The following is a 56,667-nucleotide window of genomic DNA, read 5'->3' as shown; positions in this document are numbered from 1 at the left end:
CACCGGTGATGACCGGCCCCCCGCCGGTGGAGGCGCCGCCGGTCACAGCGCCGTCGCTCGAAAAGGCGCCGGCCGAGACCGCCCCGACCGATGCGCCCGCCGCTGACCCGACCCCAGAAACGACCGCACAGCCGTTGGCGCAGATGCCTACGCCTGAACCTGCGGCAAAGGGGAGCGCCGATGTTTAAGGTTGAGGATCTCGACGAAACCCGCGCGCCGCTGCTTGATCACCTGATCGAGCTACGCACCCGTGTGATCCGCGCGCTGCTGGCGCTGGCGGTGGGGTTTGCTGTCTGCCTCTATTTCGCGGACGAGATTCTCGGCATTCTGGTCTGGCCGCTGAAGCAGGCCTTCCCGGCAGGTGAGGGGCAGCTGATCTTCACCAAGCTGCCGGAAGTCTTCTTTGTCGAGCTGAAGGTCGCGCTGTTCGCGGGCTTCATGGTCAGTTTCCCGATCATCGCCAACCAGCTCTGGGCCTTCGTCGCGCCCGGCCTTTATGCGCGCGAGAAGAAGGCGTTTCTGCCGTTTCTGTTCGCAACCCCGGTGCTGTTCGCAGCGGGCGCTTCGCTCGCCTATTTCGTGGTGATGCCGACCGCCTTCACCTTCTTCCTCGGCTTCGGGGGGACGGCAGGGGGGCTGGATGTGCAGGCGTTGCCGAGCGCGGGTGACTATCTCAACCTCGTGATGCAGTTCATCCTTGCCTTCGGGTTGACGTTCCTGCTGCCGGTGCTGCTGTTGCTGCTGCACCGCGCCGGGATCATCAGTCGCGATCAGATGGTGGCCGCGCGGCGTTATGTGATCGTCGGGATTTTCATCATCGCCGCCATCGTGACGCCGCCGGATCCGGGCTCGCAGATCATTCTGGCAATCCCGCTGTGGCTGCTGTTCGAAGCCTCGCTGCTGCTGATGCGCTTTCAGGAGAAAGCCGTGGCGGCAGACAAGGCCGCGCGGGAGGCGGAACTGGCAGCGCAGCAGGCGGCGGCGGAGTGAATTTCCTGTGCCTCCCCGTCCCGAAGGGATGGGGAGGGGAACCGCCCGCGGAGCGGGTGGTGGAGGGGGACGAGTGTGTCGCTACACCCCTCCGTCAGCCGCCTGCGGCGTCTGCCACCTCCCCATCCCGTGCGGGACGGGGAGGGACTGCGCGACACTAATCCCCCCGCACCTTCACACCGCCGATCCACACCTGAAGCACCTTGGTTTCCCGCAACGCCTCGGGCGAGGCGAAGAGCGGGTCGCGGTCGACCAGCAGGAAATCCGCCCGCTCTCCGGGCAGGAGGCGTCCGAAGCGGCCTTCAGCAAATCCGGCAAAGGCCGCGCCGGAGGTGTAGCCAGCCAGAGCCTGTTCGCGCGTCACAGTCTCTTGCGGGAACCACCCGCCGAAGGGCTCGCCCTTGGCATCGGTGCGGCTGATCGCGGCGGCCATCCCCGCGAAGGGATCGGCGGGCTCTACCGGCGCGTCCGACCCGAAGGCGAGTCTGCCGCCGACGCTGATCACAGAGCGCCACGGATAGGCGCCATCCAGCCGGTCCGGTCCCAGCCGCGCTTCGGCCATCAGCCGGTCGGAGGTCTGGTGGAGCGGCTGCATCGAGGCGATCACCCCGTGCTTGCCCAACCGCGCGATATCAGCCGGGTCGATGATCTGCGCGTGTTCGATCCGCCAGCGCCGATCGCCCGTGTAGCTCTCCGACAGCTCTTCGACCGCGGCGAGCACCTCGGCATTGGCGGCATCGCCGATCGCGTGAACGGCGGTCTGGAAATTGTCCATCGCCGCGCGGCTCATCAGGTTGCGCAGCTGCGCAGGCGTCAGCAGCGGCAGGCCCTTGGCGCCCGGATCGTCGTGATAGGGTGCCTTCAGGCTCGCCCCCCGCGATCCCAGCGCGCCGTCGAGATAGAGCTTGATCCCGCCCATGCGCAGCTTGTCGTCATAGAGCCACACGGTCGGCTCCGGCCCGGCGACGGTCTCCAGCGTCTCGAACGAATCGGCATAGGACATGATGCGGATCTGCAAGCGGCCCGCATCGCCCGCGCGGCGATAGGTCGTCCAGTCGGGCATCTTGGTGCCCATGTCGGCAACCGCCGTCACACCGTAGCCCAGCAGCACCTCTTGCGCCTTGGCAAAGGCGAGATCGCGGTCTTCGGGGCGGGGCGGGGGGACGACCTTGCCGACCAGCTGCACCGCATAATCGACAAACACGCCCGCCGGAGCGCCCTTGGCATCGCGAATGATCTTGCCGCCTTGCGGGTCCGGGGTCTTGGCGGTCACGCCTGCCGTTTTGATGGCGAGGGAGTTGCCCCAGTTGGCGTGATTATCCGCGCGTTCGAGCCACACCGGGCGGTCCGAGACCACCGCGTCGAGTTCCGCCGCCGTGGGGAAGCGGCCCAAACCCCACTTCTCCTGATTCCACCCGCGCCCGATGATCCAGGGACGACCGGGATTGGCTTCGGCAAAGGCCTTGATCTTGGCCAGCGCGTCTTCGAGCGAGGTCGTGTCCGACAGGTCCAGCGTGAGCGCGGCAAAGCCGATATCCATCACGTGGACATGCGCGTCGATCATGCCGGGGATCATCACCCGCCCTTCGCCATCCAGGCGGTAATCCACCTGCGGGCGCTTGTCGCTGCGGGTCAGGACCTGGGTGATCTTGCCATCCTCGTCGAACACGAGGCCATTGAAGCGCTTGACCTTGCCCGCTTCGTCGATCGTCACCCCGTCGACATTGTCGACCAGCGTATCCGCCCAGGCGGGCGCGGCCAGCGCGAGGGCGGATACGGCGGCAAGCGCGGTGGAAAGGGTGCGGAGCATGGCGGTCCTTGAACTTTCGGGAAAACACGTAAGGCGGCGGTGCCTATCGCTTTGCCGCCCGCTTGCCAACGGGGCTTGCCGGACTGCGGCGCATACGAAATCCGCGCAGGCCCGATTGCCCTTGCGGCTGCAAGCCTCTAATCGCCCGGTCGCTATGTCGACACAAACAGCCTCTGCCAGCCCCAAGGGTGCCGCCGCTTCGCCGGCCGACCTGACCCTCGATCACGTGCGCGCCGCTGCGGCCCGCATTCGCGGCGCGGTGGTCGAAACGCCGATGATGCGCTCGATCACGCTGTCGGAGATTACCGGCGCGGACATCTGGCTGAAGTTCGAGAACCTTCAGTTCACCGCCGCCTACAAGGAGCGCGGAGCGCTCAACGCGCTGCTGCTGCTGACCGAAGAACAGCGGTCGCGCGGGGTGATTGCGGCCTCGGCGGGCAACCACTCGCAGGGTCTCAGCTATCACGGCACCCGGCTGGGCGTGCCCGTCACCATCGTCATGCCGAAGCCCACACCGACAGTGAAGGTGATGCAGACCGAAAGCGTTGGCGGCAAGGTGCTGCTCGAAGGCGAGACCTTCGATGAAGCCTATGCCTATGCGCGCAAGCTGGAGGGCGAGCTTGGCCTGACCTTCGTCCACCCGTTCGATGATCCCGACGTGGCCGCCGGTGCGGGCACGGTCGCGCTCGAAATGCTGGACGTGAAACCCGATCTCGATTGCATCGTCACCCCGATTGGCGGGGGCGGGCTGATTTCGGGGATGGCGACGGTCGCCAAGGCACTCAACCCCGATATCGAGGTGGTGGGCGTGCAGGCGGCGCTGTTCCCCAGCATGTTCGACCGGATCAAGGGCGCGAACCTGCCGTGCGGCGGGGACACGCTGGCCGAAGGTATCGCGGTCAAGGTGCCGGGCGATTTCACGGCGAAGGTGATCGCCGAAAAGGTCGACGACATCCTGCTGGTCGATGAACCCGCGCTTGAAAAGGCGGTGGCGCTGCTGCTCCAGATCGAAAAGACCGTGGTTGAAGGCGCGGGCGCTGCGGGCCTCGCGGCGGTGCTCGGCAGCCCCAAGCGCTTCAAGGGCAAGAGCATCGGGTTGGCGCTGTGCGGCGGCAATATCGACACCCGCCTGCTCGCCAATGTGTTGCTGCGCGATCTGGCGCGGCAAGGGCGGCTGGCGCGGCTGCGGATCACCTTGCAGGATCGCCCCGGCGCGCTGTTCAAGGTGATGCGCCTGTTTGACGAGCACAACGTCAACATCATCGAAATCTACCACCAGCGCATTTTCACGACGCTGCCCGCCAAGGGCCTGATCACCGATATCGAATGCGAAGCGCGCGATGCCGAGCAGGTCGAACGGCTGGTCGAAGGCCTGCGCGCCAAGGGCTACACCGTCCAGCTCGTCGAACTGGGCTGAAAATCCGGGCCAGAAGCGCGGCGCGGGGCGCGAGATCGTCCCGCTATGCGCCTGACTGTGCGCCGTTTTGCGGCGGGTTTTGCGCGTGCTTGCACAATTCGCGATATTTTCATGGTTAAAGGACTTTTACCGGAGCACGGGTGCGGGCATAAGATTTTCTTAACGATTTCGACCTCGCGATTCAGCGCAAGAAGGACTGGCCCCACACGTGACGGCACCGATCCGCTTTCCCCGGTTCTTTGTGACCAGCCCCGCGCCGTGTCCCTATCTTCCGGGCCGGAGTGAGCGCAAGGTCTTCACCGAACTCAAGGGGCCGCACGCCGATCAGCTCAATGAAGCGCTCGGGCGGATCGGGTTCCGGCGCAGCCAGACGGTCGCCTACCGTCCGTCCTGCCTTGACTGTCAGGCCTGCGTCTCGGTGCGCGTACTGGCGACCAAGTTTCAGCCCTCGGCCACGCAGAAGCGCGATCTGAAGCGCAATAGCGATCTTATCGTCACCGAATGCCGCCCTTGGGCGACCGACGAGCAGTTCGAGCTGCTGGCCCGCTATCTCGGCCAACGCCACCCTGATGGCGGGATGTCGGCGATGGACGAGCTCGATTATGCCGACATGATCGAACACACGCCGGTCTCGACCGTGGTGACCGAATATCGCGAGCCTTTGCCCAACGGGAAGCCCGGACGGCTGGTGGGTGCCTGCCTGACCGACCGGCAGGGCGACGGGCTGTCGATGATCTATTCCTTCTACGAACCCGATCACCCGGGGCGTGCAGGGCTGGGCAATTTTATTATCCTCGATCATATTCGCCGGGCCGCGGCTGAGGCATTGCCTTACGTGTATCTCGGATATTGGGTCGAAGGCAGTCCGCGCATGCAATACAAGGTTCGCTACCGTCCCCTTGAGCGCCTGACGCGTGAGGGCTGGCTGTTGATGGAGCCGGATGAGCAGCACCGGCTGATCGCGGCGGCCACAGCGCCGCGGCAGGCGCAGGACGAAAGCCTCGTCGCAATGGGCGCGGGCGTTCGGGGCAAGGATGGCCAACCTGTCAAGTTCTCGGCCAGTTGAAGCCCAGCGGCTTCTCAAACTCGGTCTCGCCATTGTTGCCGGATTGGGTCAGGGAGCGCTGGCGTTAAGCGCCTGTCCGGCGGCCGCGCAGCAGGCTGCCCCGGACGACGAACCGCGTCCACTGCCCGCGCAGCCTCTCGAAGGTGAGGCGGAAGACACCCCTGCGCCGGCGCCGCTTTCGATCCTCGATCCTGAGCCCCAGCCCGAACCTGTGCCGCAATCGCTCGACGATCTGATCCCGGCTGACGCTGTCACCAACCCCGATACCTGGGCCGCCGCCGGGGTGGCTGATCCCTCGCCCGTGGTGGTGCCCGATAGCGCGCTGGCCGACGCCGACAGTCCGCTGTCAGATGACGCGCTGGCGGAGTTTCTGCCCCCGCCGGACCCGGCCTTGCAACCGGCGATCGATGGCATTTTCGCCGAATTCGCGCTGGAGGAGCCGCAACCACTCACGCCCGATCCCGAGCTTGAGGCGCTGGCGTCGATCGCCGCCCCGGTGCTGGGCGAATTGCCGGAACTGGCGGAAACCAAGATCGGCAACACGCTGGTGCTCGCGCTGCCGGCCGCCGCCGATGCCTTCCCTGAGAAGGACGAGTTCGTCGAACGCTTCAAGGATCTGTCGACCTTGCGCGAATACGACGATGGCGAGGAATCGCGCCCTCAGGTCGCCGCGCGCGCCCGTGCCGACGAGGAGCTGCTCGGCGATATCCTGCGCACCTATGGCTATTACGATGGCGAGGTGGTGCGCCAGCTTTCGGGTGGTCGGCGCGCGGGCAACAATTCCGACGAAGCCGAACGGGCCGCCGAAGATGCGGCACGCGAGCCGAGCGTCCGCTTCGATATTCTGCCCGGCCCGCGGTACAGTTTCGGCCGGATTGATCTCGGCGCGCTGCCGGCCCTCCCTGAACCTGACGCCACGCGCCTGACCGCCGCCTTCGGGATCAAGCGGGGCGACCCGCTCTATGCCGACCGCATTATCGAGCGGGAGCTGGAACTGCGCGTTGCGTTGGGTGAAAGCGGCTATCCCTTCGCCGAAGTGGACGAGCCCGAATTGCTGATCGATCACGCCCGGACCGAAGGCGATCTGTCGCTGCTGGTTCAACCGGGCGGAAAGTTCGTGTTCGGCGAAGTCGTCAGCGCCGACCCCGGCTTCCTGTCCGGCCGACACCTTTCGCGCATCGCCCGCTTTGATGAAGGCGACGTGTTCCAGCAAAGCCTTGAGACCGACCTGCGCCGCGCGATCATCGCGACCGGCCTCGTCTCCAGCGTGACCGTCACCCCGCGCGAAACCCGCGCGCCGCAGGATGGGCAGCCGGGGGAGGTCGCGCTCGACGTTGCCTTTGAACGCGCGCCTTTGCGCACCATCGCGGGCGCGATCGGCTACGGGACCGAGGATGGCTTCAAGGTTGAAGGCCGGTGGGAACATCGCAACCTGTTCCCGCCCGAAGGCGCGCTGCGGCTGCGCGGTATCCTCGGCACCCGTGAGGCGCTGGCGAGCGTCGGCATCCGCCGCAACAATTTCCGCGGGCGCGATCAGGTGCTGACCGTTGATGTCTTCGGCAGCGACATCACCACGCAGGCGGTGGACTCGCGTGGCTTCGGGACCCGGGCGACATTCGAGAAGGTGTCGAACATCCTGTTCCAGAAGCCGCTCAGCTGGCAAATCGGCGGCGAGCTGCTCTACACCGATGAACGCAGCCGGACGGTGCGCGATGCGCCCGGCATCCCCCTGCCGCGCCGCACCTTCCTCATCGGCGGGCTGTTCGGCAGCGTGACGCTGGATGGCAGCGACGATCTGCTCGATCCGAGCGAAGGTTACCGCGCCACCCTGTTCCTCGCGCCCGAAGCATCGCGCTCGGAAGGCAGCCAGACGTTCTATCTGCGCTCGCAAGCCGATGCGAGTTACTACAAGTCGATCGGATCGACGGTGCTCGCAACCCGCGTGCGGGCGGCGACGATCGTGGGCGCGGGCTTCGACGATATCGCGCCGTCCCGCCGGCTCTATGCCGGGGGCGGCGGTTCGGTGCGGGGTTATGGCTTCCAGGGCGTTGGCCCGCGCAATGATCGCGGCGAATCCACCGGCGGTGCGTCGCTGCTCGAATTCTCGCTCGAAGCGCGGATTGAAACGCCGCTGTTCGATGGCGCGGTGGAAGTGGTGCCGTTCTTCGATGCGGGCACCGTGGGACTGGGCAGCACGCCCGACTTCCGCTTTGTTCGCTACGGTGCGGGCGTCGGCCTGCGCTACAAGACCACCTTCGGCCCGATCCGCGTCGATGTGGCGACACCGATCAACCCGACCGAGTTCGATAGCCCGGTGGTGGTCTATGTCAGTCTGGGCCAGGCGTTCTGATGGCCGACGATACCGCCATCCCGCCCGACATCGCGCCGCCCGCACACCCGTCTCGCGCGCGGCGCTGGGGCAAGCGGCTCGGCTGGGCGCTGGCGATTATCCTCGCGCCGTTCCTCCTCACCGCGCTGTTTCTGGCGACCCCGATTGGCAAGCGCTTCATCGCCGATCAGATCGCAGCCGTCGCTCCGGCCTCGGGCCTGCGCTTTACGGTCGGGCGGATCGAGGGTGATATCTACTCGCAGGCCGTCCTGCGCAGCGTCACGGTCAGCGACCCCAAGGGCGCCTTTCTGACGATACCCGTTGTGCGGCTCGACTGGCGGCCGCTGAACTGGCTGTGGACCGGGCTCGATATCCGCGAAGTCACTGCACAGCGTGGCCGGCTGACGCGGCTGCCTGAGCTGCTGCCCGGCGATCCCGATGCGCCGCTGCTGCCCGATTTCGATATCCGGGTGGACAAGCTCGTGGTCGAGGATCTGGTGATCGCCAAAGGGCTCGCCACCCCGCGGGACGAGCGCGCCAATCTCACCGCACAGGTCGATATCAGGCAAGGCCGTGCGCTTATTGATGCCAAGGCGCGGCTGGGGGCGCAGGATCGGATCGCGCTGCTGCTCGATGCCGAGCCTGATGGCGACCGCTTCGAACTCGCCGGAGACGCGCGTGCACCCGCAGGCGGGGTGCTGGCCGGGCTCGCGGGGCTGGAGACGGGCTATGTGGGCCGGATTGTCGGCGATGGCACGTGGAAACGCTGGCGCGGCGCAGCCGTGGTGCGGCCCAGCAGCGCTGAAGGCGCACCGCCGCTCGCCGCCTTCCGCATCAGCAATGACGCAGGCACCTACGGTGTGCTCGGGCAATTGCGCGCGGGGTTGGGTGACGGCACGTTTACCGGCCGCGCGCTGGGCGAGACCCTGTCACTGGCGGCCCGCTTCCAGCTTGAGAACAGTGTGGTCGAGGGCCGCGCGGCCGCCGTTTCCCCCGCGCTCGATCTGCGGGCGGCGGGCGTCGTCAACCTCGCCGACAAGGTGGTCGACGGCGCGCGGGTGTGGCTCGCCCTGCGCGATCCCGATCTGTTGGGTGAGACCGTGCGGATCGAAGGCGGACAGCTGGCCGCGAATCTCGTGGGTGCCTTCGATGACCTTGCGATCAAGCACGAAATCGCCGTGGCAAAACTCACCGCCTCGGGCGTCACCGCCACCGGGCTTGCGCAGGACGGCGCTGCGCGGTTCGACGGGACAGTGCTCAGCCTGCCCCTGGCGCTCACGGCCGCGCGGGTGACGACCGGCAATGCCTTTGCCGATCCCCGGCTTGTGAAGGGCCGCGCCAATGGCATGCTGACCTATGACACCGCTGCTCAGAAGCTCGCGATTGACCGCACCCAGATCGTCTTCCCGGGGCTTGAGGCGACACTCGCCCTGCGCGGCGATATCGGCGCAGGGGCCTATGCCATCGCCGGGCCGGTCGCGGCCAGCCGCCTCGCCATCGAGGGCGCGGGCGATGTGACCGCCAATGCCAAGATCCTCGCCAAGTTTGGTCCCTCCATCCCGTGGAGCCTGCGCGCCAATCTGGCCGGTGTGCTGAGCCGGATCGGCAATGCCACCATCGTCAACCTCGCCGGCGAGCAGGTGCGCTTCAAGGGCGAGCTTGGCATGGGTGCAGGCCAGCCGATCGTGCTGCGCAACACGGTGATCACCGCACCGCGCCTCAATGCGCGGCTTGACAGCAGGGTTGTGACCGGCGGCGGCGTGACCCGCACCGTGCTCGCTGGAAGCGGGCGGCAGGCGCAGTATGGTCCGTTCAGCTTCGATGCCGAGATCGCAGCGGACGGCCCGCGCGCGGTGCTGGTGCTGGCCGATCCCTTGCCCGCCGCAGGCCTGAAGGATGTCCGTATCGCCCTTGCTCCCAGCGAGCAGGGCTTCGGGCTCGACGTGGCGGGCGGATCGCTGCTCGGCCCGTTTGACGGTGCGCTGCAATTGATCCTGCCCGCCAACGCCCCGACGCGCGTGATGATTGACCGGTTGGAGGTCTATCGCACCACCGTCACCGGCGAAGTGGTGCTGGCCGATGCGGGGCCTTCGGGCGATCTGCGTCTCGCTGGCGGCGGCGTGAACGGCACGGTCGCCTTCCGCCCGCAGCCGGGCGATGCGATCGGCTTTGCTGTCGATCTCGCTGCCCGCAATGCGCGGTTCGGCGGAGAGACCCCGATCAGCATCACCCGCGCCGATATCGCCGCGACGGGGCGCTATGATGATGGCAACACCAGTGTCGACGCCGATATTTCTGCGGCCGGACTGGAATATGGCGGGTTGAGCCTTGCCAACCTCACCGCCAAGGCCGCGATTGCCAATGGGCGCGGGAAGGTGACGGGCACGGTTGCCGGACGACGGGCGGACCGTTTCGCGCTCAACTTTGACGCGAATGTTGCGCCGAACCAGATCGCGGCGGCCGCGCGGGGGCAATATGGCAACGCCCAGATCACCATGCCGCGCCGCGCGGTGCTGACCGCGCTGGACGGCGGCGGGTGGAGCCTTGCCCCCTCGCAGGTCGGCTTCGGCGGCGGCTTTGCCATTGCCCAAGGCACCTTCGGCGCAGGTGCGACCGAATTGCAGGTCAAGCTCGCCCGGATGCCGTTGCGGCTGCTCGATCTGGCGGGGGCCGATCTGGGTCTGGGCGGACGTCTGACCGGGGTGATCGATTACCGCCAGCAGGGCCGCGCCCCGCCGACTGCCACTGCGCGGGGGCGGATCGACCGCTTCAGCCGGGCGGGGCTGGTCTTGTCCTCCAAGCCGATCAACGTGCTTGGCGTGGTCGACTTGTCGGCGGAACGGATGACGGCAGCCGCGCGGCTGTTCGAGGGTGACGCGCGGCGCGGCGACATTGCGCTGCGGATCGATGGCTTGGCACAGGATGGCGCGCTGACGGATCGGCTGATGCGCGGACGGCTCGGCGCGCGGCTGGCGTTTGACGGCGCGGCGGAGACCTTGTGGCGCCTCGCCGCAATCGAGGCCTTCGATCTCTCCGGCCCGCTGCGCCTCGCCGCGCGGGCGACCGGCACGCTCGCCGACCCGCGGATCACCGGCACGCTCGCCAGCGATGACCTGACCGTTGAGAGTGCGCTCACCGGCACGCGGGTCACCAATGTCACCGCGCGCGGGCGCTTTGCCGGATCGCGGCTGGAGCTAGTGCGCTTTGCCGGCGCGACGGCAGGCGGCGGGACAATCAGCGGGAGCGGCACGGTCGATCTCGCGGGCATCAGCGCCGCGCGCGGGCCGCAGCTCGATCTGCGCGCGTCGGTGAAGGATGCGCGTCTGCTCAATGCCAACGGGCTTGAGGCGACGATCACCGGCCCCTTGCGGATCGTCTCCAACGGGCTGGGCGGAACGATTGCCGGGCGCGTCAACATCAACCGCGCCCGCTGGGCGCTGGGCATCGCGGCCGAGGATGTCGCCCTGCCGCGCATCGCCACGCGCGAGATCAATGACGAGGACGGCCGCACCCGCGCGCAGGTTTCGGGCCGCGAGGCGTCATGGCGCTACCTTGTCAACGCCAGCGCGCCCAATCGGGTCGCGGTCGAAGGGCTTGGGCTGGAAAGCGAATGGGGCATCGACATCGCGCTGCGCGGCACGGTCGATGATCCGCGCATCGGCGGAACCGCCAAGCTGGTGCGCGGCGACTACACCTTTGCCGGCACCCGCTTCGAGCTTACCCGCGGCCGGATCCTGTTCGACGTGGGCGAGCCGATCAACCCGCGGCTCGACGTGTTGGCCGAGACCGCCAAGAACGGCACCAATGTCGACATCGCGATCACCGGCAATGCCCAGTCGCCCAGTATTGCCTTTTCCAGCGATCCCGCGCTGCCAGAGGAAGAAATCCTCGCGCGCCTGCTGTTCGGCGGATCGGTGACGTCGCTGTCAGCGACCGACGCGGTGCAGCTTGCAGCCGCACTGGCGGCCCTGCAGGGCGGCGGCGGCGGGCTCGATCCGATCGGCAGCCTGCGACGCTCCATCGGGCTCGATCAGCTGCGCATCATCAGCGCCGATCCCCTCATCGGGCGCGGCACCGGCATTGCCATTGGCAAGAACATCACCCGCGACATCTACGTCGAGCTGGTGACGGACGGGCGCGGGTACAGCGCCACTCAGATCGAGTACCGCATCACCAGCTGGCTCGCGCTGCTGGGCACCGTCTCGACCATCGGGCGCGATTCGGTGCTTGTGCAGGTATCGCGCGATTACTGAGAATAGCGTTCGGCCTCCGCCGCACGGCGACGCACAAGGCCTTTGAGCACTCTGCCTCCCGCCCGGTTCCAGCGGGCGAATTCGCGCGCGGCGCCCTGATGATCGCCAGCGATATGCTTCCGCGTCAGTGTGGCGCGGGTAATCGCGCCGGTATTGTAGTGGAAGCTGACCAGTGCATCGAACTGCGACTGCGTGGTGGGGGCGGTGCCAATCGCCGCGGACACCTCGGCGGCGAAGCGCGAGAGATCCTGCTCCAGCCGCGCGTCACATTGCGCCTGCGTCCAGCACGTGCCGGGGCCGATCATCCCGCCGCCAAAGCTGTCACGCCCCGTCGCGCCCCAGCCGATGGTCCACGGCGCGCCGCCGGTGCCGGGATCGGGATAGGCCTCCACCAAGCCGTCAGACCGCAGCCGGGCGCAGCCTTCGAACCGCTTGATCAGCGCGATCCCCGCCTGACTGACGCCCTGCTGTGTCGCCGCTGCGGCCGGCAGTGCAGCGAGCTTGCGCATCAGGGCCAGCAGCGAGGTTGACGGTTGATCGGTCATGGCAGGGCCTCCGCTTGCAGGTGAGGCCGGGCAATTAGGCACGCTTGCGGCGGGTAGGAAAATGGATTCTCGCACAGGGTGACAAGAGCTCTTGACTGACAAGAGTTCTTGTCTGTAAAGAGCTCTTGTCAGGGCTGAGGCGAGTCGCAGCAGAGCGCAGGCAACCGCCAAGGCCCCTCAATGTCTCGCCGGTCAGGAACCACGTGGAAAATCGTCTGAAACATTACCGCGAAGCGCAAGGCTGGAGTCAGGGCGAGCTTGCCCGTCGGCTTGGCGTATCGCGGCAGACGATCAACGCGGTCGAGACCGACAAATATGATCCCTCGCTGCCATTGGCGCTGCGCATGGCGCGGCTGTTCGCAGTGGAAGTGCCGGAGTTGTTCATCGATCACTGGGAGCCTGAAGCGTGATGACCGATAACCCGACGTCCTCCACCCCCCGCTGGGTGCGCAAGCTGCTGATCCCGGCCCTGATCGGCGGGGTCGCGGGCTTTGCCGCGAGCGCGGGGATGTTGCAATTCATCGACAGTTCGGCGGTCGGCGGGCTGGACCTTTCGGCCACGATCGCGGCGCTGGTGGGCGTGCTCTATATCGTGATGGGGTTCGGCGTCGCCTTTGGTAGCGCCACTCCGCAGGTCGGCGCGAAGTTCCTCAATGTCGAGGATGCCGACGAGCTGCGCGAACAGAAGAAGGTGCTCGGCCTGTCCGGCGTGGCCATGCTGCTGTGGGGTGCGGCGCTCGCCGCGCTGGCGCTGGCAGCCCCTGGTGGCCCGGTGCCGCAGGGGATTGCGCTGGCGGCCGGTCTCGCCGGACTAGGCATCGGGACCGTGCTGTCGATTCAGGTCTACCGCGCGTCGGACGAGCTGATGCTGGCGGTCAATCTGGAAGGCGGGGCCCTGAGTTACTGGCTGGTCTTCGTGGTGGTGGGGGGCTGGGCGATGCTGGCGCACCTCGGCTATATCGCCGGGCCTGCGCCGCTCGATCTGCTGAGCCTGTTCTATGTGCTGGTGCTGGTGGCGAGCTTCATTGCCATCGGCCGGCGCGGGATGCTGACGATCCGCTGATCGCGCGCGGTTTCAGGGTCTCCCCCGCCGGTCAGAAGCGATAGGTCGCCGTGCCGCGGAACACCTGCGCATCGGCATTGTCGCGGCCGATGGTGGTGTCAGCGCCGATTGTGAATTGAAGCGGGCCATGGCCGACGGTCGCGCTGATCCCGACTTCACCCCAGGTGTGGTCAGCCGTGTCGAGCACGAAGGTCGCATTCGGTCCGACGCCCGAGACAAAGTTCGCACCGAGCAACTGCGGGCCATCCGCGAACTCCCACACCAGCTGGGCATTGGCGTTGACCGCGATGCCCTTGCCCAGCTTTTCGTAAGCGAAGCCGGCACGCGCCTGCTTGCTCTCGAAAGTCTCGCGTGCGGCGGCGAGGCCGAGTGTCCCGCCACGTTCCTGCACAGTGCCGAGATTGACGCTGGCAAACCGGCCCTCAATGCCCGGCGAGACGGTGCCGATGCGGCTTTTCAGGTCATAGGAGATCCCCACAGCGCCCGAGACCAGCAGATCGTCCGAGGAGGATTTGAGTGTCTGCGATGTGCCGAGGAACTGCACGGCGCGGCGGGTGTCGAAGTCCATGCTGCCCATGCTGAACTGAGCGTCGATGACCGGGCCGCCCGCAACAGCATGGCGCAGATAGAGCGAGGCCGCATAGGTTTCACTCTTCACCCGCTGACTGAGCGGAACCTCGGCTTCGAGCGCGTTGTAGGTGCCTGACAGCCCCACCATCGTGTTGTCGCCCGGGTAGAATTCGATTCCGCCCCCGATGAAATAGCCCGAGATGTCGGTCTTCGGAGTGACGCCGGGCAGGCTGTCGGCCTTGGCGGAGACATAGCCGCCAGACAGGAACATGCCGACATTCTCCGGCAGGTTGGTCTCGGACAAATTGGTGGTCACAGCGCCGTCCTGCATCGCCATCAGCGCGCCGCCGAGCGGTTGGCCCACCGGCGCGAGGCTCATCTGCGCCAGAGCGAGCGGACGCCCCGTGACAGCGACCCTTCCGCCCGCCCGCGCCTTGTCCGCTTCCCGCAACCGCGCGGCGTTGAGGTTCTGAAGCAGGTTGAGCGACTGGGCCGCAAGCGATCGCACCGCCTGCTCGTTGACGGGCGCAAGGCCCTTGAAGGTGCTGCGGATCGTATCGACTGCGGCGAAATCGAGGCCATAGAGGCGCTCCAGCGATGCGTTCGAACGGTTCTGGTCGAGCAGCTGCGCGTAGGCGGCCTGAACCGGATCATCGCCATCGATCACCGTGGTGTAGCTCGCCGCGCTGAATGCCATCAGCACCGCATTGGGCTGATAGATGAAGCGCTGGCTGATGATCGCCGAGATCGAACGGGGCGTGAAGGTGCCGGTCACGCCGCCGGTGCCCGTGACGATGGTATAGCGCTCGTCAGAGCCGTTGACCCGCCCGATCACCGGGGCGCTGGTGTTCACCACGCCGCCAACATTGGCGATGCCGGTGACAGCGAGCCTGTCTGACACGCCACCGCTGCCAAGGTCGACATGGAACTGCGCACCCGACGACAGCACCAGATTGCCGTCAATCGTCAGCGTGCCGATCGTGCCCGTCGTGCCGGGCGAGAGCACGCCCGTCACATTGGTCAGGAACGGCGCGGTGAGCGTGCCGGTGCCTTCGAGCATTCCGGCAAACAGCGTGTAATCGCCGACCGAGGTGATGCCGCCATTGGCGTTCACCCGCCCGCCGAACTGGTTGATGTCGATCAGCGCGGTAAGATCGCCCGCCGCGTTGATCGCCAACTCGGCATTGCCGCGCAACGTCAGCCGGTCGATGGTGACATCGCTGCTGAGCGTGGTGGTCCCATCGTGGCTGAGCGTGACGTCGAAATAGCGCGGATCGACCCGTACCGTCGCAGTGGTGACAGGGTCGATATTCCTCGGCACGAAGCCGCTCGCCCCCGGCAGGCCATTGGCCAGCGTGGGGGCGGGCAGGGTGCCCGGGTCCGCACCGGATTCGTTGGCCGCGAGATTGGTGCATTGGGCGTCGGGAGTGCCGAACACAGGGCAGATAACGCCGAATTCGCCGCCGGTTGCGTCACGGCCGCGCTCCGGTGTGGTGGGCAGGCCATTCACCACCTGACCCTGCGCATTGATCACCCGGACCATCGGGTCGAGCTGCGTGACCCAGTGGTTGGCGTCCTCCCAATTGCCGTTGCCCGCCTTGGCGGCGACATAGCGGTAGGGGTTATTCGCGGTGATATATTGCCAGTAGAGCGACAGCGGCTGGTAGAAGCTTGTGGTGCCGAGCGAGCTGAACGGCTGGCTGGAGCCGAAGAAGCGCGAGCCGCCCGACAGGACTCCGATCACCAGATCTTCGCTCGAAAGGGCGTTGTTGGCCGCATCGAGGATCAGCGGGCTGCCCGAATCTCCGCCCGCCGTGATGCCTTCGTTGGGAAGGGCATCGTCACGATAGATGTTGAAGTCGCGCGCGGCGTCACGATTCTGGGAATCGAAGTCGATCTGGTAGAGGTTTTGCGGGAAGGTCGGCGGATTGGGGCCGATGATGACGTTGTCGCGATCATCGAGCGAGAAGAACCCGCCCAGCATATTCTCGGCCGCGCGGCGGCGCCAGTCGATGCCGAGCACGGCGCCCTGCACTGCGTTGCCGGTCGCGCCGTAGCCGACGATGTTCACGTGATAGCCGGTGCCGCGGACCGGATCACTGGTCGTTGGCGCGGGCAGGGTGCTGAACAGCAGCGCCCAGGTCGGGATGCCGACCGCCGGCGTGTCGAGGCTGGCGAGGGCGATGTCGGCCTCGATGAAGCCGAGGCCAAAGGCGGCCTCGGTCGAACGCGGATTCCAGACTATGCGGTTGACGTTGAACACTGCCAGATCAGGATTGCTGGCGAAGTTGTTGGCGAGCCAGTTCTGGAAGCCCGGGAGCGCGTTGACGTTGAACGACCATGCGGCCGGGACACCGTCGGGGTTGTACTGCTCTTCGGGGATGTCATTCACGCAATGCGCCGCGAACAGCACGGCGCGCGGGTTGATCAGCGAGCCCGTGCACACGAAACCGTCAGCGCGGTAAAACATGCCGACCCCGCGGTATGCGTCGGCATTGTCGATGATATCGGCGGAGGTCTTGTCTTCGTTCGGCACCACGGCCCGCGCAGGGGCGGCGGCCATCATCGCGACCGCGGCACAGGCCGTGCCCGTCAACAATCGGCGGTTGCGGGGCAGCGGAACGCTCAAGCGGGTGTTTCCTCAAGGCAGCAGATCGAACCGCCGAACGCTCCTTGGTTATCGCAGCAAGATATTATTACAATTGTCTTTTCATCGGGGGTAGGCCTTGCACCCCTGCCTTAGCGGGTCGCAAGGAACAGCGTGTAGCCGACATAGAGCGCCACCAGCACGCCGCCCTCGATCCGCGTGAGCCGCCAGCCACTGCGCAATTGGGCGAGGAGCAGGAGCGTCACGCCGAGCATCACCCAGATATCGAAGCTGGCGATCTCGGCCGGCACGGCGATCGGCTTGATGACGGCGGTCATCCCGAGGATGCCGAGGACATTGTAGATGTTGGAGCCGACGATATTGCCGAGCGCCACGTCCTCGTGCTTGCGCAGCACCGCGATGACGCAGGCGATCAGCTCGGGCAGGCTGGTGCCGACCGCGACCACGGTGAGGCCGATCACGCTCTCCGAAACACCGGCAGCGCTCGCCAGCACGGTCGCGCCGTCGACCAGCAGGCCTGCGCCAAAGATTGCGGCGGCAAGCCCCGCCACGATCATGCCGCCAAGGATCACCGGGCCGGTATTGGGCGGGACGGGGCGGTCTTCCGCCTCGGCCTCGTGGCGCGCGCCTTCAGGGCAGGGCGCGGCGCTTTCGGATTTGTAGGCGTACCAGACATAGCCGGCGAGGCAGGCGATCAAGGCCAGACCGACGACCGGCCCGATCACGCCAAGCATCACCGCGCCGGTGCACAGCAGCGCCGATCCGCCCAGCGCGATCGCGTCACGCTGGAAGGCGGCCGGATTGACGTTGAGCGGCAGGATCAGCGCCGACACGCCAAGGATGAACAGGATGTTGGCGATGTTCGACCCCACGACATTGCCGATGGCGATGCCCGGCGATCCGGCCAGTGCCGCCTGCACGCTGGTCGCCAGTTCGGGGGTCGAGGTGCCGAAGCCGACGATCGTCAACCCCGCCAGCAACGGCGAAATGCCAAGCCGCGCCGCCATGCCCACGGCGCCGCGCACCAGCAATTCGCCGCCCAGCGCGAGCAGCACAAGGCCACCGGCCACCAACAGGATCGAATGGGTCATTGTGTTCCCTGATTACGTTTCTCGCCGGTGCCTTAGCGCTTCGGGTACGGCCAGTGAAGCGCGGTATCGCATTCTCTCGGCTCCGGGCTGGCGCATGGGGCCGCTTGGCACAAGCGGCCGTTGCGCGAGCGAACTCACCCCCCCCCCCCCCTCGCCGTCAGCCCAGCTTTCGCTGGCATGACGAGAAAGGCAGCTCCCCAGCCACTCCCCGCCATTCAGCCTCCGCAGCGCAGCGCCTGAGCGCTGACGAACACTGCCGTCACGAAAAAAGCGGCGATAATGCCATACAAAAAGGCCGCCCGGTTTCCCGGACGGCCTTGATGATATGCGGCGCAAGGTCCCGGCGCAGGGCCAGGCGCCCCGCGCCCGGAGATTACATCGAGTAATACATGTCGAATTCGACCGGGCAGGGGGTGGTTTCGGTGCGGATCACCTCTTCCCACTTCAGCTCGGCATAGGCTTCGATCTGGTCCTTGGTGAACACGTCGCCCTTGAGCAGGAATTCGTGATCGGCGGCCAGTGCATCGAGCGCCTCACGAAGCGAACCGCACACGGTCGGCACTTCGGCGAGTTCGGCCGGCGGCAGATCGTAGAGGTTCTTGTCCATCGCCTCGCCCGGGTGGATCTTGTTCTCGATCCCGTCGAGCCCGGCCATCAGCAGCGCCGAATAGCACAGGTAGGGGTTGGCCATCGCGTCGGGGAAGCGGAATTCCACGCGCTTGGCCTTGTCGCCCGTACCATAGGGGATGCGGCACGAGGCCGAACGGTTGCGCGCCGAATAGGCCAGCAACACCGGCGCTTCGAAGCCCGGCACCAGCCGCTTGTAGCTGTTGGTGGTCGGATTGGTGAAGGCGTTCAGGGCCTTGGCGTGCTTGATCACGCCGCCGATGAAGTAGAGGCACATTTCCGACAGGCCGGCGTATTCGTTGCCGGCGAACATCGGCTTGCCATCCTTCCAGATCGAGATGTGGGTGTGCATCCCTGATCCATTGTCGGCCTTGATCGGCTTGGGCATGAAGGTCGCGGTCTTGCCGTAGGCATGGGCGACCTGATGCACGACATACTTGTAGATCTGCATCCGGTCAGCGGTCTGCACCAGCTTGCCGAAAGTCAGGCCCAGCTCATGCTGGGCGGCGGCGACTTCGTGGTGGTGCTTGTCGCAGGGCAGACCCATTTCGAGCATGGTCGAAACCATCTCGGCGCGGATGTCGACCGCAGAGTCGACCGGCGCGACCGGGAAGTAACCGCCCTTGGCACGCGGGCGGTGGCCCATGTTGCCGTTCTCGTACTCCTTGCTGGTGTTGCCCGGCAGTTCGATGTCGTCGATCGCGAAGCCCGAACCGGCATAGCCGTCTTCAAAGCGCACGTCGTCGAACATGAAGAATTCGGCTTCGGGGCCGACATAGACGGTGTCACCAATGCCGGTCGACTGGAGATAGGCTTCCGCGCGCTTGGCGGTGGTGCGCGGATCGCGGCTGTACCAGTCGCCGGTCGAAGGTTCGACGATGTCGCAGTTGATGATCAGCATCGGCGTGGCGCTGAAGGGATCGATCCAGGTCTCGCTGAGATCGGGCTTCAGGATCATGTCGGATTCGTTGATGGCCTTCCAGCCGGCGATCGACGAACCGTCGAACATCAACCCGTCCTCAAGCTCGTCTTCGCCCATGACGCTGGCGACCATGGTGAGGTGCTGCCACTTGCCCTTGGGGTCCGTGAAGCGCAGATCGACCCACTCGATTTCCTCGTCCTTGATCAGCTTCAGGACGTCTTTTGCTTTCGACATTTGTGTAGTGCCTCCGAGATAAAATCAGGCCGGCCCGCCGGTTTGGCTGGGCAGGAGAGGGTGGAAAATCAGATCGCGTCGTCGTTGGTTTCGCCGGTGCGGATGCGCAGGGCGCTTTCGATCGGGGTGACGAAAATCTTGCCGTCACCGATCCGCCCGGTCTGCGCGGCGGCGGCAATTGCCTCGACCACCCGCTCGGACTGATCGTCGGCGACGACCACTTCGAGTTTCACCTTGGGCAGGAAGTCGACGACATATTCGGCGCCGCGATAGAGTTCGGTGTGGCCTTTCTGGCGCCCGAATCCCTTGGCTTCGGTGACGGTGATACCGGACACGCCAATTTCATGCAGCGCCTCCTTCACTTCGTCGAGTTTGAAGGGTTTGATGATCGCTTCGATCTTTTTCACGTCGTCCCCATCCGCGCTTGGCTGATTTGCTGACAGATTCTTAACAAGAACCGTGCCAAGCTCTAAGGTGGTGGCTGCGAACGATCCTTGCCGCTTGAAGACTCAAGGGTAGGGATGTCTTTCGCCAATGCGCTGCGGTTAGCAAGATTATGGTGCAGTGCGCAATGGTGCACAGCATCTGACCGGGGGTTGCCTAAATTTTAAGCAAAAGCGCGCCGCGTCAGAGACGCAAGCCGGTCGTCTCGGGCAGGCCGCACATGATGTTGAGGTTCTGGATCGCAGCGCCTGACGCCCCCTTGCCGAGGTTGTCGAGGCAGGCGATCAGGCGGGCCTGCGTGCCATCGGGCGAACCGCAGACGTGCAGCGTCAGGCCATCCCATGGCGCGGCGGATGTCAGCAACAGCAACTCACCGGGAACGGGATCGAGGGGGGCGAGGGTGACAAACGGGCTGTCCGCGTAATGCGCCTCCAGCGCGGCATGGAGCGCGGCAGGGGAGGGGCGACCGGGCAGCGCGGCGAGCGGCAGCGGAACATCGACCACCATGCCGCGGTGCGCAGGGATGACGCTCGGGGAGAACACGGGGGCATGGGTCAGGCCGGCATAGGCCTGCATCTCGGCCAGGTGCTTGTGCCCAAGTTGCAGGCCATAGGCACGGAAGGCGATGTCGGGATTGCTCTCGAACCGCTCGATCAGCGCATTGCCGCCGCCAGAATAGCCGCTCACCGCGTTGACCGTGTAGGGCCAGTCGGCGGGGAGCAGCCCTGCTCGCACCAGCGGTGCCACCAGCGCGAGAAAGCCCGTGGGGTAGCACCCCGGATTGCTCACGAATTGGGCAGTGGCAATCTTGTCGTGCCCGACCAGCTCTGCAAAGCCATAGGTCCACCGCTCGGCCACGCGGTGCGCGCTCGAAGCGTCGATGATGCGCGTTGCGGCCCCGTCGGCCAGTCGTACCGCATCCTTTGCCGCCTCGTCGGGCAGGCATAGGATCGCGATGTCCGCGGCATGGAGCGCATCGCGGCGGGCGCTCTCGTCCTTGCGCTGGGCGTCGTCCAGAACGATCGGATCAAACTCCCCACGCCCCTGCAACCGCTCGCGGATTTCGAGGCCCGTGGTGCCTGCTGCACCGTCGATGAACAGGCGGATCGCCACCGTCTCAGACTTCCTCGGGTGCGAGTTCGCTCGCCCGGCACCAGCCGCTCGGCCCGTGCGGACCCGGGCAGCCCCAGACCCATTCGCCCGCGACATCGAGCAGTTCGAACCGGGTGCCGGGAGCGAGTTGCGCAAATGGCTCGGCGTCACCGCGCGGGTTCAGCCTGAGACCGGCTCCGGCTGAGCCGACAGCATGAACATGCGGGATCACGTAATGCGCGGCGAGGTGCGTACCTGCCAGCGCCATATGCGCCAGATCGCCACGCAGCGGCAGCGTGCCGGGCGCAGGCTTTTCGACCGGGCCCTTCAGGCCCAGCACGCCAGCCGGCACGGCATAGTCACTTAGGTTGCGCGTCGCGCCGCTCATCTGGCTTCTGGCTTCCCGATACTGGTGCCGCCGCTGCCTCTCCCCAAGCGCGACGTGGCAGGCCCGTTAGCGGCAAGCGGTCCAGAGAGCAAGGTCAGGCCCAATCTCGTCAGGCGTAACGGCTGCGGAGCGCGTGCCACGATGCGCGCAGGCCCAGCCCCCGCCCACCGCGTGCGCGGCCGGGCTTGGGGGCGGGACTCCAGGCGAAGGTGTCGAAATGCACCCAGTCGATGCCTTCACCGACAAACCGGTCGAGGAACAGCCCTGCAACGCTCGCCCCGGCGAAGGGATTGGCGGCGGAATTCGCCATGTCGGCGACATCCGAGGCGAGGTATTCGCGGTAGGCCTCGTGCAGCGGCAGACGCCATGCGGCATCGTCGTTCGCCTTGCCCGCGGCGAGGAAAGCCTCGGCGGTCTCGTCGCGGCGGGCGAAGAGCGCGGGCAGATCGGGGCCGAGCGCCACCCGCGCCGCGCCTGTCAGCGTGGCGAAGTCGACGATCAGGTCGGGGTTCTCCTCGCTCGCGCGGGTCAGCGCATCGCCGAGGATCAGCCGCCCCTCGGCATCGGTGTTGTCGATCTCGACCGTCAGCCCCTTGCGGCTGGCGAGCACATCGCCCGGGCGAAAGGCGCCGCCGGAGATGGCGTTCTCGACCGCGGGGATGAGCAGATGCAGCCGCACTTTCAGCCGCGCGCCCATGATCAGCCCGGCGAGCGCGATGGCGTGGGCCGCGCCGCCCATGTCCTTCTTCATCAGCCGCATCCCCGCGGGCGGCTTGATGTCGAGCCCGCCGCTATCGAAGCACACCCCCTTGCCGACCACGGCCAGCACGGGATGCGCCGGATCGCCCCAGACGAGGTGCATTAGCCGCGGCGCATGGTGGCGCGCGGCCGCCCGGCCCACCGCGTGGACCATCGGATAGCCCTGTTCAAGAGCGTCGCCGCGCACCACGGTCAGCTCCGCCTTGTGCGCCTTGGCGAGCTTCTCGCATTCGGCCTCCAGCGCGGCGGGGCCCATGTCCTCGGGCGGGGCATTGATGAGATCGCGCAACATGCATTCGGCCTGCGCCTCGGCGAGATAGGCGTCGATCTGCCCGACCTGCCCGGTCAGCAGCACGCGCGGGCCCTGACCCGCTTTGCCGCCCGACGCGTCCTCGCTCTTGTAGCGGGAGAAGCGGTACTGGCCCGTCACCCACCCGAACATCGCCGGGCCCGGGTCTCCGGCGGCCAGTCGGTACACGCCTTCCGGCAGTTCCTCGGCAAGCTTGGCGAGGCACCAGCTCGAAAGGCTTTCGGGGTTCGCCACGCCGCTGGCGACGAACCACGAATCCCCGTCGGGAATGATCGCATATTGATACCCGCCGCCTTCGAATTTCTGCGCGGCAAGACTGGCGCGCTGGCCTGCGGTGAGGCCCTTGGCAAAGGCTTCGAAGCCGTCCTTGTTCACCAGATGAATGGCAATCGCATCCTCGCCGCGGTCGGGCCGGATCAGTGCTTTGGGTTCGCTCATTCCCGTTCCATAATCGCCCCGACATCATTGTCACCAGCAGATTCGGACAGGAGAGCGAGGCCAGATGATCACCGCAATGCATCCCATCGGGCAAGGGGCGAGCCTGATGCTCGCCGTGATGCTGGCAGGCTGTTCCGCGCCCGAGGACAAGGCTGCCGGGGCGCGCACCGATCAGGCCATGGCCCCTGCTGCGCCGGAGTCCCCAGCCGCGCCGCCCGCGCCTGCTCCCGGCGCAACCAACTTCACCGACAACGCCGAGGAGGGCGAGGCGAAGCGCGAGTTCAGCTACAGCTGGCCCGCCAAGGTGTCCGCCGTCCCCGCCTTGGCCAAACGCCTGACTGCCGAACGGGACAAGCTGCTCGCCGAACAGAAAGCGGAGTGGCAGGAATCCCTGCGCGAATTCGGCGACAGCGATTGCATTGCCTGCGTCAACCGCGATCTCCAGAAATCATGGGACGTGGTTGCGGATCTTCCGCGCTTCCTGTCGCTATCGTGGAACCTCTACGCGTACACCGGCGGGGCGCACGGCAACAGCGGCTCGGGCGGGCTGGTGTGGGACCGTGACGCGAATGCGGGACTCGCGCCCAAGGACCTGTTCGCCTCCGAGGCCGCCTTGCAGGACGCGCTTTACACCCGCTGGTGCAAGGCGCTCCAGCGCGACCGCGTCACCCGGCTCGGCATGGAGCCTGCCGACGGCGCGACGTTCCCCTGCCCGAAGATCGCGGAGCTGACGGTGTTGCTCGGTTCGTCCAGCAAGACCCACTTTGACCGCGTCGGCCTGATCGCCGATCCCTATGTCGCGGGGTCCTATGCCGAGGGAAGCTATGAGCTGACCTTCCCGGTCACCGCCGAGGTGCTGGCGGCGGTCAGGCCCGAATACAAGGCGGCTTTTGCGCTGGGAAAGTAGCTTTTTGACGCGGCCGTCGCTATGTAGGCGCGATGCACGAATATCAACTTGTCGACGGCGATCAGACCGTCCTTCGCGATGGCACCATCAAACTGCATGGGCCGGACGGCTTTGACGCGATGCGCAAGGCCGGGCGGCTCGCCGCCGAAATCCTCGACGCTTGCGCCGATCTGGTGCGCCCGGGCGTCACCACCGGCAGCATTGATGATGCAGTCCGGGGCATGATGCTGGATGCGGGCGCGATCCCGGCCACGCTTGGCTATCGCGGCTATGCGCATTCAAGCTGTATCTCGATCAACCATGTGATCTGCCACGGTATTCCGGGCGACAAGGTGCTGAAGGATGGCGACATTCTCAACATCGATGTCACCCCGCTGGTCGATGGCTGGCATGGCGACAGCAGCCGGATGTTCTATGCGGGTGAGCCCTCGCTGAAGGCGCGCAAGTTGGTCGAAGTGACCTATGAATGCCTGATGCTCGGCATCGCCGCCGCCCAGCCCGGCGCGCGGCTGGGCGATATCGGCGCAGCGATTGAGGCGCACGCCAACAAGTTCCGCTACGGCGTGGTGCGCGAGTTCTGCGGCCATGGCCTCGGCCGCCTCTTCCACGACGCCCCCGAAGTGGTCCACGCCGCCAAGGCGGGCACGGGGCCGGAGTTGAAGCCGGGGATGTTCTTCACCATCGAGCCGATGATCAACCTCGGCAAGCCCTGGGCCAAGGTGCTGGGCGATGGCTGGACGGCGGTGACGCGGGACAAGAGCCTGTCAGCGCAGTTCGAACACTCGATCGCGATCACCGAGACGGGCAACGAGATCTTCACCAAGAGCCCGACCGGGCGCGATTGCCCGCCTTACGTTTGAGCGAGAAAGCTGACTCCCCCGTCCCGGGCTTGACCCGGGGCCCCGCTGTTCCTTCTCCCAAACAACTTTGGACCTAGCTCAATGCCGGGGAGGCGTGAGAGGACAACCTTCTCCCTACAAAAACAACACCGCCAGCACCGCGCTCATCACCGTCACCAGCCCAACCGAATAGGCCAGCATCGCCAGCACCGGCCGCGTCACGCAGCCGTGCAGCACCCAGTCGTATCCCGCCGACACCGCGACCGTGATCGGCACCTGCACCGCAATCGCAACCGGATCGGGCAGGCCCAGCACCTGTACCACGCGGGCATAGGCGGGGGTCATCAGCGCCAGCGTCGCGATCAGCATTGCCTGGCGGTGCGCGGCGATGTCGCGGCGGCGGGCGAAGTGCAGCGCGGCGAAATAGAGCGGGATGAAAGTCGCAAAGGCGGCGAGGTTCGCCACCGTCACCTCGGGCCGGCCAAGCTCCAGCCCGATCCGCCACGAGATCACCGAACCGCTCACCAGCATCGCGCCCACCAGCGCAATCGAGGCGCGGCCCGTGGCGCGGTGGGCGGCCAGCTTGAACCGGGCGGCGGCAAAGGCTTGGGCCGCGAGCAAGCCGAGCCAGGCGACCATGCTCATCGCGTGGAACACCACAATCGGCGTGTAGCGCGCCTGCACCTCAGGGTGCGCCGCCGCCTTCAGCGCGAAGGCGAACAGCGTAAAGCCCAGCAGCCCCAGCGCGATATTGCCCATCAATGTGTTGGCGCGAACGTGTGATTCAGGCGCTCTCACTAATTCTCCCTTGCGGCCCGGATCGCGGCTCCGGCGGCAAACGGGGCGAGTGCCACCAGCGCGAGGCTTATGGCTCCAACGAAGCCGAGGCTCACTTGATCCTGACGGGCGAGCGCGCCGGCACCGAAAATCAGGATGGGGAGGGCGAGGGGGATCAACAGCAGGCCCGAAAGCGCGGCGCCCGCGCGCAAGGACGCGGTCAGAGCGGCAATCATCAGCCCGATCGCGGCCAGCCCCGGCGTGCCTGCGACAAGCCCCAGCAGCAGGATCTGGAAGGTCTCGCCCTCGATCTTCAGCAGCGCGGCGGCGGGAAAGGTCGCCAGCACCAGCGGCGGGCCGAAACTGAGCCAATGGGCCAGGAGGCGCACGGCCATCATCGCCTCTTCCGCCATGCCGCGCAGCTTCAACTGGTCGAAGAAGCCGAGCGCAATATCCCGCGCCACCAGCTTTTCGAGCGGGAGGATCGCCGCCAGCAGTGCTGCGATCCAAACCACCCCGCCGCCGGTCTTGGCGAGAATGTTGGCATCCGGCCCGACGGCAAAGGGGAACAGCATGGCGACCGCCACGAAGAACACCACGGGCAGCGCGGCGCCGCTCCCGGTAAAGGGGAAGAACTGCGCGAGGTCACGCCGCAGGAGCTGCATCAGCATCAGACGTCCGCCTCGGCGGGCGCGGGCGCGAAGTCCTCGATGGCGAAGCTCGTCATGCCCGGCACATCAAGCGGCTGATGCGAGGCGATCAGCGCGATCCCCCCACCGTCGCAATGCTCGCGCACCAGCGCGCTGACCAATGCCTGTGACGCGGTGTCGAGGCCCGAGAGCGGCTCGTCCAGCAACCACACCGGCGCGGCCTGCCCCAGCACGCGGGCGAGGGCGGCACGCTTCGTCTGGCCGGTCGAGAGATAGCGTACCGGCACATCCAGCAGATTGCCGAGGGCAAGCCGGTCACAGCAGCGTTCCAGCGCGAGGGGCTCCACTGCGTCAATCTTCGCCCAGAACGTCAGCGCCCGGCCCAGCGGCAGGTTAGGGTCAAGCCCCGTGCGCTCATCCAGCAGCGCCAGCGCGCCTGTCCGGCGCACTTCGCCCGCATAGGGCGTGGTAAGCCCCGCCGCCGCGCGGATCAGCGTGGTCTTGCCCGCGCCGTTCGCGCCTGTGACATGGCACGCTGCCCCCGATTCAAGAGCGAACGACAGCCGCCGGAACAGCAGTCGGTCGCCCCGGCGGCAGGCGAGATCATGCGCGGACAGGGCAGGTAAGGGCGCTTGCATTGGCGCGCAGCGTTAGGGAAAAGGGACGGCGCAAACAAGCGACGCCTGTTCAAGGAACCTGCCCCATGTCCGTCCCCGAGCTTTCGAGCGAAGAAATTTCCCAGCTGCTCGCCGATCACCCCGCATGGGCGCTGGCGCGCGACGGCAAGGCGATCACGCGGACGTTCCAGTTCAAGGATTTCTCACAAGCCTGGGGCTTCATGTCGCGGGTCGCCCTGCTGGCCGAGGCGCAGGATCACCACCCCGAATGGTTCAATGTCTATGCGAAGGTCGAAGTGACGCTGACCACCCATGACGCTGGCCAGACCGGCGGCTTGTCCCAGCGTGATGCGACCTTGGCGCAAGCGATTGACGCGCTGGCGTGATGCAGGTCCGCACATTGCTCGTCGCGCTCGCGCTGACAGCTGCGCCCGTTTTCGCGCAAGAGCCTCAGACGGAGGGCCGCATCTGGCGCGGCACGCTTGGTGAGACGGCGATCACCGCCTGCTTCTTCGAGCAGGATTCTCGCGCTGGGGCCTATTACGCCGATGCCGTGCTGGAGCCGGTCCGGCTGGAGCCGACCGATGAAAGCGCGCCGCAGGTCGCGCGCGAACTGCGCGGTTTCGATGAGGCGACAGGGGCAATCTGGACCTTTGCGCCGGAAGCGGGTGAGTACCTTGCGGGAGACTGGCAGGATGCTGGCCAGACGCGGCCCATTCACCTGACCGCTGTCCCCGTCAGTTTCTCCGAATACGGGACGCCGTGCGAGAGCGAGGCCTTTCTTGCGCCGCTGCTGGCGGGGGGCGAGACCACGGCCAAGCGGGCACGTTTCGAAGGCACCGACTATACCGAACTCGCCTATGCCGGGCCCAAGCGTTCAGGGCTGGATGATTACAGCGTCACCAGCTTCGCGCTTGATCGGGTGCGGCCGGGCGACCCGGCGGTCAACCGCGCGCTGGCCGCGGCGTTGCCCGATGGCACCACGGCGCATTTCGCCGGGCAATGCGCCGGGTGGAGCATGGCCAATGCCAGCGGCGCGGCAGGCTACCTCGAACAGGCGGTGGTGCCGATCCTGATGACGGCCCGCTGGCTGGGCGTGCGCGACAGCGGCAGCAGCTATTGCGGGGGCGCGCATCCCAATCATTTCACCGGCTTTGCCGCCTATGACCGCGACAGCGGAGCCGAAGTCGATCCGGCAGCCTGGTTCACGCCCGGCGCGCTGGCGTTCTATGAAGGGGACAGCGAGACCGAACCGAAGGCCGCCAAGCGCGCCATTGCGGGTCTGTCCGATGCGCTCGGCAAAGCGGTGCTCGCGCATTGGCCGGAGCGGGAAGATGGTGACGAATGCGGGATCGCCGATGGCTTCGGCGGCTCCGGCTGGCAGATTGGCCTCACCCGCGAAGGCCCGGTCTTCGTGCCGCAGCTCCCGCATGTGATCTTCGCCTGCACCGAGGAGGTTGTCCTGCCGTGGGCCGAGGCGCGCCCGTTCCTCTCGGCAGAGGGCCGCGCGGTGAGGGACAGCCTGCGCTGATTACCTCCCCAATGGCCCCGAACTGGCGCGCAATTGCTTCCTGATCTTGCCCGGCATCCAGCGCTTGGCGAAGGCCATCCGCTTGGCTGTCGCGCCCACGAAGTAATCGAGCTTGTCGCCGTGGACCGCGTCCCAGATCGCCTGCGCCACATCCGCCACGGGGCTGATCTCCAGCCCGGCTGCCGTCACCCTGTCGCGAATCTGTTCGTTCGATTTGCGGTTGCCGGTGCCGTTCAGCAGCGGGGTTTCGATGAAGGCCGGGCAGACCGAGGCGACCGTGATCCCGTCGGCCGCCCATTCGGCATCAAGGCTTTCACTGATCGCGCGCACGCCAAACTTGGTGGCGCAATAGACGCTCATGCCCGCTGAGCCCGCGATTCCCGCCGCGCTGGCGATGTTGATCAGCGCCGATCGCGGCGCGCTCGCCTTGAGGTAGGGATAGACTGCCTGCGCGCCGTAGAGCACGCCCTTGAGATTGATATCGAGGCAGCGGTCAATTTCCTCGGCGTCGAGCTCGGACAGCGATCCTCCGGTGCCGATACCGGCATTGTTGACCAGCACATCGATCTGCCCGCCAGCCGCCGCGGCGAAGGCCGATAGCGCCGCGTCCCAGCCCTTGCGATCGCGGACGTCCAGCTTGCCCGACCACTTGGCCTCGCCCGCAATCCCGGCCAGCGTTTCGGCCATGCCGCCTTCGTTGATGTCGGCGATGCCCACATACCAGCCGCGCGCGGCAAAGTGCTGCGCCGTCGCACGGCCGATGCCCGAGCCCCCGCCGGTGATGAAAATGCTGCGCTGGACGCTCATGGTGATCCCCTCTCGATTGCGTTTTGCAACTGTCTAGAGCGGACTGACACGCTTGTCAGCAGGCAGATCCACACTTGCCGGTGCTATTCCCCGAGCGCCGCCTCCAGCCCCTTCACGTGTTCCGCCCCTTCGACAATCTGTGCGCTCGCCGGAGCGAGCGCATCGCCCAGCGGTTCCGCCCGCCCACCCATGCATTCGGCGAGGAAATTCTCGGCGATGGCGTAGAACGAAATATTGTTCTCGGGCCGGGCAAAGCCGTGGCCTTCGTCGGGGTACAGGACATAGGTGACCGGGATCCCCGCCGCCTTCATCGCGCCCACGATCTGGTCGCTTTCGGATTGCTTGACGCGGGGATCATTGGCCCCTTGCGCGATCAACAGCGGCTTGATGATTTTATCCGCCTTGTAGAGCGGGCTGGCGGCCCTCAACAACGCGCGTCCCTCTTCGGTGCGCGGGTCGCCCATGCGTTCGTGAAAGGTCTTTACCAGCGGCGCCCAATAGGGCGGGATGGTTTCGAGCAGGGTTTCGAGGTTCGACGGGCCGACGATGTCGACCCCGCAGGCGAAGACATCCGGCGTGAAGGTGAGGCCCGCCAGTGTGGCATAGCCGCCGTAAGACCCGCCCATGATCGCGACCTTTTCACGCGCAGCGATGCCGTGGGCTATCGCCCAGTCGACCGCGTCGATCAGGTCGTCATGCATGGTCAGGCCCCACTGCTTGTTGCCCGCGTTGAGGAACGCCTTGCCGAACCCGGTCGAGCCGCGGAAGTTGACGCTCAGCACGCCATAACCGCGATTGGCGAGCAGTTGGTGGACGCCGTTGAAGCCATAAGTGTCGCGCGCCCACGGTCCGCCATGCACCAGCAGCACCATCGGCACCGGCGCGTCGGGCTTGCCGTTGCCGGCCGGGTCGCTCCCCGGCGGCAGGGTGAGGTAGCACGGCAGGGTCAGCCCATCGCGGCTGGCGATCTCGACCGGGTGCATTGGCTGGAGCGGCGCTCCCTCCAGCTCGGGGCGTGAAACGTAGAACGGGATCAGCGTCTGGGTTACGCGGTCGAAGATGAAGGTGCGCACCGGCTTGGTCAGCGGGTCATTGGCGATGATCCAGACGCTGTCATCGTCGGTGCGGCTCTGGACACTGAATTCGCCTTCCAGCCGCTCGCTCAGCCACGCGAGCGCAGCGGAGATGGCGGGCTCAATCGCGATCCAGCTGCGGGTGAGATAATCGACGGCATAGGCCTCCACCACGCCGGTGACCGGATGGCGCAGGGTGCTGACGATATCGGCGCGCTCATCCTCGGCGATAAGGCGGCGCTCGCCCGTGGCGGTGTCCTGTGCGAACAGGGCCGCGGTGTTCCGCCCGCGGCTGTCGATCCAGTAGAGCGTCGCCCCGTCGCTGGTATAGCCCGCAGGCGCGGTGGTGAGCGCATCCTCCATTGCCGACGTTTCGAACGGCTCAGGCTCGACCACGTTGTCCACCACGCGGAAGTAATCCGTCCCGCCCGCTTCGTTCTGTTGCATCGCCATGCGCAGAGTCAGCGTGTCATCCGCTTCGAACCCGGCATAGGCATTGTTCTCCAGCACCAGCGTCAACTCGCCGGTCGTGAGGTCGAGCAGGTGGATATCGTGCCACTGCGGATCGCGGTTGTTGAGGCCAAGCAGCAGCTTGTCCTTCCGCGTGGTCGATGCGCCGACCAGCTGGACGCGGGTGTTGTCGAACGGGGTGAGGGTGGTCTCGGCCCCGGTGGTTACATCGACGCGGTAGAGCAGGAAGTTCTCGTCCCCGCCCTTGTCCTGAATATACATCACCGCGCTGGCATCGGGCGACCAGAAATACTGGCGGATCGGGCGCTCGACCGCCTGCGTGACAGCGCGCGCCGCCTGCGGATCGCTCGCTGGGGCGAGCCAGATGTTGAGCACGCCGTCCTTGGGCGCGAGCCAGCTCAGCCATTGGCCGTCGGGGCTGATCTGTCCGGCGGCGCGGGTCGGATTGCCGAACAGAGCGGCGCGCGGAATAAGGGGGGCACTGTGGGTCATGGTCTCTCCTGTATTGCGCAGTTAAGACACCATGCGGGCAGCTTCAAGCGGCCTTGCCGCGTTACAGCGCCGGGTTGGCGTAGAAGTGCCAGGTGAAGATCGCCATGCTGCCGCGCTGCGGCGACCATGGTTCAGCCAGCGCGCGGGTGGCTTTTTCGGCGGGGCGTTCCTCCAGATCGAGCAGGCGCTTCACGCCCTCCTGCACCGCCAGATCGCCTGCGGGCCAGATATCGGCGCGGCCCTCGGCAAACAGCAGGTAGATCTCCGCCGACCAGCGCCCGATCCCCTTGATCCGGGTGAGCAGCGCAATCGCCTCCTCGTCATCGGCGGGCAGGTTGTGCAGATCGAGCTCGCCCGAATGCGCCAATTCGCACAGGGACCGGGCATAGCCCTGCTTCTGGCGGGACAGCCCGCAGGCGCGCAAGGTGTCGAAATCGCGCGACAGCAGGCAGGCCGGGGTGAAATCCGCCCCCAGCTCCGCCTCCAGCTTGTTCCACACCGATGCGGCCGAAGCGACCGAGACCTGCTGGCCGATGATCGTGCGCAGCATGGTCGCGAATCCCGCCTCGCGGACGCGCGCTTCGGGATAGCCGACCCGCTCCAGCGCCGCGGCCAGTCGCGGTTCGCGCTGCGCCAGCGCATCGAGATCTTCGCGCAATTTTTTCGCCGTCAGCCCCACTGCCACTTTCCTTAACTTGCCTTGCGCGCCAGACTGTCATAGCAGCCCGCGAGCACCCTCACAGCGCAGATCCTTGCGCCCAATAGCCGAAAAGGAACTTCGATCCATGCCCAGACTGGTCGTCACCAACCGCGAAGGCGAAACCAGCGAGATTGCCGTCGGCGAGGGCCTCACGGTGATGGAAGCGATCCGCGACAATGGATTTGACGAGCTGCTGGCCCTGTGCGGCGGGTGCTGTTCCTGCGCGACCTGCCACATTCATGTCGATCCCGCCTTCGCCGACAAGCTGCCGAAGATGAGCGAAGACGAGGACGACCTGCTCGAATCCTCCGACCACCGCGCCCCGACCTCGCGCCTGTCGTGCCAGATTCCGCTGACCGCCGAACTCGATGGTCTGCACGTCACGATCGCTCCGGAAGACTGAGCTTTTCGAAGGGCGGGGCAAGGCGGACAGGATGGACGCTGACCTCGCCCGGTTCCTGCGTGATGAGTTGGGTCATGCTCCCACGGGCTCTGCGGGTCCGTGGGATGTGCGCGGGCCCGTGTGGCTCTGGCAGGGCAGCGACGGCGCGCCAGCGAAGGGCGCGTGGTATTTCCTGACGATTGATGGCGAGACCGCGCAGGCAATCCGCGCGGGCGCGGTCAACGCCGCCGCCTGGGGCTCGGTCTATGTCGAGGCGACCATCGGCAACACCACGTGGCGCACCTCGCTCTTCCCGTCCAAGCAGGCGAGCGGTTGGCTGCTTCCACTGAAGGCCGCGGTGCGCAAGGCCGAGAAGATCACCGAAGGGATGGTGGTGGAAGCGCGGCTAGCGCTTGCATCGTAACGTCCCTCCCCGTTGCACAGCAATGGGGAGGTGGGCGAGGCCGCAGGCCTCGGTCGGAGGGGTAATGCCCAGCCGCCTACCCCTCCGTCACGCGCCTCGCGGCGCGCGCCACCTCCCCATTCCGACGGAACGGGGAGGGACTTTGCCTCTTCGACATTGCCCCCGGCGCTCCGAGCGCCTAATTCAGTCCCCATGAACATTACCCGCCCCTTTGGCGACACGCTCGCGCTTATCGGCAATACCCCCGTCGTCCGCCTTGCCGGGCCCAGTGAAGCGGCTGGCTGCGACATCTACGGCAAGTGCGAATTTGCCAACCCCGGCTCTTCGGTGAAGGACCGCGCGGCGCTCTGGATCATCCGCGATGCCGAGACGCGGGGCGAATTGCGACCCGGCGGCACGGTGGTCGAAGGCACGGCGGGCAACACCGGTATCGGCGTCGCGCTGGTCGCCAATGCCAAGGGTTACAAGACGATCATCGTCATGCCTGACAACCAGTCCAAAGAGAAGATGGACACGCTGCGGGCGCTGGGCGCGGAGCTGGTGCTGGTGCCGCCCACGAAGTTTGCTGACGCCGGCCACTTCGTCCACACCTCGCGCCGTCTGGCGGAGGAAACGCCGGGGGCGGTCTGGGCCAACCAGTTCGACAATATCGCCAACCGCCGCGCCCATATCGAAGGCACTGCGCCAGAAATCTGGGAGCAGCTGGGCGGCCGGGTCGACGGCTTCACCTGCGCGGCGGGCACGGGCGGGACGATTGCGGGCGTGGGCTTGGGCCTCAAGGCCTTTGACGAGAACATCCGCATCGCGCTCACCGATCCGCACGGCGCGGCGCTTTACAATTACTACGCCCACGGCGAACTGCGCGCCGAGGGCTCCTCGGTCGCGGAAGGCATCGGGCAGGGGCGGATCACCGCCAATCTCGAAGGCGCGCCGATTGATACCCAGTACCGCATAAGTGACGAGGAAGGCCTCGTCTGGGTCGAGCGGTTGCTGAAGGAAGAGGGCCTTTGCCTTGGCCTGTCGTCCGGCATCAATGTCGCAGGCGCGGTTGCGCTGGGCCGCGAGCTGGTCGCCGAAGGACGCCCCAATCCGCAGGTCGCCACGATCCTGTGCGATACGGGCTTCCGCTATCTTTCGACGCTGTACAATGCCGACTGGCTGGCCGCGAAGGGCCTGCCGGTGTTTGACTGGCTTGCCCGCAGCAATGCGTCCGCCGAAACGGTGAGCGCATGAGCCGCCTCTCGCTGATCGAGCGGTTGCGGCGGATGAATCAGCGCAGCCTGTTTGGCCCGGGCGTGCGGCGCATGGTCACGTCGTCGCGGGTCGCAGGTGCGCCCGAGCCGGAGGACATCTCCACCGCAGGTCAGGCCCGCGCCGAGGCGGTGCAGCGCCTTCAGGTCGGCATGTTCGGGATCGGCGCGATGGTGCTGCTGGTCGGGCTGGCGAGCATCATCGGCGGGCAGGCAGAGCTCAACGAAGATCTCGCCGTGCCGGAAGCGGCGCCCACCACCGAACCCAAGCCTGCGCCTGCGCAGGCCAATCCGCTGGCCGACGCGGGGGTGGTCCCCGATATTGCCGCCGATCCCAGTGCTTCGCCCGTGCCCGCGCTGCCGCCTGCCGCTTCGGGCAATGTCGCCCCTGAACAATAGCATCCACGCCGCCTTGAGCGCGGTGCTGCTGGGATTGAGCGCGTGCAGCGCCGCTCCGGCGGCAACGGAGACTGAGGCTGACAGCGATATCAGCGGCGAGGTGGTCAATCGCCCCGCCACACGCATGGGCCTGATGAGCAGCCTGCCGCTGTATTGGCCGCTGGGTGCCGATGTGGCCACCATCGCGCAGGGGCAGGGCGAGGTGCCGTGGCAGCGCGCCGCCTTGGCGGGGCGCTATGCCCTGGAACCGCTCGACACGCTGTCCCCCATTCCCGCGCTCGCCGCGGGTCAGCCTGACCTTGACCCTTTGGCCGATCTCCGCCGGATTGCGATCATCCAGCCGCGCGGGCTTTCAGCCTCGGATAATGTCGCGCTGGATCGCTGGGTGCGCGGGGGTGGCCGGTTGCTGCTGGTGCTCGATCCGGCACTGACCGGCGAGTATGACCTCCCACTGGGCGATCCGCGCCGCCCGGTCGATACCGCGCTGATACCGCCCGTGGTCGCGCGCTGGGGGCTGGCGGTCAGCTTCGACGAGGATCAGCCCGTGGCGGTCACCACCGCCCGCCTTGGCGCCACCGCGCTGCCGCTGGCCCTGTCCGGCGCAGTCACCATCACCGATCCCAAAGCGGCGGACTGCACCCTGCTCGCCAATGACGCCGCAGCGCGGTGCCGGGTGGGCAAGGGCGAGGTCACGCTGCTCGCCGATGCCGCGCTGTTCGAGCATCGGGCGCTTGCTGGCGAGGGCGGGGCGACCATGCGCGCCGTGGTCGCGGAAGCGCTGCGTTAATGAGGGCGCGGGAAAACGCGGGAATAGCGGGACTCGGAGTCGGGTCGGGCAGGGGATTCTGCGGGAAACTGTGTGATTTCGGTGCGTTCGGCGGGGTTTTTTGCGGTGTCTCAACCCGTCGAATCGACCTTTAGGAAAGACAAAAATATCAATATAATCATGTAGATATCAACTTTTCCCGTCCTTTCCCGGAAAATACCCTTCCAAACCCACATCTTCCCCGATATTACCGGGGTCCATCAGATATGCCTGTTTGCATCGCGTCCGGCTGGTGGGGTCGGCGCACCGGCTGCGCATGCGCGCGGACGGGACGGGGAGGGCATGTCTCGTCATGACGCGGAGCGCTCTTCGGGAGTGGGCCGCACGGGGTAACAGGGGGCCGCAGGCACGTGTCTGCATTCGGAGGATATAATGGCCAAGCATACTCGCCCGCGGGCGAGAAGGGCCGTTTTGTCCTGCCGCCCGCCTTCCGCAAGGCGGTCAAGGAAAGCTCCGGCGGCAGCCGCACCCTGTGCCTGACCGTCCATGACAAGTTCGATTGCCTGATCGGCTTCGGCCTGTCCCGGATCGATCAGCTCCACGCCAAGCTCGACCGCGAGGAAGACGCCGCCATCCGCCGCAACGACGACAGCTTCGACCGCGATGTCCGCGCCGCTCAGCTGTTCGGCTTCGAGCAGCTGTCCTTCGACGATTCCGGCCGCTTCATCATGCCGGAGCACCTGCGCGATCTCGGCAAGATCGTCGACGGGGCCTATTTTCATGCGGCGGGGGATTTCTTCTTCGTCTGGGCGCCGGATCAGCTGATGGGCATGGGCCCGGAATGGAAGGGCGCGCAGGCCGCCTGTGCCAAGCTGATGGTCACCGCCAAGAAGGGGGCTGCGGAATGACCCAGCCCGCTCCGCACATCCCGGTGCTGCTCGATGAAGTGATCGCCGCGCTCGCCCCGCGTCCCGGCATGACCATAGTCGATGCGACCTTCGGCGCAGGCGGCTACACCACCGCGCTGTTGGAAGCCGGTGCCAGCGTCCACGCCTTCGACCGCGATCCTGATGCGATTGCAGCGGGCCAGGCGCTCGTCGCCCGTTTCGACGGCCGCTTGGCGCTCCACCCCGCACGCTTTTCCGCGATGCGCGCCGAACTCGCCGCGATCGGCGTGACGCAGGTTGATGCGGTGGTGATGGATATCGGCGTGTCCTCGATGCAGCTCGACCAGGGCGAGCGTGGCTTCGCCTTCATGCATGATGGTCCGCTCGACATGCGTATGAGCCAGGATGGGGAAAGCGCCGCCGATTTCCTCAACACCGCCGACGAGGAAGCGATTGCCAACGTCCTCTACCACTATGGCGAGGAACGGCAGTCGCGCCGGGTGGCGCGCGCCATCGTCGCCGCGCGGCCGCTGACGACCACGGGTGAGCTCGCCCGCGTGGTGCGCCGTGCGCTCGGCCACAAGCCGCACGACAAGAAAGACCCGGCGACCCGCACCTTCCAGGCCGTGCGCATCCATGTGAATGACGAGCTGGGCGAGCTCGAAGCCGGGCTCGCCGCAGCCGAAGCCCTGCTCACCGAAGGCGGCGTGCTCGCAGTGGTGAGCTTCCACAGCCTCGAAGACCGGATCACCAAGCAGTTTCTGCGCAGCGCGAGCGGCGCGGGCCGCTCGGTCTCGCGCCATCTTCCCGGGGAAATCCCCGGTCCCCTGCCTACCTTCACGGCGGTGTCCAAAGCTATTCGTCCGTCCGAGGCCGAAATCGCCCGCAACCCGCGCGCCCGTTCATCCACCTTGCGCCACGCCACCCGCACCGGCGCACCGCCCAGGAGCCTAGCCGCATGATGAACCGCTCTCAGGCCCGTTCGTTGGGTTGGGTCGCCGTGCTGGCGGTCTGCTTTGCGTTGGTGGTGGTGCTCAGTTTCAAGGTCCACGCGGTGAAAAGCGAAGTGCTGCTCGCCGAACGCCAGCTGATCGCGCTTGAGCGCGAGACGCTGCTGCTCGAAACCGAGTTCGAGACTCGCGCCAGCCAGCGCCAGCTCGCGGAATGGAACACGGTCGAGTTCGGCTATGCCGCACCGCGCGCCGGACAGTTCCTGGAGGCCGAGCGTCAGCTTGCAAGCCTTGGCGAAACGCTCGGCCCGGATCGCCCAGCCCAGATCCGGCTGGCCCGTGCCGACAGCACCGATGTGGCCGAAGCCGCCAGCGACGCGCCGATGCGCTCGCCGGTTTCGGGCGCGAAGGTGACGCTGGCGTCCGCTTCGAGCGAGAAGGATGCCGGCGCAGTCTTCGCCGAGGCGTTTGGCGACTTTCTGATCGAAGCCTCGCCGATCCGTCCCGCGCGGGCTGAAACGCCGAAGTCCGGGGCGAAGGTCGCTGTTGCGGGTGCGGGCGAATGAACACGCTGGCGGCTCCGCTGGCCGCACGCGTCGCCACCCCTGTCATTCCCGCCGGTCGCCTGCCCAGCATGGGCCTGCGCGCGCAGTTGCTGTGGACCGCGCGGGTGCGGGTGCTGTGGCTGCTGGGCGGCTTTTCCCTGGTCGCGCTGATTGCGCTGCTGCGGATCGCTTCGCTCGGGCTGGTTGGTCAGGCACCGCAACGCACCAGCCTTGAAGATGCGCTGCTGCCGCCGCGCGGTGAGATAACCGACCGCAACGGCGCCCCGCTGGCCCGTGCTTTCCCTGCCTATGCCCTGTGGTTCGAACCCAAGGCGATGGGCGATAGCGGCGCGCCGCTCGTGCGATCCCCGGCCGAGGTCGCGCGCGATCTGAAGGCGATCTTCCCCGATATCGACGAAGCGCGCATGGCCCGCCGCCTCGCCTCGGGCCGCCCGGGCTATCTGCGCCGCCGCATCCTCCCTGAAGAAGCCAACCGCGTCTTCGGCCTTGGTGAAATCGCGCTGGAAATCCCGCGCGAGACGGATCGCTACTATCCGCAAGGCACGCTGGCGGCGCACGTTCTGGGCTATGTGGTCGAGGATGAAGGCGGCAAGATCGGCATGGAGGAAGTGCTGCAAAAGCATCTCAGCCACCCCGACAGCCGGATGCAGCCGGTCGCGCTGTCGATCGACGTGCGGGCGCAGGGCGCGCTGGAGGACGAACTGCGCCGCGGGATGCTGGCCACCAACGCGCTGGGCGCGGCGGGCATCGTGCTGGATGTCGATACCGGCGAAGTGATGGCGATGGCGAGCCTGCCCGAATTCGATCCCAACACCGCGGGCGCTGCCGGGGCGACCAATGTTTTCAACCGCGCCACCAACGGTGTTTACGAACTCGGCTCGACCTTCAAGCCGCTGACCGTCGCCGCCGCGATCGATGCGGGGGTTGTGCGCGATCTGGGTCGCCAGTGGAATGCCGCGCCGGTGCCGGTGGGCAGCCGCTCGATCAAGGATTCGCACGCCATGGGCGCGAGCATGAATGTGCCGCAGGCGCTGGTGCATTCGTCCAACACCGTCACCGCGCGGGTGGCCGACGAGCTCGGCCCGGAACGCATGCGCCGCGCCATGATGGACCTGGGCATGGATCGCCGTCCGTTCATCGAACTTCCCGGCAAGGGTCGGCCGCTGTGGCCGAAGGGCAAGTGGAGCCGCGTGACCAACATGACGGTCGGGTTTGGCCACGGCTTGTCGGTCACGCCGTTGCACCTCGCCACAGCCTACGCGGCCATGGTCAATGGCGGGATCTGGCGTCCGGCGACGCTGATGAAGGTCGATCCGGCCAAGGTGCCGCGCGGGCGCCGGGTGTTCAAGGAATCGACCTCCTCGCGGATGCGCCAGCTGCTGCGGATGATCTCGCTCTACGGCACCGGCCGGAACGCCGATGCGCCCGGATACCGGGTGGGTGGCAAGACGGGTTCGGCGGAAAAGGCCGGGGTCGGCGGGTATAACAAGACCAAGCTCGTTTCCTCCTTCGCGGCCGCCTTTCCGATGGACGCCCCGCGCTATGTGGTGGTGGTAGTGGTGGACGAGCCCAAGGGCACCGTCGCCAGCAGCTTCCAGCGCACCGCCGCCTTCACCTCGGCGCCGATTGTCGGTCGCCTCGTGCCCCGCATCGGCCCGATGCTGGGCGTGCAGCCGGACGAAAGCCGCGACGTCGACATCTCGGATCTGCGCTATCTGGTGGACAAGGGCGAATGAAGCTGGGTGAGCTTCTGGCAAAGGCAGGTCTGGCAGGCGGCGGCGATGAAAGCGTCACCGGCTTTGCGATCGACCACCGCAAGGTCGCCCCAGGAACAGTCTTCGGCGCGTTCGAAGGCGCCACCGTCAATGGTGAGGACTTCATCGGCCCCGCCATTTCAGCGGGCGCGATTGCCGTCGTGGCCCGCCCGGAAGCCCGCGTCGAAGGGGCGCTGCACATTGCCGACAATACCCCTCGCCGGGCCTTTGCGCGGCTTGCGGCGGGCTTTTTTTCGCCGGTGCCTGCCACCCTCGTTGCGGTGACCGGCACCAACGGCAAGACCTCCTGCGTCGAAATGACCCGCCAGATCTGGCGCATGGCGGGCGAACGCGCGGCGAGCATCGGCACGCTGGGCGTGACCACGCCGGACGGTTCTGTGTCGACCGGACTGACCACCCCTGACATCGTCACCTTCCTCGCCAATATGAGCGGTCTGGCGCGCGAAGGGGTGACCCATGTGGCGTATGAGGCATCGAGCCACGGCCTCTCGCAATATCGCAACGAGGGGCTGACGGTCTCGGCCAGCGCCTTCACCAATTTCAGCCGTGACCATCTCGACTACCATGGGACGATGGAGGCCTATTTCGCGGCCAAGATGCGGCTGTTCACCGAGGTTGTTGCGCGCGGCAGCCCGGCGGTGATCCATGATGCGGGTGACGGGTCGGAGTGGACCGCCAAGGCGATTGCCGAAGCCGCGGCGCGCGGGCTGAAGGTGCTGACCGTGGGCGAGGGCGGCACCTTCCTGCGGCTTGTTTCGCGTCAACCCGGGCAGTTGGGGCAGGTTCTTCAGATTAAACATGAAGGCGAGATTAGGAAGGTCAATCTGCCGCTGATCGGGGCCTATCAGGCCGCCAACGCGCTGGTGTCAGCCGGCCTTGCGATGGCGACCGGGGTTGCGGCTTCGACCGTGTTCGAAGCGCTGACCCGGCTCCAGCCGGTGCGCGGACGGCTGGAGCGCGCTGCGCTCAATCAAGCGGGCGCGCCGGCCTATGTCGACTATGCCCACACCCCCGATGCGCTCGAAGCGGCCATCGCCGCGCTGCGCCCGCATGTGGCGGAGGGCGGCAAGCTGATCGTGGTCTATGGTGCGGGCGGGGACCGCGATGCGGGCAAGCGTCCGCAGATGGGCGCGGTCGCCGCACGCGCTGCCGACATCGCCATTGTCACCGACGACAACCCCCGCAGCGAAGACCCGGCCGCCATCCGCGCCGCGATCATGGCCGGGGCCGGGCCCAACACCCGCGAAGTCGGGGACCGCCGCGCCGCCATCGCGGTCGCAATTGGGGAAGCCGGGGCAAACGACATTGTGCTGATCGCCGGCAAAGGCCACGAGCAGGGTCAAGTATTCGGGTCTGGAGAAACCATGCGGATCGAAGCTTTCGACGATGTCGAAGTCGCGCGCGAATGTGCCGGAGGGCAGTGCTGATGAACATGCCCGTTGCCCATCCGATGCTGCATCATTGGCCAGTCGTTGCCCGCGATGCGCTGCCGCTGGCCCTGTGGAGCGCAGCCGAAATCGAAGCGGCGACCGGCGGTATTGCCGGCCATGATTTTCAGGCGAGCGGGGTCGAGATGGACTCGCGCGACGTGAAGGCGGGCGATCTGTTCGTGGCCTTGAAGGGTGAGGCGATGGACGGCCACAAGTTCATCACGCAAGCCTTTGAGAAAGGCGCAGTTGCTGCCATCGTCGACCGTCCGGTCGATGTTCCGCACGTGCTCGTCAAGGATACCACCGCCGCGCTCCACGCGCTCGCCCACGCCGCGCGCGACCGGGCGGTGGAGGCGGTGCGGATCGGGATTACCGGTTCGGTCGGCAAGACCGGGATGAAGGAGGCGATCTTCGCCTGCCTCGACCGCGCCAGCCGCGGCGCAGCGCATCGCTCGGTGCGCAGCTACAACAATCATGTCGGCGTGCCGCTTTCACTGGCGCGGATGCCCGCGCGGGCGAAGTTCGGCGTGTTCGAAATGGGCATGAACCACGCGGGTGAGATCGCCCCGCTCGCGGCCCATGCCCGCCCGCACGTCGCGCTGATCACCACCATCGCGCCCGCGCATATCGAGAACCTCGGAAGCCTCGAGGCCATCGCCGACGAGAAAGCGCAGATCTTCACTGGCCTTGTCGAAGGCGGTGTGGCGATCATTCCGGCGGATAGCGAATTTGCGGAACGGATGATCGGCCACGCCAAGGCGTGTGGTGCGCATGTCATCACCTTCGGGCGCGCCAAGACCGCCGATGTGCGCCTGCTCGACGCGATCCCGGCGGCAGGCGGCGGTTCGCTCGTCACGGCTGATCTTGGCGACCGGCGGATCTGCTACACCATCGCCGAGCCGGGCGAGCACTGGATCGTCAATTCACTGGGCGTCATGGCTGCGGTGCGCGCCGCTGGCGGCGATCTTGCGAGCGCGGGACTGGCGCTGGCCGAGATGGGCGGGCTGAAGGGACGCGGCGCACGCCACACCATCGCGGCGCAGGGCGGCACGGCGCTGCTGATCGACGAAAGCTACAATGCCAACCCCGCCTCGATGCGCGCAACCCTCAAGGCGCTGAGCCAGACGCCTGCCGCCCGCCGGATCGCGGTGCTCGGCAGCATGAAGGAGCTCGGCGACTTTTCCGACCGCTTCCACCGCCAGCTGGCCGAACCGATTGCCGATGCTGGTATCGCGCATGTGATCCTGGTTGGCGACGAGATGCGCGCCCTGGCAGACGAGTTGGGGAAAGCCGCCGCCGCCAAGCTTGGCAATAGCCTCACCATCGCCCATTGCGAGGGGCCTGCCGAGGCGATTGCGGCGCTCGGGCAGTTCGGTCTTGCGCAAGGCGATGCGGTGCTGGTCAAGGGGTCCAATTCGGTGGGTCTCGGCAGACTGGTGTCACATCTTACCGAGACTGCCCGTGCACCAGGCGCAACCGGAGGCTGAGGCCGAGCCAAGGGACGACTGAATGCTATATCTGCTTGCCGAGTGGCTTGGCTTCGAGGGCATCCTCAATCTGGTGCGATACCAGAGCTTTCGTGCGGGCGCGACGCTGATAACCGCGCTGCTGATCGGCCTGATCATCGGCCCGCGGTTCATCAACCTGCTGCGCGTGCGACAGGGCAAAGGCCAACCGATCCGCGAAGACGGCCCGCAGTCGCATCTCGCCAAGCGCGGGACGCCGACGATGGGCGGGTTGATGATCCTCACCTCGCTGACAGCCTCGCTGGTGCTGTGGATGGACCTGTCGAGCCCCTTCGTCTGGGCGTGCCTCGCGGTCACCATCGGCTTCGGGATCATCGGGTTCCTCGATGATTACGACAAGGTCTCCAAGAACAGCCATGCGGGCGTGCCAGGCCGCGTGCGCCTGCTGGGCGAGTTCGTGGTGGCAGGGCTGGCGAGCTGGCTGATTGTCAGCCAGATCAACACCAACCTGTATCTGCCATTCCTGACCGGGGTGAGCATCCCGCTGGGGCCGGCCTATTACATCTTTGCGGCCTTCGTCATCGTCGGCGCGGGCAATGCGGTGAACCTGACCGACGGTCTGGACGGCCTTGCGATCATGCCCGTCATCATCGCCAGCGGCACCTTTGCGATCATCGCCTATCTGGTGGGGCGCGCGGATTTCTCGACCTATCTGGGCATCCCGCACGTGCCGGGGGCGGGGGAGCTGGCGATCTTCTGCGCGGCGATCATGGGGGCGGGGCTGGCCTTCCTGTGGTTCAATGCGCCCCCGGCAGCCGTGTTCATGGGCGATACCGGTTCGCTCGCCCTGGGCGGCGCGCTGGGCGCGATTGCGGTCGCTTCGCACCATGAGGTCGTGCTGGCGATTGTCGGCGGGCTGTTCGTGCTCGAAGCGGTCAGCGTGATCGTACAGGTGTTCTGGTTCAAGCGCACGGGCCGCCGCGTGTTCAAGATGGCGCCGATCCACCACCATTTCGAACAATTGGGCTGGAGCGAGAGCAAGGTCGTGATCCGGTTCTGGATTATCGCCATTGTGCTGGCGCTGATCGGCCTGTCGACGCTGAAGCTGCGGTAGGACGCGGCGCGGATGATCACCTCCCCCGCCTTTGCCGGTAAGCGTTACGCGGTGCTCGGCCTCGCGCGCTCGGGCGCGGCGGCCGCTGAGGCCCTGATCGCGAGCGGGGCGGAGGTGATCGGCTGGGACCGGCAGGATGTCGCGCGGGAGCCCTTCGTGGGCCGCTGCCGCTTGATCGATCCGCTGGAACTGGACCTGACCGGCTTTGCTGGCGTGGTCGTCTCGCCCGGCGTGCCGCTCAACTCGCACCCGATCGCGCCGCACGTCTGGCAATATGGTCTGCCGGTGATTGGCGATATCGAGCTGTTCGCCGCGGCCCGCGCCAGCCTGCCGCCGCACCGCGTGGTCGGCATCACCGGCACCAACGGCAAATCGACCACCACCGCGCTGACCCACCACATCCTCGCAAGCGCCGGTGTGCCTTGCGTGATGGGCGGCAATATTGGCGACCCGATCCTCGGGCAGGACCCGCTGCCCGAAGGCGGGGTCTATGTGCTCGAACTGTCGAGCTTTCAGATCGACCTCACCTTCACGCTCGATTGCGACATTGCCGCGCTGACCAACATCACGCCCGATCATCTCGACCGTTACGCCAGCTTTGAAGCCTATGCCGCTTCCAAGGAACGCCTGTTCGCCATGCAGCAGACCGGCACTGCGCTGATTTGCGACGAGGACGAGCCCACCCGCGCCATCGCGGACCGGCTGGCAGCGACGGGCAAGCCGCTGGTGCGCGTGCGGACCGCCGATCTTGCCGCGCAGGGCCTGGCCGAGGGGCGCTCGCCCTCGCTGGCCGGGCCGCACAATGCCCAGAACGCCGCCGTCGCGGTGGCCATCTGCCGCCAGCTCGGCCTGACCGACGCGCAGATCGCGCAGGGTCTCGCCACCTATCGCGGCCTCCCGCACCGGATGGAGCGCGTGTGCGAGGCGGGCGGCGTCACCTATATCAACGACAGCAAGGCGACCAACGCTGCTTCGGCCGCTCCGGCGCTGGCAGCATTCCCGCCCGATCCGGCGATCAATGATGGCGCGCCGCGCATCCACTGGATCGTCGGTGGCTTGCCCAAGGAAGATGGGCTGGGCGCCTGTGCCGACCATCTCGGCAATGTGGCGGCTGCCTATACCGTGGGGGAGGCCGGGCCGATGTTTGCCGATCTGCTCGAAGGTCAGGTCCTCACCCACCGCTGCGAGCTGATCAGCGAGGCTGTGCGCCGTGCGGCCGAAGCGGCGCGTCCGGGCGAGGTGGTGCTGCTCTCCCCCGCCTGCGCGTCCTACGATCAGTTCCGCGATTACGAGAAGCGCGGCACCCACTTCCGCCAGATGGTCGGGGTCATCACCGGCTGCGATCCGTGCGATGACGCTGCGAGCCGGAGCATTCTGCCATGACCGCTCCGGCCTATAGCTCCGCCCCCCGCGGGGCCGGCAATTTTCTCCCCCCTGTCCCGGTGCAGCGCCGCTGGCGCGATGCCCTGCGCATCTGGTGGCGCGAGATCGACAAGGTGCTGTTGCTGCTGATCGGCCTGCTGATGGCGATCGGCATCGTCGCGGTCGCTGCGGCCTCGCCTGCGAGCGCTGACCAGCTGTCCACCGCCAAGGAGCGCGTGGGTGATTTCATGTTCTTCAAGCGGCACATCGTGTTTCAGCTGATGGGGCTGACGCTGATGATCGGATTGTCGTTCCTCAACCGCGATCAGGCCCGGCGGCTGGGCATCCTGGTGGGTGCGGTGATGCTGGCGCTGCTGTTCGTGGTGCCGATCATCGGCGAGGAAAAGAACGGCGCCAAGCGCTGGATCAATGTCGGCATGAGCCTTCAGCCGTCCGAATTCCTCAAGCCCGGCTTTGCGATCATCTGCGCCTGGATCCTGAGCTGGCGCCTGCGCGATCCGGGCCTGCCGGTGGTTTGGTATGTCACCGGGCTGATGGGGCTGATCGCTGGCCTCCTGATGCTGCAACCCAACCTTGGCGACGCGATCCTGTTCGGCGGGATCTGGCTGGTGATGGTGCTGCTGGCGGGTGTCGCGTGGCAGCGCATTGCCTGGCTGATCGGCGCGGGCGTCGGCGCGCTGGGGCTGGCCTATGTGTTCTACGACAATGCCCGCCACCGGATCGACGGGTTTCTGGGCGGCGGCACCGCCTTCGATCAGGTTGACCTCGCCCAGCGCACCATCACGGCGGGTGGCTGGACCGGCACCGGCCTGTGGCTCGGCGTGAGGAAGATGAACCTGCCAGAGGCGCATACCGATTACATCTTCTCGGTGATCGGCGAGGAGTTCGGCCTGATCACCTGCGGGCTGATCGTGCTGCTCTACTGCGCGTTGGTGCTGCGCGTGCTGGTGCGGCTGGTGGGCGAGGACAATCTGTTCGCGCTGCTGGCGGCGACTGGCCTAATCACGCAATTCGGCGGGCAGGCCTTCATCAACATGCTGGTGAACCTCAAGCTGTTTCCCTCGAAGGGGATGACATTGCCGCTGATCTCCTATGGCGGTTCATCGACACTGGCGGTGTGCTTCACGCTTGGGCTATTGCTGGCGATCACCCGGCGCAATCCGTTCCTCGCTCGTGAGGGCGGCAGTTTGCGCGATCTGATCGAACGCAAGGACCCCGGCGCATGACCAGCCATACCCCAACCGGCGCTTCTCGCCACTATGTGCTGGCCGCAGGCGGCACCGGCGGGCACCTGATTCCAGCCTTTGCGCTGGCGGCAGAATTGCACGCTCGGGGTCATCATGTGGCGCTGATCACCGATGAACGCGGGGCGGCGATCCCGGGCAAGCCCGATTTCCTCACCGCCCATGTCCTGCCCGCCGGGCGCTTCGGCAAGAACCCGCTGGGCTGGCCGGCCGGGATCAGTGCCGTGCTGGAAGGCCGGGCGATGGCGCTGCGCCTGTTTGAAGCCTTCGCGCCCTCCGCAGTGGTCGGGTTCGGGGGCTATCCCGCGCTTCCCGCGCTGCTGGCGGCCACAGCGATCAAACTGCCGAGCATCGTCCACGAACAGAACGCGGTGCTGGGCCGGGTGAACCGCCTGCTGGCGGGCCGGGTGGACGCGATTGCGACCTCCTATGACAAGGTCGACCGGTTGAAGCCCAAGCACGCGCACAAGGTCCGCCTTACCGGCAACCCGGTGCGCGCCGAGGTTCTGGCCCTGCGCGACAAGGACTTCCCCGCCTTTACCGAAGAAAGCCTGCTGCGCATTCTGGTGACCGGCGGATCGCAGGGCGCGCGGGTGCTTTCGGAGGTGGTGCCCGATGGCCTCGCCATGCTGCCACCTGCGCTGCGACAGCGTTTGCAGGTGACCCAGCAATGCCGTGCCGAGGATCTGGAGACGGTGCGGGCGCGCTATGCCAGTCACGATATCCCGGCCGAGCTCGGCACCTATTTTGAGGATATGCACGAACGGTTGGCCGATGCGCATCTGTTCATCGGCCGCGCGGGCGCATCGACCATTGCCGAGCTGACCGCCGTGGGGCGTCCGGCGATCCTCGTCCCGCTGCCGATTGCGACCGACGATCACCAGGCGGTCAACACCCGCGAGATGGTCAAGGGCGGCGGCGCGCGGATGATCCGGCAGGATGCGTTCCAACCCAAGGAACTGGCCAAGCAGATTCAGGCGATGGCAATGAACCCGGCGAGCCTCGCCAATGCGGCGCATTGCGCCTTCAATTGCGGGCGGCCCGACGCGGCGAAGGACCTCGCTGACCTTGTCGAGAGCATGAGCGGGATCGATCTGATGGACGTGATCCGCGTCGGTGAGACCGCGCCGGCGGCCGCCCGTCTGCGCACCCGCGCCTCGACCGCCACCGCCGGCAGCGAAAAGACCGAGGAGCAGAACGCGGCATGAAGGGCGTGGGCACTGATATCGGCACGATCCACTTCGTCGGCATCGGCGGGATCGGCATGTCCGGCATCGCCGAGGTGATGCGTAACCTCGGATACACCGTCCAGGGCTCCGACATTGCCGAAGGCCCGAGCGTCGAGCGTCTGCGCGCGCGCGGGATCACGGTGCATATCGGCCACGCCAAGGAGAATGTGGAAGGTGTGGCGGTCGTCGTCACCTCCACCGCCGTGCGCCGCACCAACCCCGAAGTCGCCGCCGCGTTGGAAGCCCGCATCCCCGTGGTGCGCCGCGCCGAGATGCTGGCGGAACTGATGCGGCTCAAGTCCACCGTCGCGGTGGCTGGCACGCACGGCAAGACGACGACGACCAGCATGATCGCCACGCTGCTGGATGCGGGCGGGGTCGACCCGACTGTCATCAATGGCGGGATCATCGAGCAATATGGCTCCAACGCCCGCCTTGGCGATTCCGATTGGATGGTGGTCGAAGCCGACGAGAGCGACGGCAGCTTCCTGCGCCTCGACGGGACGATCGCAGTCGTTACGAACATAGATCCTGAACACCTTGACCACTACGGCGATTTCGACGGCGTGAAGCGCGCCTTCGTGGAGTTTATTCACAACGTCCCGTTCTATGGCGCGGCGGTGTTGTGCGTGGACCACCCCGAGGTGCAGGCGGTGATCGGACAGGTGCGCGATCGCAAGGTCGTGACCTATGGCTTCTCGCTGCAAGCCGACATCTGCGGGGTCAATGTCCGCAGTCTCGACGGCGGTAACAGCTTCGATGTGATCGTGCGCCAGCGCGGACCCAAGGACAGCCGTGAGGATCGCCGCATCGAGGGCGTGCACCTGCCGATGCCGGGGCGCCACAACGTCCAGAACGCGCTCGCCGCGATTGCCGTTGCGATCGAGATGGGCTGCTCGGACGAAGTGATCCGCACCGGCTTTGCCCGGTTCGGCGGCGTGCGGCGGCGCTTCACCAAGGTCGGCTCTGTCGCACTGGATGGCGGCGCGGTGACGGTGATTGACGATTACGCCCACCACCCGGTCGAAATCCGCGCCGTGCTCGGCGCTGCACGTGAGGCGGTGGCGGGGACCACGGGCCGCGTGATCGCAGTCGCCCAGCCGCACCGCTATTCGCGCCTCAATGATCTGATGGACGCGTTCCAGTTGTGCTTTGACGATGCCGATATCGCCTATGTCGCCCCGGTCTATCCGGCGGGCGAGGAGCCGCTGCCGGGGGTCGATCACACCGCGCTGGTTGCCGGAATGAAGGCGCGCGGACACCGTGCGGCGCGCGAGATCGCCGGGGCGGATGCGCTGGCGGAGACGCTGGCGGGCGAAATCCAGCCGGGCGACATGGTCGTATGCCTCGGAGCGGGCGACATCACGCGCTGGGCGGCGGGCCTCGCGCCTGCCATCACTGCCAAGCGGGACGCGGCATGAACCAGCCGGGCGACAGCTACGAATATGACAACGGCGCAGCCCCGACCTGCGCGGTCGAAGGCGGCGTCTCCGCGCCCGTCCCGCTCGAAGGCATTCGCGGCAAGCTGACCTGCAAGGCCCCGCTCGCGCCCTACACCTGGTTCAAGACCGGCGGCCCGGCCGACTGGCTGTTCGAACCGGCTGACATGGAAGACCTGAAGGCTTTCCTCGAACGATTGGACGGCGAGATCCCGGTGATGGCCCTGGGCCTCGGCTCGAACATGATCGTGCGCGACGGCGGGGTGCCCGGCGTGGTGGTGCGGTTGGGCAAGAGCTTCGCCAAGGTCGAGCACACGGGCGATATGGAACTCACCTGCGGCGGCGGGGCGAGCGGCATTCTGGTCGCCTCGACCGCGCGCGATCTCGGCATTGCAGGGCTTGAATTCCTGCGCGGCATCCCCGGCACGGTCGGCGGCTTCGTGCGCATGAACGGCGGCGCTTACGGGCGCGAGGTGGCCGATGTGCTGCTCGATTGCGCGGTGATCCTGCACGACGGCAGCTTCATCACGCTGAACGCCGAGGAACTCGACTACTCCTACCGCCACTCGGCCCTGCCCGATGGGGCGATCGTCGTGTCGGCCCGGTTCCGGGGCCATCCGGGCGATCCGGCCGCCATTGGCGCGGAAATGGACCGCATCGCCGCCGCGCGCGAAGCTTCGCAACCGCTGCGCACCAAGACCGGCGGGTCGACCTTCAAGAACCCCGAGGGCCACAAGGCCTGGCAGTTGGTGGATCAGGCGGGCTGCCGGGGCCTCACCCTAGGCGGCGCGCAGGTGAGCGAGAAGCACACCAACTTCCTCATCAACACCGGCACCGCCACCAGCGCCGATATCGAGGGGCTGGGCGAAATGGTGCGCGACAAGGTCTACGCCGCGACCGGCGTAAGCCTCGAATGGGAAATCCAGCGGGTGGGGCGGCCGTGAGGAACCACGCACCACAGCCGTTCGCCTCGAGCATAGTCGTGAGGCAGGAGAGCGGTGTCTCGACTTCGCTCGACACGAACGGAATTGAAGAATGATGTTTGACAAACCCCTCCACGTCGCGGTCCTGATGGGCGGCTGGGCGAACGAGCGGCAGGTGTCGCTGACCAGCGGCGCGGGTGTGGCCGATGCGCTCGAGAGCAAGGGGCACCGCGTCACCCGCATCGACATGGGGCGCGATGTCGCGCTCAGGCTGCATGAGGCCAAGCCCGATGTCGTCTTCAACGCCCTCCACGGCGTGCCGGGGGAGGACGGGACGGTGCAGGGGATGCTCGACCTGATGGGCCTTGCCTACACCCATTCGGGCCTCGCGACCTCGGTGATCGCGATCGACAAGCAGCTGACCAAGCAGGCGCTGGTGCCGCACGGCATCCCCATGCCGGGCGGGCGGATCGTGACGCGCGACGAGCTCTATCAGCGTGACCCGCTGCCGCGGCCCTATGTGCTCAAGCCCGTCAACGAGGGCTCCTCGGTCGGCGTCGCCATCGTCACCGAGAACAGCAATGTCGGCAACCCGATCTCCCCGGACGCGACCGGCCCCTGGCAGGAATTCGCCGAACTGCTCGCCGAGCCCTTCATCAAGGGCCGCGAGCTGACCGCCGCCGTGCTCGACGGCCCCGATGGCCCGCGCGCGCTGGGCGTCACCGAACTGGTCGTTGCCAACGGCTTCTACGACTACGAGAACAAGTACACCGCCGGGCGCACCGAGCACATCTTCCCCGCAAAACTCCCGCCCGAGATCACCGCTTTGTGCGAGGCCTATGCGGTCAAGGCGCATCAGGTCCTGGGCTGCAACGGCACCAGCCGCACCGATTTCCGCTGGGACGAGGAGGCGGGTGAGGACGGGCTGTTCGTGCTCGAGACCAACACCCAGCCGGGCATGACGCCGCTGAGCCTCGTGCCCGAACAGGCGGCGGGCTGCGGCATCCCTTATGCCGATCTGGTCGAGATGTTGGTGGCGGAAGCCTTGCGGGTGCACGCGGCGAAACAGGCGAAGGGGGGCGGCAATGGCACAGCAGATCAGGCGTAACGGCACCACCGGGGTCCGCCGCGCCGCCAAGTCGCAAAGCCGCAGCCAGACCGCGCGGCGCGCGCGCGGGCAGGCGAGCGGCATTCTCGACAAGGCGATGGGCGTGCTGCCTTTCACCGAGGAGCAGTGGAGCCGCATCTGGCTCGCCATGATCATCGGCACCGGCGTGGGCATCGCTTTCGTGATCGCCAGTCTCGCCGGCGTGCCCGCCTTGGCGCAGGCGCAAGTGGCGGCGATTGCGGCCGATGCCGGGTTCGAGGTGCGCCATGTGCGCGTCACCGGCACCGCGCGGATGGACGAACAGCAGGTCTATGCCCGCGCGCTCTCCACCCGCAATCAGGCCATGCCGGACGTCGATGTGGCCAAGCTGCGCGCGGAATTGCGGGCGCTGCCGTGGGTCAAGGACGCGCGGGTCTCGATCCAGCTTCCCCACACCCTCGCCATCGATATCGTCGAGCGTCAGCCGCACGCGGTGCTCGAACGGCCGGACCGGCTGATGCTGATCGATGCCACCGGGGTCGAGCTTGAGCCGGTCGCGCCGGAGAAAGCCAAGGGGATGCTGCGGCTCGCCGGACCGGGGGCGGGCAAGCAGGCACGTAGCCTCGAAACCCTGCTCGCCGCCGCACCGGCTTTGGCGCCCAAGGTTGAAGCGGCGGAATGGGTGGGCAACCGCCGCTGGAATCTCACCTTCCGCACCGGGCAATTGCTCGCGCTGCCCGAAGGCGAAGTCGAATCCGCGACCGCGCTGGTCAAGTTCGCGAAGCTCGATGGCCAGAACCGGCTGCTCGGCGGCAAGGTGCTGGCCTTCGACATGCGCACGCCGCCGCGGCTCTATCTGCGCCTGCCGGAAGGTGTCGCCCAGCCCAAGGTCGTGGGCGCGGCGGAAGCAGGGGAGACCACCTGATGGCGTCACGCCCCGCCAGTCAACGCCGCCTCGCGCGCACCTATGCCGCCGTGAATGTCGGGAGCTTCCGCATCTCGGCGATGATCATGGGTGAGACCGAGAGCGGCGAATTGCAGGTGCTCGGCTCGGGCCACCGCGCCAGCGCCGGGATCAAGCGCGGCTATGTCACCGACATGACCGCCGCCGCCCACGCGATCCGCGATGCAGTGGAACGCGCGGAGAAAAGCGCCAATACGCCGGTCAGGAGCGTGTGGATCGCCTGTGCGGGCGCCGGGCTCGCCAGCCATGTGGTCGCGGTCGATATCGAGATCGGCGGGCGGCGGATCGAGGATGAGGATGTCGAGCAGCTGCTGATCCAGGCGCAGGACATGATCCAGCCCGATGGCCGCCGGGTGCTCCATGCGCAGCCTGCGCATTACACCTTGGACGGCGCGCATGGCGTGGCAAATCCGCGCGGGCTCCATGCCGAGCGGCTGGGTGTCGATATCCATGTGATGCTGGCGGATGGCGCGCCGGTCAGGAACCTGACCGAAGCGGTGCAAAGCGCGCATCTCGACGTCGAAGGCGTGGTCGCAGCGCCGCTGGCGGCGGGTCATGCCTGCCTCACCCCCGAGGAACGCGAACTCGGTGTTGCGCTGGTCGAGATCGGGGCGGATATCACCAATGTCGCGGTGTTTGCGGGCGGGATGCTGCTGGGGCTCCATGCCATTCCGATGGGTTCGGCTGGCATCACCGATGCGATCGCCAGCAGCTTCGGCATCCGCCGTTCGCAGGCCGAGCGGCTGAAGTGCGTCGCTGGCTCGGCAATCGCCAGCCCGGCCGATCATCGCGAACTCATCCCCGTCAATGGCCCGGGCGAGGGCGGCGGCGAGGGCGCGCCGGTCGGCCCGCTCGCGCGCGGGGCGGATGACAAGAACCGCATCTTGCGCGCCGAACTGGTCGCGGTGGTGACGCAGCAGCTTTCGTTATTGACCGGTGAGATCGGCAAGGCGCTCAAAAGCATGGGTTTTGCCGGATCGCGCGCGGGTCAGGTGGTGCTGACCGGGGGCGGGGCAGAGCTTGCCGGGATGGCCGATTTCATGCAGGGCGCGCTGGGGCAGCCCGTACGGCTTGGCCGTCCGCCGCAGCTGTCCGGGATGCCCGAAGCCCACCACGCACCTGGTTTTGCAACGCTGGCAGGGCTGTGCCTTTATGCCGCCGAAGACCCGGTCGATATCCGCGCGGTGGGCGCTGGACGAGGTGGGGTGTACCGTGCCTTTGCACGCGAAACCGGGATGATGGCATTGCTTGCGCGGCTGGTACGGGCTGTGAAGGAGTACTTCTAGCCGGGTCGCCCAAGCGACAGCCGACTGACGGGCAAACCTTGCACTGTGGATAAGGACGTCGTCGGTATAAAATATACACCTTGATTATGTCACAGACACTAACCGCGGGCCGTAGTAAGAGAAATTCCTGCACCTGCGCCTGGAGGACAAGCTGATGAGCATCAATATCGGACCCGCGGCGACTGACGATCTGCGCCCCCGTATCACCGTGATCGGGATCGGCGGGGCCGGCGGCAATGCGATTGCGAACATGATCGCAGCCGAGATTGAGGGCGTGGAATTCATCGTTGCCAACACCGACGCGCAGGCGCTCGCCTCGTCACCGGCTGAGCGGCGCATCCAGCTTGGCCCGGATATTACCGGCGGCCTTGGTGCAGGCGCCCGGCCCGAGGTCGGCAAGGCCGCTGCGGAAGAAACCGTCGCCGAGATCGAAAAGGCGCTTGAAGGCGTCAACATGTGCTTCATCGCGGCCGGGATGGGCGGCGGCACCGGCACGGGCGCTGCGCCTGTGATCGCGGAAGCTGCGCGCCGCATGGGCGTGCTGACCGTCGGCGTGGTGACCAAGCCGTTCCTGTTCGAAGGCACCCGCCGGATGCGCGCGGCGGAAGCCGGGATCGAGGAGCTCCAGAGCCAGGTCGACACGCTGATCGTGATCCCGAACCAGAACCTGTTCCTCGTCGCCAAGGCGGAGACCACCTTCAAGGAAGCCTTCCAGCTGGCTGACGAAGTGCTCCAGCAGGGCGTGCGCTCGATCACCGACCTGATGGTGATGCCGGGCCTCATCAACCTCGACTTTGCCGACGTCCGATCCGTGATGAGCGAGATGGGCAAGGCGATGATGGGCACTGGCGAGGGCGAGGGTGAAAATCGCGCACTTGACGCGGCCGAACAGGCGATCGCCAACCCGCTGCTTGATGGCGTCAGCATGGCCGGCGCGCGCGGGGTGATCATCTCGATCATCGGCGGCGAGGATATGCGCCTGCTCGAAGTCGATGAAGCCGCCAATCACATCCGCGAGCTGGTCGACGAGGACGCCAACATCATCTGGGGCAGCGCCTTCAACCCTGACCTCAAGGGCAAGATCCGTGTTTCGGTGGTCGCCACCGGGATCGAACAGAGCGCCATCGGCCATGTCGAGCGGTCGCAATCGGTCTCGCTCGGCGCGTCGCGTGCGCCCAAGCGGCCCGTGCTGGAGCTTTCGGAAGACGAAGGCCTGACCGAATTGCCGCCGGTGGCACCGACCCCTGAGCCGGAACCGCCTGCGGCCTATGAACCGCCCGCGGCTGCCGCGCCCGCGCCCGCCAGCTATGAGGAAGACACCCTCGACCTGTCGGACGAAGCGGAAGACGCCGATTACCCGCCCGCCGCGCCTTTCGAACTGAGCGGGATGCAGGCCGGCGACGATTACGGCGACGAGTATGATGACGATGTCGACGACATCGTCGATCCGCTCGCCGGGTTGCGCGGCGCGGACGAAGCCGGACCCTATGGCGAGCCGGCAGCCGCGGCCCCTGCACCTGCCGCGGACAATGAAGGCACGCTCGATCTGGGCGACAGCTATTCCACTTACGAGGACGAGCCGGTGCAGGACGATCTGCTCGCCAATGCCGACCGTCTGGCGGCGCAGGACCGTCCGGTGGAAGCCAAGCTTGGCGGCGGACGTCGCCGGTCGCTGCTCGGCGGCGGGAGCGACGATAGCGGCGGCGGTTCGGGTGCCGGCAGCACGCTGTTCGAACGCATGGCCAACCTGTCGCGCAGCAGCTCGCGCGATGACGAGGACGACGATGACGGCGATGATGGCCCGGCGCTCAGCATTCCGCGTTTCCTTGGGCGACAGAACAACCAGTAAGGTCAGGCCAGAACGCCGTCTGGCGCGCGTGCGGCGCGATTGGTCGCGCGCCGCCAACCGGCCACTGGCGGGCGGCGACAGGCACGCTAGAGCATGACCATGGTGTCGCGCCTTTCCGTTCTGGCTTTGAACGCTGCCCTGCTCGGCGGCCTGCCAGCCGCTGTAGCGGCGCAGGAGACGATTTCCCAACCCGTCGTCCAGGCGCTTCCCGCGCCGGAAGCCCAGCGTCTCAACCGCGCGCTGGTGGCCCTGGCCAAGGCGCCGCGTGACCGCGATGCGTTGATCGAGGCGGGGCAGGCCTCGCTCGGCGTCGAGGATCTGGAAGCGGCCATCGGTTTCTTCGGCCGCGCGGCGGACGTCGATCCCGGCCACCCCGGCGCGGCGCTGGGGCTCGGCTCGGTCTATCTGCGCGCAGGCCGTGCGGGCGAGGCCTTGCAGCAATTCGAGCGTGCCTTGGCGGGCGGGGCGGATGAACGTGTCGTGCTGACCGATCAGGCGCTCAGTTTCGATCTCATCGGCGAACAGGCCACCGCGCAAACCGCCTATTCCCGCGCGCTCGCGCTTGATCCCAGCAATGACGAGGCGCGCCGCCGACTTGCGGTAAGCTACGCAATCTCCGGCAACCGCGCCCGGTTTGAAGAGACCTTGCGGCCCCTGCTCGACAGGCGCGACATGGCCGCGCAGCGCGCACGGGCCTTCGGCCTTGCGATCATGGGCGAAAGCGACCGCGCGACCGTGATCGTCGAACAGGTGATGCCGCGCGATCTGGCGACCCGGCTGGTGCCCTACCTTGGTTACATGCCGCGCCTGACCAAGCCGCAGCAAGCCGCCGCAGCCAATCTCGGGATATTCCCGCGCGCCGCCGATATCGGGCGCGATGATCCGCGCCTTGCGCGCTTTGCCGCCGAGGAGCGGGCAGGGAGCAAGCTCGCCCCGTCAGGCCCTCTGCTGGATGCGCGGACCGTTCCCCCCGCCACCCAGACGCCTACGCCGGAACCCGCACGGGTCGCGACGGTCGCCCCGGTTACGGTCACGACCGTAGCCGCGCTGGAGCCTGCGCCAACCCTCGCTGCGGCGCCGCCCGTGCCGCCGCCACCCCCGCCTGCGCCGCCCGTGCGCGTGGCCGATGCCTTTGCCGACCTCGTCAACGCCCCGCTCCCCGATGCGCGGGTCAGCGGCGACGTAGTCGATATTTCGCGAATCACGGTGAAGCGCGAACTGCCTCCGCCGCCGCCTGAAAAGGCCAAGCCCAAGGAACCGGCCAAGCCCAAGGAGCCACCCAAGCCGGTCCACCCCAGCCGCGTCTGGGTGCAGGTGGCGACCGGCAAGAACGTCAAGGCGCTCGGATTCGATTGGCGGCGCATCGCGAAGGAAGGCGGCGCGTCGCTTGCCAAGCTCAAGCCGCACACCACCCGCTGGGGCGAGGCAAACCGCTTGCTGGCCGGGCCGATCGACAGTCGTGACAAGGCGCAGGCCTTGCTGCGCGAGCTCAAGGCCAAGGGGATCGACAGCTTCCTCTATGTGAGCCCGGAAGGCGAAGAAATTCAGCCAGTTAAGTAGACTTTTGCGTCAACTGTGCACGATCTTTGCACAGGCTTTGCACAGCTCTGTCCGGTTCTCCCCAGCCGCTCTGGGGTGGGCGATTGCCAACCATGCCCCAACCCGTTCATGCGTTGCCCCAATGGTGCAAACGACCCTCCCCCCCGCGTTCCCCCGGCCATGAGAGTGCAAGACATGGACTATTCCGCCGAGGACGATGCCGCCCCCGTCGAGATGCTCGCCAGCCTGTTTGCCGCGCGTGGATGGCCGTGTGAGCTGGTCTCGGATGACGAGATGACGGGCGAAGTGCAGGGCAGCTGGGCCAATTACCAGCTGCGCGCGATCTGGCGGGCCGAGGACGGGGTGCTCCAGTTTCTGTGCCTTCCCGATATCCGCGTGACGGAGGACAAGCGCGGGGCCGCCTATGAGCTGCTCTGTCTGGTCAACGAACAGGTGTGGCTCGGCCATTTCGACATCTGGTCGAACGGCGATGTG

Annotated in this window: 50 protein-coding genes (2 of these 50 only partly in view); 35 read left to right on the top strand and 15 right to left on the bottom strand. The window is 66.9% G+C overall.

From position 1 onward, the window contains the following. Positions 1 to 188, top strand: partial view of a Sec-independent protein translocase protein TatB gene (gene tatB, locus ACLBKT_RS09795; RefSeq protein WP_410182726.1) — the end only. The gene continues 259 nt to the left of window position 1, outside the view; 188 of the gene's 447 nt are visible here — the last part of the coding sequence; its start codon lies beyond the left edge, outside the window; the stop codon is at positions 186 to 188. Then, positions 181 to 990, top strand: a complete 810-nt coding sequence (gene tatC / locus ACLBKT_RS09790) for a twin-arginine translocase subunit TatC (protein ID WP_410182725.1) — start codon at positions 181 to 183, stop codon at positions 988 to 990. The genes tatB and tatC overlap by 8 nt, the downstream gene beginning before the upstream one ends. Positions 991 to 1,147: 157 nt before the next feature. Here tatC and ACLBKT_RS09785 read toward each other — a convergent pair whose 3' ends face one another. Further along, positions 1,148 to 2,800, bottom strand: coding sequence for an amidohydrolase (locus tag ACLBKT_RS09785; protein ID WP_410182724.1), 1,653 nt, complete (start codon positions 2,798 to 2,800; stop codon positions 1,148 to 1,150). Positions 2,801 to 2,954: 154 nt separating this feature from the next. Here ACLBKT_RS09785 and ACLBKT_RS09780 point away from each other — a divergent pair, with 154 nt between their 5' ends. The 4 genes from ACLBKT_RS09780 (at position 2,955) to ACLBKT_RS09765 (ending at position 11,865) form a co-directional block, all read left to right on the top strand. Continuing rightward, a complete protein-coding gene (locus ACLBKT_RS09780; RefSeq protein WP_410182723.1) occupies positions 2,955 to 4,217 on the top strand; it encodes a threonine ammonia-lyase in 1,263 nt (420 codons plus the stop codon). 208 nt (positions 4,218 to 4,425) lie between these two features. Continuing rightward, positions 4,426 to 5,283 (top strand): arginyltransferase, encoded by an 858-nt coding sequence (locus tag ACLBKT_RS09775; protein WP_410182722.1) that lies wholly within the window; start codon positions 4,426 to 4,428, stop codon positions 5,281 to 5,283. Continuing rightward, complete coding sequence (locus ACLBKT_RS09770) at positions 5,252 to 7,633, top strand: autotransporter assembly complex protein TamA (protein ID WP_410182721.1); 2,382 nt, start codon at positions 5,252 to 5,254, stop codon at positions 7,631 to 7,633. Before ACLBKT_RS09775 ends, ACLBKT_RS09770 begins: the two co-directional genes overlap by 32 nt. Then, positions 7,633 to 11,865 carry a translocation/assembly module TamB domain-containing protein gene (locus ACLBKT_RS09765; protein WP_410182720.1) on the top strand — a complete coding sequence of 1,411 codons (4,233 nt, stop codon included), beginning with the start codon at positions 7,633 to 7,635 and terminating at the stop codon, positions 11,863 to 11,865. The genes ACLBKT_RS09770 and ACLBKT_RS09765 overlap by 1 nt, the downstream gene beginning before the upstream one ends. Here ACLBKT_RS09765 and ACLBKT_RS09760 read toward each other — a convergent pair. Further along, complete coding sequence (locus ACLBKT_RS09760) at positions 11,859 to 12,410, bottom strand: lysozyme (RefSeq protein ID WP_410182719.1); 552 nt, start codon at positions 12,408 to 12,410, stop codon at positions 11,859 to 11,861. The genes ACLBKT_RS09765 and ACLBKT_RS09760 overlap by 7 nt on opposite strands. A 203-nt stretch (positions 12,411 to 12,613) precedes the next feature. Here ACLBKT_RS09760 and ACLBKT_RS09755 point away from each other — a divergent pair, with 203 nt between their 5' ends. Together ACLBKT_RS09755 and ACLBKT_RS09750 are read left to right on the top strand one after the other, a co-directional pair. Next, the gene (locus ACLBKT_RS09755) at positions 12,614 to 12,820 is read left to right on the top strand and encodes a helix-turn-helix transcriptional regulator (protein WP_410182718.1); all 207 of its coding nucleotides are present in this window, start codon (positions 12,614 to 12,616) and stop codon (positions 12,818 to 12,820) included. Continuing rightward, positions 12,820 to 13,473: a hypothetical protein gene (locus tag ACLBKT_RS09750; RefSeq protein ID WP_410182717.1), complete on the top strand. Its 654-nt coding sequence runs from the start codon at positions 12,820 to 12,822 to the stop codon at positions 13,471 to 13,473. Before ACLBKT_RS09755 ends, ACLBKT_RS09750 begins: the two co-directional genes overlap by 1 nt. A gap of 31 nt (positions 13,474 to 13,504) precedes the next feature. Here ACLBKT_RS09750 and ACLBKT_RS09745 read toward each other — a convergent pair whose 3' ends face one another. From ACLBKT_RS09745 to ACLBKT_RS09715, 7 genes are all read right to left on the bottom strand, one after another. Beyond that, positions 13,505 to 16,672 (bottom strand): autotransporter domain-containing protein, encoded by a 3,168-nt coding sequence (locus tag ACLBKT_RS09745; RefSeq protein WP_410182716.1) that lies wholly within the window; start codon positions 16,670 to 16,672, stop codon positions 13,505 to 13,507. 110 nt (positions 16,673 to 16,782) lie between these two features. Further along, positions 16,783 to 17,742 (bottom strand): calcium/sodium antiporter, encoded by a 960-nt coding sequence (locus ACLBKT_RS09740; RefSeq protein ID WP_410182715.1) that lies wholly within the window; start codon positions 17,740 to 17,742, stop codon positions 16,783 to 16,785. Between the two features lie 373 nt (positions 17,743 to 18,115). Next, entirely contained in the window at positions 18,116 to 19,525 is a 1,410-nt protein-coding gene (gene glnA, locus ACLBKT_RS09735) for a type I glutamate--ammonia ligase (RefSeq protein WP_410182714.1), read from the bottom strand. Between the two features lie 68 nt (positions 19,526 to 19,593). Further along, positions 19,594 to 19,932 carry a P-II family nitrogen regulator gene (locus tag ACLBKT_RS09730; RefSeq protein ID WP_410182713.1) on the bottom strand — a complete coding sequence of 113 codons (339 nt, stop codon included), beginning with the start codon at positions 19,930 to 19,932 and terminating at the stop codon, positions 19,594 to 19,596. Between the two features lie 220 nt (positions 19,933 to 20,152). Then, entirely contained in the window at positions 20,153 to 21,082 is a 930-nt protein-coding gene (gene argC / locus ACLBKT_RS09725) for an N-acetyl-gamma-glutamyl-phosphate reductase (RefSeq protein WP_410182712.1), read from the bottom strand. A 4-nt stretch (positions 21,083 to 21,086) separates the two neighbouring features. Beyond that, entirely contained in the window at positions 21,087 to 21,449 is a 363-nt protein-coding gene (locus ACLBKT_RS09720) for a hypothetical protein (RefSeq protein WP_410182711.1), read from the bottom strand. A 109-nt stretch (positions 21,450 to 21,558) separates the two neighbouring features. After that, positions 21,559 to 22,956, bottom strand: a complete 1,398-nt coding sequence (locus tag ACLBKT_RS09715; protein ID WP_410182710.1) for a leucyl aminopeptidase family protein — start codon at positions 22,954 to 22,956, stop codon at positions 21,559 to 21,561. A 64-nt stretch (positions 22,957 to 23,020) separates the two neighbouring features. On the opposite strand from ACLBKT_RS09715, the gene ACLBKT_RS09710 reads away from it, so the two are divergent. Then, positions 23,021 to 23,863: a PdaC/SigV domain-containing protein gene (locus ACLBKT_RS09710; protein WP_410182709.1), complete on the top strand. Its 843-nt coding sequence runs from the start codon at positions 23,021 to 23,023 to the stop codon at positions 23,861 to 23,863. Positions 23,864 to 23,895: 32 nt separating this feature from the next. After that, the gene (gene map / locus ACLBKT_RS09705; protein ID WP_410182708.1) at positions 23,896 to 24,723 is read left to right on the top strand and encodes a type I methionyl aminopeptidase; all 828 of its coding nucleotides are present in this window, start codon (positions 23,896 to 23,898) and stop codon (positions 24,721 to 24,723) included. 114 nt (positions 24,724 to 24,837) lie between these two features. Here map and ACLBKT_RS09700 read toward each other — a convergent pair whose 3' ends face one another. Genes ACLBKT_RS09700 through ccmA form a run of 3 tightly spaced genes read right to left on the bottom strand, consistent with a single transcriptional unit; the run spans position 24,838 to position 26,767 of the window. Beyond that, complete coding sequence (locus tag ACLBKT_RS09700) at positions 24,838 to 25,500, bottom strand: hypothetical protein (protein ID WP_410182707.1); 663 nt, start codon at positions 25,498 to 25,500, stop codon at positions 24,838 to 24,840. Continuing rightward, entirely contained in the window at positions 25,500 to 26,150 is a 651-nt protein-coding gene (locus ACLBKT_RS09695; protein ID WP_410182706.1) for a heme exporter protein CcmB, read from the bottom strand. Before ACLBKT_RS09695 ends, ACLBKT_RS09700 begins: the two co-directional genes overlap by 1 nt. Continuing rightward, positions 26,150 to 26,767, bottom strand: a complete 618-nt coding sequence (ccmA, locus tag ACLBKT_RS09690; RefSeq protein WP_410182705.1) for a heme ABC exporter ATP-binding protein CcmA — start codon at positions 26,765 to 26,767, stop codon at positions 26,150 to 26,152. The genes ACLBKT_RS09695 and ccmA overlap by 1 nt, the downstream gene beginning before the upstream one ends. A gap of 65 nt (positions 26,768 to 26,832) precedes the next feature. On the opposite strand from ccmA, the gene ACLBKT_RS09685 reads away from it, so the two are divergent. Then, a complete protein-coding gene (locus tag ACLBKT_RS09685) occupies positions 26,833 to 27,132 on the top strand; it encodes a 4a-hydroxytetrahydrobiopterin dehydratase (protein ID WP_410182704.1) in 300 nt (99 codons plus the stop codon). Next, positions 27,129 to 28,277, top strand: a complete 1,149-nt coding sequence (locus ACLBKT_RS09680) for a hypothetical protein (RefSeq protein WP_410182703.1) — start codon at positions 27,129 to 27,131, stop codon at positions 28,275 to 28,277. The genes ACLBKT_RS09685 and ACLBKT_RS09680 overlap by 4 nt, the downstream gene beginning before the upstream one ends. Here ACLBKT_RS09680 and ACLBKT_RS09675 read toward each other — a convergent pair whose 3' ends face one another. The 3 genes from ACLBKT_RS09675 to ACLBKT_RS09665 form a co-directional block, all read right to left on the bottom strand. Continuing rightward, positions 28,278 to 29,084, bottom strand: a complete 807-nt coding sequence (locus ACLBKT_RS09675; RefSeq protein ID WP_410182702.1) for an SDR family oxidoreductase — start codon at positions 29,082 to 29,084, stop codon at positions 28,278 to 28,280. A gap of 83 nt (positions 29,085 to 29,167) precedes the next feature. Then, the gene (locus tag ACLBKT_RS09670; protein WP_410182701.1) at positions 29,168 to 31,120 is read right to left on the bottom strand and encodes an alpha/beta fold hydrolase; all 1,953 of its coding nucleotides are present in this window, start codon (positions 31,118 to 31,120) and stop codon (positions 29,168 to 29,170) included. Positions 31,121 to 31,181: 61 nt separating this feature from the next. After that, positions 31,182 to 31,799, bottom strand: coding sequence for a DNA-3-methyladenine glycosylase family protein (locus ACLBKT_RS09665; protein ID WP_410183675.1), 618 nt, complete (start codon positions 31,797 to 31,799; stop codon positions 31,182 to 31,184). Positions 31,800 to 31,905: 106 nt separating this feature from the next. Here ACLBKT_RS09665 and ACLBKT_RS09660 point away from each other — a divergent pair, with 106 nt between their 5' ends. From ACLBKT_RS09660 to ACLBKT_RS09550, 23 genes are all read left to right on the top strand, one after another. Further along, a complete protein-coding gene (locus tag ACLBKT_RS09660) occupies positions 31,906 to 32,223 on the top strand; it encodes a 2Fe-2S iron-sulfur cluster-binding protein (RefSeq protein ID WP_410182700.1) in 318 nt (105 codons plus the stop codon). Between the two features lie 31 nt (positions 32,224 to 32,254). Beyond that, complete coding sequence (locus tag ACLBKT_RS09655) at positions 32,255 to 32,626, top strand: DUF1905 domain-containing protein (RefSeq protein WP_410182699.1); 372 nt, start codon at positions 32,255 to 32,257, stop codon at positions 32,624 to 32,626. Positions 32,627 to 32,818: 192 nt separating this feature from the next. Continuing rightward, on the top strand, positions 32,819 to 33,859 hold the full coding sequence (locus ACLBKT_RS09650) for a cysteine synthase A (RefSeq protein ID WP_410182698.1): 1,041 nt from the start codon (positions 32,819 to 32,821) through the stop codon (positions 33,857 to 33,859). Continuing rightward, positions 33,856 to 34,275 carry a hypothetical protein gene (locus ACLBKT_RS09645; RefSeq protein ID WP_410182697.1) on the top strand — a complete coding sequence of 140 codons (420 nt, stop codon included), beginning with the start codon at positions 33,856 to 33,858 and terminating at the stop codon, positions 34,273 to 34,275. The genes ACLBKT_RS09650 and ACLBKT_RS09645 overlap by 4 nt, the downstream gene beginning before the upstream one ends. Further along, a complete protein-coding gene (locus tag ACLBKT_RS09640) occupies positions 34,256 to 35,062 on the top strand; it encodes a hypothetical protein (RefSeq protein WP_410182696.1) in 807 nt (268 codons plus the stop codon). Before ACLBKT_RS09645 ends, ACLBKT_RS09640 begins: the two co-directional genes overlap by 20 nt. A 389-nt stretch (positions 35,063 to 35,451) precedes the next feature. Then, on the top strand, positions 35,452 to 35,949 hold the full coding sequence (locus ACLBKT_RS09635; protein ID WP_410182695.1) for a division/cell wall cluster transcriptional repressor MraZ: 498 nt from the start codon (positions 35,452 to 35,454) through the stop codon (positions 35,947 to 35,949). Further along, positions 35,946 to 36,890 (top strand): 16S rRNA (cytosine(1402)-N(4))-methyltransferase RsmH, encoded by a 945-nt coding sequence (gene rsmH, locus ACLBKT_RS09630; protein ID WP_410182694.1) that lies wholly within the window; start codon positions 35,946 to 35,948, stop codon positions 36,888 to 36,890. The genes ACLBKT_RS09635 and rsmH overlap by 4 nt, the downstream gene beginning before the upstream one ends. Continuing rightward, positions 36,887 to 37,444 carry a hypothetical protein gene (locus ACLBKT_RS09625; protein ID WP_410182693.1) on the top strand — a complete coding sequence of 186 codons (558 nt, stop codon included), beginning with the start codon at positions 36,887 to 36,889 and terminating at the stop codon, positions 37,442 to 37,444. The genes rsmH and ACLBKT_RS09625 overlap by 4 nt, the downstream gene beginning before the upstream one ends. After that, on the top strand, positions 37,441 to 39,180 hold the full coding sequence (locus tag ACLBKT_RS09620) for a peptidoglycan D,D-transpeptidase FtsI family protein (protein ID WP_410182692.1): 1,740 nt from the start codon (positions 37,441 to 37,443) through the stop codon (positions 39,178 to 39,180). Before ACLBKT_RS09625 ends, ACLBKT_RS09620 begins: the two co-directional genes overlap by 4 nt. Further along, on the top strand, positions 39,177 to 40,646 hold the full coding sequence (locus tag ACLBKT_RS09615; protein WP_410182691.1) for a UDP-N-acetylmuramoyl-L-alanyl-D-glutamate--2,6-diaminopimelate ligase: 1,470 nt from the start codon (positions 39,177 to 39,179) through the stop codon (positions 40,644 to 40,646). The genes ACLBKT_RS09620 and ACLBKT_RS09615 overlap by 4 nt, the downstream gene beginning before the upstream one ends. Then, on the top strand, positions 40,646 to 42,136 hold the full coding sequence (gene murF / locus ACLBKT_RS09610; RefSeq protein WP_410182690.1) for a UDP-N-acetylmuramoyl-tripeptide--D-alanyl-D-alanine ligase: 1,491 nt from the start codon (positions 40,646 to 40,648) through the stop codon (positions 42,134 to 42,136). Before ACLBKT_RS09615 ends, murF begins: the two co-directional genes overlap by 1 nt. A 22-nt stretch (positions 42,137 to 42,158) precedes the next feature. Continuing rightward, on the top strand, positions 42,159 to 43,229 hold the full coding sequence (mraY, locus tag ACLBKT_RS09605) for a phospho-N-acetylmuramoyl-pentapeptide-transferase (RefSeq protein WP_410182689.1): 1,071 nt from the start codon (positions 42,159 to 42,161) through the stop codon (positions 43,227 to 43,229). A 12-nt stretch (positions 43,230 to 43,241) separates the two neighbouring features. Continuing rightward, positions 43,242 to 44,612, top strand: a complete 1,371-nt coding sequence (gene murD / locus ACLBKT_RS09600; RefSeq protein WP_410182688.1) for a UDP-N-acetylmuramoyl-L-alanine--D-glutamate ligase — start codon at positions 43,242 to 43,244, stop codon at positions 44,610 to 44,612. Then, entirely contained in the window at positions 44,609 to 45,838 is a 1,230-nt protein-coding gene (locus tag ACLBKT_RS09595; RefSeq protein ID WP_410182687.1) for an FtsW/RodA/SpoVE family cell cycle protein, read from the top strand. The genes murD and ACLBKT_RS09595 overlap by 4 nt, the downstream gene beginning before the upstream one ends. Continuing rightward, positions 45,835 to 47,064, top strand: coding sequence for an undecaprenyldiphospho-muramoylpentapeptide beta-N-acetylglucosaminyltransferase (gene murG, locus ACLBKT_RS09590; RefSeq protein WP_410182686.1), 1,230 nt, complete (start codon positions 45,835 to 45,837; stop codon positions 47,062 to 47,064). The genes ACLBKT_RS09595 and murG overlap by 4 nt, the downstream gene beginning before the upstream one ends. Further along, positions 47,061 to 48,506, top strand: coding sequence for a UDP-N-acetylmuramate--L-alanine ligase (murC, locus tag ACLBKT_RS09585; RefSeq protein WP_410182685.1), 1,446 nt, complete (start codon positions 47,061 to 47,063; stop codon positions 48,504 to 48,506). Before murG ends, murC begins: the two co-directional genes overlap by 4 nt. Next, on the top strand, positions 48,503 to 49,468 hold the full coding sequence (gene murB / locus ACLBKT_RS09580) for a UDP-N-acetylmuramate dehydrogenase (protein WP_410182684.1): 966 nt from the start codon (positions 48,503 to 48,505) through the stop codon (positions 49,466 to 49,468). The genes murC and murB overlap by 4 nt, the downstream gene beginning before the upstream one ends. Before the next feature lie 91 nt (positions 49,469 to 49,559). Further along, on the top strand, positions 49,560 to 50,555 hold the full coding sequence (locus ACLBKT_RS09575; RefSeq protein WP_410182683.1) for a D-alanine--D-alanine ligase: 996 nt from the start codon (positions 49,560 to 49,562) through the stop codon (positions 50,553 to 50,555). Next, positions 50,533 to 51,459 (top strand): cell division protein FtsQ/DivIB, encoded by a 927-nt coding sequence (locus tag ACLBKT_RS09570; RefSeq protein ID WP_410182682.1) that lies wholly within the window; start codon positions 50,533 to 50,535, stop codon positions 51,457 to 51,459. Before ACLBKT_RS09575 ends, ACLBKT_RS09570 begins: the two co-directional genes overlap by 23 nt. Further along, a complete protein-coding gene (gene ftsA / locus ACLBKT_RS09565) occupies positions 51,459 to 52,784 on the top strand; it encodes a cell division protein FtsA (protein WP_410182681.1) in 1,326 nt (441 codons plus the stop codon). Before ACLBKT_RS09570 ends, ftsA begins: the two co-directional genes overlap by 1 nt. A 154-nt stretch (positions 52,785 to 52,938) precedes the next feature. Then, positions 52,939 to 54,633, top strand: coding sequence for a cell division protein FtsZ (gene ftsZ / locus ACLBKT_RS09560; RefSeq protein ID WP_410182680.1), 1,695 nt, complete (start codon positions 52,939 to 52,941; stop codon positions 54,631 to 54,633). A 93-nt stretch (positions 54,634 to 54,726) separates the two neighbouring features. Then, entirely contained in the window at positions 54,727 to 56,193 is a 1,467-nt protein-coding gene (locus tag ACLBKT_RS09555) for a tetratricopeptide repeat protein (protein WP_410182679.1), read from the top strand. Between the two features lie 159 nt (positions 56,194 to 56,352). After that, positions 56,353 to 56,667, top strand: partial view of a YbjN domain-containing protein gene (locus tag ACLBKT_RS09550; RefSeq protein WP_234032071.1) — the 5' portion only. It continues 192 nt past the right edge of the window; only the first 315 of its 507 coding nucleotides appear in the window; its start codon is at positions 56,353 to 56,355; its stop codon lies off the right edge, out of view.

Origin of the sequence: Erythrobacter sp. W302b, from assembly GCF_046452395.1 — a bacterium.
GTDB lineage: Bacteria > Pseudomonadota > Alphaproteobacteria > Sphingomonadales > Sphingomonadaceae > Erythrobacter.
This window is presented reverse-complemented; position numbering and strand designations above follow the sequence as displayed.

What these genes read in the sequence shown, in the direction of transcription:
- ACLBKT_RS09785 (WP_410182724.1), bottom strand. Translation starts at nt 2,800, where the DNA reads ATGCTCCGCACCCTTTCCACCGCGCTTGCCGCCGTATCCGCCCTCGCG.
- ACLBKT_RS09655 (WP_410182699.1), top strand. Translation starts at nt 32,255, where the DNA reads ATGGACGCTGACCTCGCCCGGTTCCTGCGTGATGAGTTGGGTCATGCT.
- ACLBKT_RS09780 (WP_410182723.1), top strand. Translation starts at nt 2,955, where the DNA reads ATGTCGACACAAACAGCCTCTGCCAGCCCCAAGGGTGCCGCCGCTTCG.
- map (WP_410182708.1), top strand. Translation starts at nt 23,896, where the DNA reads ATGCACGAATATCAACTTGTCGACGGCGATCAGACCGTCCTTCGCGAT.
- murD (WP_410182688.1), top strand. Translation starts at nt 43,242, where the DNA reads ATGATCACCTCCCCCGCCTTTGCCGGTAAGCGTTACGCGGTGCTCGGC.
- ACLBKT_RS09750 (WP_410182717.1), top strand. Translation starts at nt 12,820, where the DNA reads ATGACCGATAACCCGACGTCCTCCACCCCCCGCTGGGTGCGCAAGCTG.
- ACLBKT_RS09570 (WP_410182682.1), top strand. Translation starts at nt 50,533, where the DNA reads ATGGCACAGCAGATCAGGCGTAACGGCACCACCGGGGTCCGCCGCGCC.
- ACLBKT_RS09710 (WP_410182709.1), top strand. Translation starts at nt 23,021, where the DNA reads ATGATCACCGCAATGCATCCCATCGGGCAAGGGGCGAGCCTGATGCTC.
- ACLBKT_RS09695 (WP_410182706.1), bottom strand. Translation starts at nt 26,150, where the DNA reads ATGCTGATGCAGCTCCTGCGGCGTGACCTCGCGCAGTTCTTCCCCTTT.
- ACLBKT_RS09575 (WP_410182683.1), top strand. Translation starts at nt 49,560, where the DNA reads ATGATGTTTGACAAACCCCTCCACGTCGCGGTCCTGATGGGCGGCTGG.
- murG (WP_410182686.1), top strand. Translation starts at nt 45,835, where the DNA reads ATGACCAGCCATACCCCAACCGGCGCTTCTCGCCACTATGTGCTGGCC.
- ACLBKT_RS09595 (WP_410182687.1), top strand. Translation starts at nt 44,609, where the DNA reads ATGACCGCTCCGGCCTATAGCTCCGCCCCCCGCGGGGCCGGCAATTTT.
- ccmA (WP_410182705.1), bottom strand. Translation starts at nt 26,767, where the DNA reads ATGCAAGCGCCCTTACCTGCCCTGTCCGCGCATGATCTCGCCTGCCGC.
- murC (WP_410182685.1), top strand. Translation starts at nt 47,061, where the DNA reads ATGAAGGGCGTGGGCACTGATATCGGCACGATCCACTTCGTCGGCATC.
- ACLBKT_RS09685 (WP_410182704.1), top strand. Translation starts at nt 26,833, where the DNA reads ATGTCCGTCCCCGAGCTTTCGAGCGAAGAAATTTCCCAGCTGCTCGCC.
- ACLBKT_RS09620 (WP_410182692.1), top strand. Translation starts at nt 37,441, where the DNA reads ATGAACACGCTGGCGGCTCCGCTGGCCGCACGCGTCGCCACCCCTGTC.
- ACLBKT_RS09555 (WP_410182679.1), top strand. Translation starts at nt 54,727, where the DNA reads ATGACCATGGTGTCGCGCCTTTCCGTTCTGGCTTTGAACGCTGCCCTG.
- ACLBKT_RS09670 (WP_410182701.1), bottom strand. Translation starts at nt 31,120, where the DNA reads ATGACCCACAGTGCCCCCCTTATTCCGCGCGCCGCTCTGTTCGGCAAT.
- ACLBKT_RS09715 (WP_410182710.1), bottom strand. Translation starts at nt 22,956, where the DNA reads ATGAGCGAACCCAAAGCACTGATCCGGCCCGACCGCGGCGAGGATGCG.
- glnA (WP_410182714.1), bottom strand. Translation starts at nt 19,525, where the DNA reads ATGTCGAAAGCAAAAGACGTCCTGAAGCTGATCAAGGACGAGGAAATC.
- mraY (WP_410182689.1), top strand. Translation starts at nt 42,159, where the DNA reads ATGCTATATCTGCTTGCCGAGTGGCTTGGCTTCGAGGGCATCCTCAAT.
- ACLBKT_RS09760 (WP_410182719.1), bottom strand. Translation starts at nt 12,410, where the DNA reads ATGACCGATCAACCGTCAACCTCGCTGCTGGCCCTGATGCGCAAGCTC.
- ACLBKT_RS09765 (WP_410182720.1), top strand. Translation starts at nt 7,633, where the DNA reads ATGGCCGACGATACCGCCATCCCGCCCGACATCGCGCCGCCCGCACAC.
- murF (WP_410182690.1), top strand. Translation starts at nt 40,646, where the DNA reads ATGAACATGCCCGTTGCCCATCCGATGCTGCATCATTGGCCAGTCGTT.
- ACLBKT_RS09740 (WP_410182715.1), bottom strand. Translation starts at nt 17,742, where the DNA reads ATGACCCATTCGATCCTGTTGGTGGCCGGTGGCCTTGTGCTGCTCGCG.
- tatC (WP_410182725.1), top strand. Translation starts at nt 181, where the DNA reads ATGTTTAAGGTTGAGGATCTCGACGAAACCCGCGCGCCGCTGCTTGAT.
- ACLBKT_RS09660 (WP_410182700.1), top strand. Translation starts at nt 31,906, where the DNA reads ATGCCCAGACTGGTCGTCACCAACCGCGAAGGCGAAACCAGCGAGATT.
- ACLBKT_RS09615 (WP_410182691.1), top strand. Translation starts at nt 39,177, where the DNA reads ATGAAGCTGGGTGAGCTTCTGGCAAAGGCAGGTCTGGCAGGCGGCGGC.
- ACLBKT_RS09625 (WP_410182693.1), top strand. Translation starts at nt 36,887, where the DNA reads ATGATGAACCGCTCTCAGGCCCGTTCGTTGGGTTGGGTCGCCGTGCTG.
- ACLBKT_RS09720 (WP_410182711.1), bottom strand. Translation starts at nt 21,449, where the DNA reads ATGAGCGGCGCGACGCGCAACCTAAGTGACTATGCCGTGCCGGCTGGC.
- ACLBKT_RS09645 (WP_410182697.1), top strand. Translation starts at nt 33,856, where the DNA reads ATGAGCCGCCTCTCGCTGATCGAGCGGTTGCGGCGGATGAATCAGCGC.
- ftsA (WP_410182681.1), top strand. Translation starts at nt 51,459, where the DNA reads ATGGCGTCACGCCCCGCCAGTCAACGCCGCCTCGCGCGCACCTATGCC.
- rsmH (WP_410182694.1), top strand. Translation starts at nt 35,946, where the DNA reads ATGACCCAGCCCGCTCCGCACATCCCGGTGCTGCTCGATGAAGTGATC.
- ftsZ (WP_410182680.1), top strand. Translation starts at nt 52,939, where the DNA reads ATGAGCATCAATATCGGACCCGCGGCGACTGACGATCTGCGCCCCCGT.
- ACLBKT_RS09650 (WP_410182698.1), top strand. Translation starts at nt 32,819, where the DNA reads ATGAACATTACCCGCCCCTTTGGCGACACGCTCGCGCTTATCGGCAAT.
- ACLBKT_RS09640 (WP_410182696.1), top strand. Translation starts at nt 34,256, where the DNA reads ATGTCGCCCCTGAACAATAGCATCCACGCCGCCTTGAGCGCGGTGCTG.
- ACLBKT_RS09675 (WP_410182702.1), bottom strand. Translation starts at nt 29,084, where the DNA reads ATGAGCGTCCAGCGCAGCATTTTCATCACCGGCGGGGGCTCGGGCATC.
- murB (WP_410182684.1), top strand. Translation starts at nt 48,503, where the DNA reads ATGAACCAGCCGGGCGACAGCTACGAATATGACAACGGCGCAGCCCCG.
- ACLBKT_RS09770 (WP_410182721.1), top strand. Translation starts at nt 5,252, where the DNA reads ATGGCCAACCTGTCAAGTTCTCGGCCAGTTGAAGCCCAGCGGCTTCTC.